The organism is Paenibacillus caseinilyticus, assembly GCF_027533645.1.
GTDB lineage: Bacteria > Bacillota > Bacilli > Paenibacillales > NBRC-103111 > Paenibacillus_G > Paenibacillus_G caseinilyticus.
This window is the reverse complement of record NZ_JAQAGY010000033.1, coordinates 1-57,671: the sequence shown is the minus strand read 5'-3', so window position 1 is coordinate 57,671 and position 57,671 is coordinate 1. Positions and strand designations below refer to the sequence as shown.

56 protein-coding genes, 1 tRNA gene, 1 rRNA gene, 1 pseudogene and 1 riboswitch (1 of these 60 running past the window's edge) are annotated in these 57,671 nt (G+C 55.6%); of the genes and pseudogenes, 58 read left to right on the top strand and 1 reads right to left on the bottom strand.

Features of this window, described 5'->3' with window-relative positions:
• The 5 genes from holB to rsmI form a co-directional block, all read left to right on the top strand.
• Window positions 1-834 carry the 3' portion of a DNA polymerase III subunit delta' gene (gene holB / locus O9H32_RS30345; RefSeq protein ID WP_269869847.1) on the top strand. Its footprint begins 144 nt before the window's first position, so 834 of the gene's 978 nt are visible here — the last part of the coding sequence; its start codon lies beyond the left edge, outside the window; it ends in the stop codon at window positions 832-834.
• A 2-nt stretch (window positions 835-836) separates the two neighbouring features.
• Window positions 837-1,640 (top strand): PSP1 domain-containing protein, encoded by an 804-nt coding sequence (locus O9H32_RS30340; RefSeq protein ID WP_269869835.1) that lies wholly within the window; start codon window positions 837-839, stop codon window positions 1,638-1,640.
• 43 nt (window positions 1,641-1,683) lie between these two features.
• Complete coding sequence (gene yabA / locus O9H32_RS30335; protein WP_269869846.1) at window positions 1,684-2,046, top strand: DNA replication initiation control protein YabA; 363 nt, start codon at window positions 1,684-1,686, stop codon at window positions 2,044-2,046.
• A 111-nt stretch (window positions 2,047-2,157) separates the two neighbouring features.
• Window positions 2,158-2,925 (top strand): tRNA1(Val) (adenine(37)-N6)-methyltransferase, encoded by a 768-nt coding sequence (locus tag O9H32_RS30330; protein WP_269869845.1) that lies wholly within the window; start codon window positions 2,158-2,160, stop codon window positions 2,923-2,925.
• A gap of 42 nt (window positions 2,926-2,967) precedes the next feature.
• Window positions 2,968-3,849 (top strand): 16S rRNA (cytidine(1402)-2'-O)-methyltransferase, encoded by an 882-nt coding sequence (gene rsmI, locus O9H32_RS30325; protein WP_269869834.1) that lies wholly within the window; start codon window positions 2,968-2,970, stop codon window positions 3,847-3,849.
• Between the two features lie 515 nt (window positions 3,850-4,364).
• Here the strand turns inward: rsmI and O9H32_RS30320 are convergent.
• Window positions 4,365-4,619, bottom strand: coding sequence for an AbrB/MazE/SpoVT family DNA-binding domain-containing protein (locus O9H32_RS30320; RefSeq protein ID WP_010501678.1), 255 nt, complete (start codon window positions 4,617-4,619; stop codon window positions 4,365-4,367).
• 397 nt (window positions 4,620-5,016) lie between these two features.
• On the opposite strand from O9H32_RS30320, the gene O9H32_RS30315 reads away from it, so the two are divergent.
• The 53 genes and pseudogenes from O9H32_RS30315 to O9H32_RS30055 form a co-directional block, all read left to right on the top strand.
• Window positions 5,017-6,300: an HD domain-containing protein gene (locus tag O9H32_RS30315; protein WP_269869833.1), complete on the top strand. Its 1,284-nt coding sequence runs from the start codon at window positions 5,017-5,019 to the stop codon at window positions 6,298-6,300.
• Window positions 6,301-6,366: 66 nt separating this feature from the next.
• Complete coding sequence (locus O9H32_RS30310; protein WP_269869832.1) at window positions 6,367-7,134, top strand: TatD family hydrolase; 768 nt, start codon at window positions 6,367-6,369, stop codon at window positions 7,132-7,134.
• A gap of 224 nt (window positions 7,135-7,358) precedes the next feature.
• A riboswitch (cyclic di-AMP (ydaO/yuaA leader) is annotated at window positions 7,359-7,579 on the top strand.
• Window positions 7,580-7,944: 365 nt separating this feature from the next.
• Window positions 7,945-9,084 (top strand): 3D domain-containing protein, encoded by a 1,140-nt coding sequence (locus tag O9H32_RS30305; RefSeq protein ID WP_269869831.1) that lies wholly within the window; start codon window positions 7,945-7,947, stop codon window positions 9,082-9,084.
• Window positions 9,085-9,184: 100 nt separating this feature from the next.
• Window positions 9,185-9,742, top strand: coding sequence for a ribonuclease M5 (gene rnmV, locus O9H32_RS30300; protein ID WP_269869830.1), 558 nt, complete (start codon window positions 9,185-9,187; stop codon window positions 9,740-9,742).
• Entirely contained in the window at window positions 9,735-10,652 is a 918-nt protein-coding gene (gene rsmA, locus O9H32_RS30295) for a 16S rRNA (adenine(1518)-N(6)/adenine(1519)-N(6))-dimethyltransferase RsmA (protein ID WP_269869829.1), read from the top strand. Before rnmV ends, rsmA begins: the two co-directional genes overlap by 8 nt.
• 110 nt (window positions 10,653-10,762) lie before the next feature.
• Window positions 10,763-11,641, top strand: coding sequence for a sporulation peptidase YabG (gene yabG, locus O9H32_RS30290; RefSeq protein ID WP_269869828.1), 879 nt, complete (start codon window positions 10,763-10,765; stop codon window positions 11,639-11,641).
• Between the two features lie 195 nt (window positions 11,642-11,836).
• Window positions 11,837-12,109: a biofilm formation stimulator Veg gene (gene veg / locus O9H32_RS30285; RefSeq protein ID WP_013921246.1), complete on the top strand. Its 273-nt coding sequence runs from the start codon at window positions 11,837-11,839 to the stop codon at window positions 12,107-12,109.
• A gap of 258 nt (window positions 12,110-12,367) precedes the next feature.
• Window positions 12,368-12,544 (top strand): annotated as a pseudogene (locus O9H32_RS30280) (small, acid-soluble spore protein, alpha/beta type); the annotation flags it as partial.
• A 340-nt stretch (window positions 12,545-12,884) separates the two neighbouring features.
• Window positions 12,885-13,739 (top strand): 4-(cytidine 5'-diphospho)-2-C-methyl-D-erythritol kinase, encoded by an 855-nt coding sequence (ispE, locus tag O9H32_RS30275; RefSeq protein ID WP_269869844.1) that lies wholly within the window; start codon window positions 12,885-12,887, stop codon window positions 13,737-13,739.
• A 142-nt stretch (window positions 13,740-13,881) separates the two neighbouring features.
• Window positions 13,882-14,721 (top strand): pur operon repressor, encoded by an 840-nt coding sequence (gene purR / locus O9H32_RS30270; RefSeq protein ID WP_269869827.1) that lies wholly within the window; start codon window positions 13,882-13,884, stop codon window positions 14,719-14,721.
• Window position 14,722: 1 nt separating this feature from the next.
• Window positions 14,723-15,112, top strand: a complete 390-nt coding sequence (locus O9H32_RS30265) for a RidA family protein (RefSeq protein WP_269869826.1) — start codon at window positions 14,723-14,725, stop codon at window positions 15,110-15,112.
• A 125-nt stretch (window positions 15,113-15,237) separates the two neighbouring features.
• A complete protein-coding gene (gene spoVG / locus O9H32_RS30260) occupies window positions 15,238-15,525 on the top strand; it encodes a septation regulator SpoVG (protein ID WP_014653027.1) in 288 nt (95 codons plus the stop codon).
• Between the two features lie 205 nt (window positions 15,526-15,730).
• On the top strand, window positions 15,731-17,134 hold the full coding sequence (gene glmU / locus O9H32_RS30255; RefSeq protein WP_269869825.1) for a bifunctional UDP-N-acetylglucosamine diphosphorylase/glucosamine-1-phosphate N-acetyltransferase GlmU: 1,404 nt from the start codon (window positions 15,731-15,733) through the stop codon (window positions 17,132-17,134).
• 113 nt (window positions 17,135-17,247) lie between these two features.
• Window positions 17,248-17,898, top strand: a complete 651-nt coding sequence (locus tag O9H32_RS30250) for a 50S ribosomal protein L25 (RefSeq protein WP_269869824.1) — start codon at window positions 17,248-17,250, stop codon at window positions 17,896-17,898.
• Between the two features lie 250 nt (window positions 17,899-18,148).
• Window positions 18,149-18,709, top strand: a complete 561-nt coding sequence (pth, locus tag O9H32_RS30245; RefSeq protein WP_269869823.1) for an aminoacyl-tRNA hydrolase — start codon at window positions 18,149-18,151, stop codon at window positions 18,707-18,709.
• A gap of 104 nt (window positions 18,710-18,813) precedes the next feature.
• Complete coding sequence (locus tag O9H32_RS30240) at window positions 18,814-19,044, top strand: anti-sigma-F factor Fin family protein (protein ID WP_269869822.1); 231 nt, start codon at window positions 18,814-18,816, stop codon at window positions 19,042-19,044.
• A 163-nt stretch (window positions 19,045-19,207) separates the two neighbouring features.
• Window positions 19,208-22,732, top strand: a complete 3,525-nt coding sequence (mfd, locus tag O9H32_RS30235; protein WP_269869821.1) for a transcription-repair coupling factor — start codon at window positions 19,208-19,210, stop codon at window positions 22,730-22,732.
• Entirely contained in the window at window positions 22,719-23,870 is a 1,152-nt protein-coding gene (locus O9H32_RS30230) for a peptidylprolyl isomerase (RefSeq protein WP_269869820.1), read from the top strand. Before mfd ends, O9H32_RS30230 begins: the two co-directional genes overlap by 14 nt.
• A 252-nt stretch (window positions 23,871-24,122) precedes the next feature.
• A complete protein-coding gene (gene spoVT / locus O9H32_RS30225) occupies window positions 24,123-24,665 on the top strand; it encodes a stage V sporulation protein T (RefSeq protein ID WP_269869819.1) in 543 nt (180 codons plus the stop codon).
• 184 nt (window positions 24,666-24,849) lie between these two features.
• Window positions 24,850-26,589: a putative polysaccharide biosynthesis protein gene (locus O9H32_RS30220; protein WP_269869818.1), complete on the top strand. Its 1,740-nt coding sequence runs from the start codon at window positions 24,850-24,852 to the stop codon at window positions 26,587-26,589.
• A 100-nt stretch (window positions 26,590-26,689) separates the two neighbouring features.
• Window positions 26,690-28,210 (top strand): bifunctional methyltransferase/pyrophosphohydrolase YabN, encoded by a 1,521-nt coding sequence (locus O9H32_RS30215; protein WP_269869817.1) that lies wholly within the window; start codon window positions 26,690-26,692, stop codon window positions 28,208-28,210.
• Window positions 28,211-28,277: 67 nt separating this feature from the next.
• Window positions 28,278-28,550, top strand: coding sequence for an HU family DNA-binding protein (locus O9H32_RS30210; protein WP_269869816.1), 273 nt, complete (start codon window positions 28,278-28,280; stop codon window positions 28,548-28,550).
• 2 nt (window positions 28,551-28,552) lie between these two features.
• Window positions 28,553-28,831 carry an RNA-binding S4 domain-containing protein gene (locus O9H32_RS30205; RefSeq protein WP_269869815.1) on the top strand — a complete coding sequence of 93 codons (279 nt, stop codon included), beginning with the start codon at window positions 28,553-28,555 and terminating at the stop codon, window positions 28,829-28,831.
• 469 nt (window positions 28,832-29,300) lie between these two features.
• Window positions 29,301-29,585 (top strand): sporulation protein YabP, encoded by a 285-nt coding sequence (yabP, locus tag O9H32_RS30200; RefSeq protein WP_269869814.1) that lies wholly within the window; start codon window positions 29,301-29,303, stop codon window positions 29,583-29,585.
• Complete coding sequence (gene yabQ, locus O9H32_RS30195) at window positions 29,582-30,163, top strand: spore cortex biosynthesis protein YabQ (protein WP_269869813.1); 582 nt, start codon at window positions 29,582-29,584, stop codon at window positions 30,161-30,163. Before yabP ends, yabQ begins: the two co-directional genes overlap by 4 nt.
• Before the next feature lie 122 nt (window positions 30,164-30,285).
• Window positions 30,286-30,522 (top strand): FtsB family cell division protein, encoded by a 237-nt coding sequence (locus tag O9H32_RS30190; protein ID WP_269869812.1) that lies wholly within the window; start codon window positions 30,286-30,288, stop codon window positions 30,520-30,522.
• A 114-nt stretch (window positions 30,523-30,636) separates the two neighbouring features.
• A complete protein-coding gene (locus tag O9H32_RS30185; protein WP_269869811.1) occupies window positions 30,637-31,149 on the top strand; it encodes a S1 domain-containing RNA-binding protein in 513 nt (170 codons plus the stop codon).
• A 120-nt stretch (window positions 31,150-31,269) separates the two neighbouring features.
• Window positions 31,270-31,343 (top strand) — tRNA-Met (locus O9H32_RS30180).
• A 405-nt stretch (window positions 31,344-31,748) separates the two neighbouring features.
• Window positions 31,749-34,244 carry a stage II sporulation protein E gene (gene spoIIE, locus O9H32_RS30175; protein ID WP_269869810.1) on the top strand — a complete coding sequence of 832 codons (2,496 nt, stop codon included), beginning with the start codon at window positions 31,749-31,751 and terminating at the stop codon, window positions 34,242-34,244.
• Window positions 34,245-34,273: 29 nt separating this feature from the next.
• Entirely contained in the window at window positions 34,274-35,023 is a 750-nt protein-coding gene (locus O9H32_RS30170) for a hypothetical protein (RefSeq protein ID WP_269869809.1), read from the top strand.
• A 304-nt stretch (window positions 35,024-35,327) separates the two neighbouring features.
• On the top strand, window positions 35,328-36,110 hold the full coding sequence (locus tag O9H32_RS30165; protein ID WP_269869808.1) for a vWA domain-containing protein: 783 nt from the start codon (window positions 35,328-35,330) through the stop codon (window positions 36,108-36,110).
• Window positions 36,100-37,005, top strand: coding sequence for a protein kinase domain-containing protein (locus O9H32_RS30160; RefSeq protein WP_269869843.1), 906 nt, complete (start codon window positions 36,100-36,102; stop codon window positions 37,003-37,005). The genes O9H32_RS30165 and O9H32_RS30160 overlap by 11 nt, the downstream gene beginning before the upstream one ends.
• 60 nt (window positions 37,006-37,065) lie before the next feature.
• Entirely contained in the window at window positions 37,066-38,496 is a 1,431-nt protein-coding gene (gene tilS / locus O9H32_RS30155; RefSeq protein ID WP_269869807.1) for a tRNA lysidine(34) synthetase TilS, read from the top strand.
• 15 nt (window positions 38,497-38,511) lie between these two features.
• Window positions 38,512-39,051 carry a hypoxanthine phosphoribosyltransferase gene (hpt, locus tag O9H32_RS30150; protein WP_269869806.1) on the top strand — a complete coding sequence of 180 codons (540 nt, stop codon included), beginning with the start codon at window positions 38,512-38,514 and terminating at the stop codon, window positions 39,049-39,051.
• Window positions 39,052-39,128: 77 nt separating this feature from the next.
• The gene (gene ftsH, locus O9H32_RS30145; protein WP_269869805.1) at window positions 39,129-41,090 is read left to right on the top strand and encodes an ATP-dependent zinc metalloprotease FtsH; all 1,962 of its coding nucleotides are present in this window, start codon (window positions 39,129-39,131) and stop codon (window positions 41,088-41,090) included.
• Between the two features lie 360 nt (window positions 41,091-41,450).
• Window positions 41,451-42,389: a quinolinate synthase NadA gene (gene nadA / locus O9H32_RS30140; protein WP_269869804.1), complete on the top strand. Its 939-nt coding sequence runs from the start codon at window positions 41,451-41,453 to the stop codon at window positions 42,387-42,389.
• A gap of 68 nt (window positions 42,390-42,457) precedes the next feature.
• A complete protein-coding gene (nadB, locus tag O9H32_RS30135; protein ID WP_269869803.1) occupies window positions 42,458-44,071 on the top strand; it encodes an L-aspartate oxidase in 1,614 nt (537 codons plus the stop codon).
• The gene (gene nadC / locus O9H32_RS30130; RefSeq protein WP_269869802.1) at window positions 44,064-44,933 is read left to right on the top strand and encodes a carboxylating nicotinate-nucleotide diphosphorylase; all 870 of its coding nucleotides are present in this window, start codon (window positions 44,064-44,066) and stop codon (window positions 44,931-44,933) included. Before nadB ends, nadC begins: the two co-directional genes overlap by 8 nt.
• A complete protein-coding gene (locus O9H32_RS30125) occupies window positions 44,930-45,697 on the top strand; it encodes a type III pantothenate kinase (RefSeq protein ID WP_269869801.1) in 768 nt (255 codons plus the stop codon). Before nadC ends, O9H32_RS30125 begins: the two co-directional genes overlap by 4 nt.
• Window positions 45,698-45,734: 37 nt before the next feature.
• Complete coding sequence (gene hslO / locus O9H32_RS30120; RefSeq protein ID WP_269869800.1) at window positions 45,735-46,607, top strand: Hsp33 family molecular chaperone HslO; 873 nt, start codon at window positions 45,735-45,737, stop codon at window positions 46,605-46,607.
• Between the two features lie 112 nt (window positions 46,608-46,719).
• Window positions 46,720-47,631 carry a peptidyl-prolyl cis-trans isomerase gene (locus O9H32_RS30115; RefSeq protein ID WP_269869799.1) on the top strand — a complete coding sequence of 304 codons (912 nt, stop codon included), beginning with the start codon at window positions 46,720-46,722 and terminating at the stop codon, window positions 47,629-47,631.
• Window positions 47,632-47,755: 124 nt separating this feature from the next.
• Window positions 47,756-48,697 (top strand): cysteine synthase A, encoded by a 942-nt coding sequence (gene cysK, locus O9H32_RS30110; protein ID WP_269869798.1) that lies wholly within the window; start codon window positions 47,756-47,758, stop codon window positions 48,695-48,697.
• Between the two features lie 138 nt (window positions 48,698-48,835).
• Window positions 48,836-50,395 carry an anthranilate synthase component I family protein gene (locus O9H32_RS30105; protein ID WP_269869842.1) on the top strand — a complete coding sequence of 520 codons (1,560 nt, stop codon included), beginning with the start codon at window positions 48,836-48,838 and terminating at the stop codon, window positions 50,393-50,395.
• Between the two features lie 3 nt (window positions 50,396-50,398).
• Window positions 50,399-50,980, top strand: coding sequence for an aminodeoxychorismate/anthranilate synthase component II (pabA, locus tag O9H32_RS30100; RefSeq protein WP_269869797.1), 582 nt, complete (start codon window positions 50,399-50,401; stop codon window positions 50,978-50,980).
• Window positions 50,977-51,870 carry an aminotransferase class IV gene (locus O9H32_RS30095; protein WP_269869796.1) on the top strand — a complete coding sequence of 298 codons (894 nt, stop codon included), beginning with the start codon at window positions 50,977-50,979 and terminating at the stop codon, window positions 51,868-51,870. The genes pabA and O9H32_RS30095 overlap by 4 nt, the downstream gene beginning before the upstream one ends.
• 14 nt (window positions 51,871-51,884) lie before the next feature.
• Window positions 51,885-52,745, top strand: a complete 861-nt coding sequence (gene folP, locus O9H32_RS30090) for a dihydropteroate synthase (protein WP_406627420.1) — start codon at window positions 51,885-51,887, stop codon at window positions 52,743-52,745.
• A 38-nt stretch (window positions 52,746-52,783) separates the two neighbouring features.
• The gene (folB, locus tag O9H32_RS30085) at window positions 52,784-53,146 is read left to right on the top strand and encodes a dihydroneopterin aldolase (RefSeq protein WP_269869795.1); all 363 of its coding nucleotides are present in this window, start codon (window positions 52,784-52,786) and stop codon (window positions 53,144-53,146) included.
• Complete coding sequence (gene folK / locus O9H32_RS30080) at window positions 53,147-53,680, top strand: 2-amino-4-hydroxy-6-hydroxymethyldihydropteridine diphosphokinase (protein ID WP_269869794.1); 534 nt, start codon at window positions 53,147-53,149, stop codon at window positions 53,678-53,680.
• A complete protein-coding gene (locus tag O9H32_RS30075; RefSeq protein ID WP_269869793.1) occupies window positions 53,662-53,892 on the top strand; it encodes a helix-turn-helix domain-containing protein in 231 nt (76 codons plus the stop codon). Before folK ends, O9H32_RS30075 begins: the two co-directional genes overlap by 19 nt.
• 37 nt (window positions 53,893-53,929) lie before the next feature.
• Window positions 53,930-54,922 (top strand): tRNA dihydrouridine synthase DusB, encoded by a 993-nt coding sequence (gene dusB, locus O9H32_RS30070; protein ID WP_269869792.1) that lies wholly within the window; start codon window positions 53,930-53,932, stop codon window positions 54,920-54,922.
• A 199-nt stretch (window positions 54,923-55,121) separates the two neighbouring features.
• Window positions 55,122-55,598, top strand: coding sequence for a transcription elongation factor GreA (gene greA, locus O9H32_RS30065; RefSeq protein WP_269869791.1), 477 nt, complete (start codon window positions 55,122-55,124; stop codon window positions 55,596-55,598).
• A 78-nt stretch (window positions 55,599-55,676) separates the two neighbouring features.
• A complete protein-coding gene (gene lysS, locus O9H32_RS30060) occupies window positions 55,677-57,173 on the top strand; it encodes a lysine--tRNA ligase (protein WP_269869790.1) in 1,497 nt (498 codons plus the stop codon).
• 377 nt (window positions 57,174-57,550) lie between these two features.
• A 16S ribosomal RNA gene (locus O9H32_RS30055) occupies window positions 57,551-57,671 on the top strand; the annotation flags it as partial.

Below are 57,671 nucleotides of genomic sequence, written 5' to 3'. Positions count from 1 at the left end.
GCCATCTACTGCAAGGTGCTGCCGGATGATGCCTGCGGCGAATGCCTGGACTGCCGCAAGGTGGAGCACGGCAATCATCCGGACCTGCACTGGATCATTCCGGAGGGAAGCTCGATCAAGATTGAGCAAATCCGGGATCTTCAGAAGCAGTTCGCCTACAGGGCATCGGCTTCCGGCCCCAAGATGTATGTGCTGGAGCAAGCGGATAAAATGACGGTCCAGGCGTCCAATTCGCTGCTCAAGTTCCTGGAGGAGCCAACGTCTCACGTCGTAGCTGTGCTAATCACGGATAACGGACAAGCACTGCTTCCCACCATACGTTCCCGGTCGCAGTGGATTTCGTTTCTTCCCGCGGGAAGAAGAGATATGAAACAAAAGCTGCTGGGTGAAGGCCATTCACCGCTGCTCGTCCAAATTGCGGTTCATATGGCTGCAGGAGCCGAGGCGGCGGGAGCACTCATTCAAACAAATGGGTTTGCAGAACTACGAAACCTAGTGTTACAATTAGCTAGAGAAAGCTTGACCCGCCTGCCCTCTGCTTTATTAACGGCTCAGCAGAAGCTGGCGAAGGGCGAGTTTTCCGAACAGCTTCCGCAGTTTATGGACATGCTCATCCTCTGGCTGAAAGACATGGTACAGCTGAGTCTCGGCAGCAGGGATGATATCATATACACGGATGGAATGGATTGGATGTCGCAGCAGGCGCTGTCGTATCCGATAGACCATTGGATCGCTTGTCTTGAACACGCGATAGAGACGCAAAAGCGTCTGCGGTTTCATGCCAATCCCCAGCTAGCGCTTGAAAATACTTTACTGCGTCTCAAGGGGGTGTAGGTTTGTTTTCTGTAGTGGGTGTTCGCTTTAAGAAAGCGGGCAAAATATATTACTTCGATCCGAGCGAACTTCCGGTCGAGCAGGATAGCGCCGTCATAGTGGAAACCGCCCGGGGGGTCGAATACGGCAAGGTCGTAATCGGACGGCGGACGGTAGGAGAATCTGATGTGGTGCTGCCGCTCAAGAAAGTGATTCGGGTAGCCGATCAGCAGGATGCGCAGCTAGTAGAGGATAACAAGCAGGCGGCCAAGAATGCGTTTGCGATCTGTCAGGATAAGATAAAGGATCATCAGCTTCGGATGAAGCTCGTTGACGTTGAGTATACATTTGACCGCAACAAAATCATTTTTTACTTTACGGCGGAAGGCCGTGTGGATTTTCGGGAGCTCGTGAAAGATCTGGCGAGCATCTTCCGGACCCGAATTGAACTTCGTCAGATCGGCGTTCGGGACGAGGCCAAGATGCTGGGAGGAATCGGACCTTGCGGCAGGATTCTATGCTGCTCCTCTTTTCTTGGGGACTTCGAGCCGGTATCGATCAAGATGGCGAAGGACCAGAATTTGTCGCTGAATCCAACCAAGATCTCCGGGCTGTGCGGCCGGTTGATGTGCTGTTTGAAATATGAGCATGATAATTATGAAAGTGCGAAGGACGATCTGCCGCGTGTCGGCAGTGAAGTAGTGACTTCGTTCGGTAACGGGCGCCTGGTCTCCCTCAACGTGTCGGAGCGCATGGCTAAAGTACAGGTGTTCGATTTGAAAAAGGTCATGGATCTTCCTTTGGATGATGTGGTGGAGCAGCATTGAAGATCAAGGCTTGATGCTTCTGCGGCTTGAGGTGATGGAAAGCGTGGATAAACGAGATATCTTTGTTCAGATCGATCAGATGGAAGAACAGATGGGAACGCTCTATGTGGAGCTGGGTCAGATCAAACAGCAGATGATTGAGCTGATTGAAGAGAATAAACGGCTTAGCATCGAAAACGGACAGTTGCGAAAATTGCTCAAGAAAGACGCAGAGCCGCTGCACCCCATTTTGCAGCCTGCCGGCGCCGGAACGGGCATAACGGTTCCCGGCAAAGAGCCGACAGGGGAAGGCTATGACAACCTGGCACGCATTTATCATGAAGGCTTTCATATCTGCAACGTATATTACGGACATCTCCGCATGGAAGGCGACTGCCTGTTCTGCATGTCATTCTTGAATAAATAACGAAAGGCCGTAGAGAGGGAAACTTCTCTACGGTTTTTTTGAAATCGGTCATTCATCGAAATGGATAGGAAAGAGGTCAGACTTTTGAACGAAGCTTCGAACGGGGTTATCATGAATGGCGTATCTCTCTATGAGCGGGAGAGGATAGACGACCTGCTGACACACGACCTGCGGATCATACAAAGCGATGAGGTGTTCAGTTTCTCGCTGGATGCCGTCCTGCTGGCACGCTTCTGCTCGGTACCCGTGCGTGGGAAAGTAGCGGACTTATGCTCCGGCAACGGGGTGATTCCCCTGCTGCTGACGACGCGGACCCAAGCTCACATTACGGGAATAGAGATTCAGGAAAGGCTGGCCGGCATGGCCCGTCGTAACGTCCTGCTCAATGGACTGGGCGACCGGATTACGATGCTGCAGGGAGATCTCAGGGAATCGAGAGAAGAACTGACGGGAGGACAGTTTGATCTCGTGACGGTGAACCCGCCCTATCTTCCGGTTCCGAACGGGGAACAGAACATCAATGAGCATGTGGCAGCCGCAAGACACGAGGTGCTTTGTACGCTGGAGGATGTAATCCGGACCGGGGCCCGGCTGCTGCGGAGCGGAGGCAAGTTCAGCATGGTGCACCGGCCGAGCCGGCTGGTTGACATTTGCACGCTGATGCGGCAGTATCGGATAGAGCCCAAGCGCATCCGTTTCGTTCATCCCCGAGCCGAGGCCGAGGCCAATATCGTGCTGATCGAAGGAATGCGGGACGGCAAACCGGAAGTACGGATGCTCCCTCCGCTGATTGTATATAAGGAAGGCACTACGTATACCGAAGAATTGATGGAAGTGTATTACGGCAGGCGGAGTACGCTAAAGGATGGACCAAGATAGCGTGCAAGCTGCCTATATTATAATAGAAGGAACCGGTGAGCCATGAACATTCAAAAGAGCTACGGAGAGCCGGGCAGCGGAAAAGGAAAGCTGTACTTGGTCGGGACGCCGATCGGCAACCTGGAGGATATGACCTACCGGGCGGTGCGGATTCTCGGGGAAGTGCAGTGGATCGCTGCGGAGGATACGCGTCAGACGCGCAAGCTTCTGACCCACTTCGAGATCAATACGAGGCTCGTGTCTTATCACGAGCACAACAAGCAGGCCAGCGGACCGGAGTTGGTCCGCTTGATAGCAGGTGGTGACTCGATCGCGCTGGTCAGCGACGCGGGGCTGCCGGCGATCTGCGATCCGGGAGCGGATCTGGTCCGGCTCGCCATTGAAGCGGGAATCGACGTAGTTCCGATACCAGGTGCCAACGCGGCACTGTCCGCTCTGATCATGTCGGGCCTGCCGACGGAGCGATTCTTGTTCGCAGGCTTCCTGCCGCGCGACCGCAAGCCGCTCGAACGGGAGCTTGAGTCGTTGAAGGGTGACCCCTCCACGTTCATTTGCTATGAGTCCCCGCACCGCGTAGCCAAAACCTTAAGGGCGATGGCCGATGTGCTTGGCGAGGAGCGGGAGGTGGCCCTTGTACGTGAGCTGACGAAGCGCTATGAGGAAGCGGTTCGCGGTACCCTGCGCGAATGCTTGGCCCATCTTGAGGAGCATCCACCGCAGGGCGAGTATGTGCTGATCTTACGCGGTGCCTCGGCCGCCGAGACCGCTGCCCTGGAGTCAGCCTGGTGGTCAGAGCTCTCGCCTGCGGACCACGTCACACGGTATGAGTCCGAAGGACTCGACCACAAAGAAGCTTTGCGGCGTGCCGCTCAAGACCGAGGGGTTCCGAAGAGGGAGCTGTACAATCTGCTCCATCAAGAGTAAGCCTTAAAGAAGGCCGTTCTTCAGAGAGAACATCGGGAAAGATGTTGTTCTGTATATGAAACGACCGCCGGGCGTTACACCTGTAGACGTCAGGGGTAATAGGTAAAGGTAAATGGAGTCAAGAGTCAAGGTTCACTAGGGGGGCTTCAAGATAGACCTAGGCTTGGTCCAAGAAACACGGACAGATTAGATACATACGGAACCGGCTAAGATAAGGGAGGGTACAAGTATAAGACCATAACGAACAAATGTTCTCTTATCGGGCTTTTGGCGGGAGTTGGATGGCGAGTAAGCGGAGCAGGGGTGGGCGGTAAGACTTACATGGTGATTCCATCTCCGTTCGAAAGGTGCAGCACTGTGCTGCCTGCGTCTAGGTAAGGACCATTGACTGCAGCCTGCTCCCGAAAGGACAAAAAAAGTTCCCCGACTCCAAAGAATCGGGGAATAGAGGAGATATAAAAAAGGTTAGAATTACCAAATGGAAGTAGTGCTGATTTCATTATAACCTATTTTATTTATTTTGTCACAGGTATTGGCATTTCGGACAAACATTCGTGACAAACAATTTTCCCTTTAAAATAAGATACATTTTCAGCGTTGCCGCAGAAGATACATGCAGGCTCGTATTTTTTGAGCATGATCCGCTCGCCATCCACGTAAATCTCCAAAGCGTCTTTTTCGCCGATGCCCAGAGTTCTACGGAGTTCGATAGGAATAACCACGCGACCCAATTCATCAACTTTTCTCACGATACCTGTGGATTTCATCATATAAAAAGCCCCTCTCAAGAAGTATAAAAAGTATGGATCAGCGGGAAGAAAATTAATCGCCATGTTTCGACATAATCTTTATTCTTATGATACCAACCATTCCCAAAATAGTCAACTAGAAAATGCAAGAATATCTTGTTATATTCTGGTAGAATCGTTCGCGATATGTTGGGTTAATAGGAAAAATATTGCTTTAAAATCATGGTTTTCTCCTCCTAATCCTTACAAAAGACAAGGGGGCGAATTGATTTTTCACCAGTAAAGAGACCTGTAAGAAGACGTTAAAGAGAGAAGATAAGGCAGTTACGACACTGTTCGACAATATTGTGATCGTTTCGGTGGGTGGCTGTCGAAATGATTAGAGAATTTTTATACCGCACCCTGTAGGAGGAAGTATATGGCCGCTCCATTGCAAGAAGAGAAGGTTTTTAAGGACCCCGTCCACAAATACATTTATGTGCAGGACCAAACGATCTGGGATCTCATCAATACCCGTGAATTTCAAAGACTGAGGCGTGTCCGGCAGCTCGGTACCTGCTTTCTCACCTTCCATGGGGCGGAGCACAGCAGGTTCTCCCACTCGCTTGGCGTGTATGAAGTTACCCGGAAGATCATCTCGCAGTTTGAACGGAATCAATATGAGGATTGGCCCCGTCATGAGCGGCTTCTCTGCCTTTGTGCCGCGCTGCTCCATGATGTAGGTCACGGGCCCTTCTCCCATTCGATAGAAAAAACATTCGGTACCCATCATGAGGCGTGGTCTTGCCGGATTGTTCTCGGAGATACGGAAGTCAACCGGGTCTTAAGAGAGGTAGGCCCCGATTTCCCCCAAAAAGTCGCCGATGTCATCGCGAAAACTTATGACCGTGAAATTGTCGTCAGCCTCGTGTCCTCCCAGTTGGATGCGGACCGTATGGACTATCTCCTGCGTGATGCCTATTTCACCGGAGTGAACTACGGCACCTTCGATCTGGAACGCATTCTGCGTGTCATGCGACCTTACCAAGGGCACATTGTCGTGAAGGAAAGCGGGATGCATGCCGTGGAAGATTATTTGATGTCCCGGTACCAGATGTACTGGCAGGTGTACTTTCATCCGGTCACGCGAAGCGCCGAAATCGTACTGAGCAAGATCTTCCAGAGGGCCAAACAGCTCTATGAAGACAAATACCGGTTCCGCTTTCTGCTGCCCCCGCTGCTCGGGCTCTTCGAACAGAAGCTGACGGTACAGGAATACCATTTGCTCGATGAAGCCTTCATGCAGACCGTGCTCATGCAGTGGACCTATGAGGAGGATGCGGTCCTCGCCGATCTTTGCTCCCGGTTCCTGGAGCGGCGGCTGTTCAAATATGTCACATTGGAGCGGATTGACGCCGAACTGCTCGACAAACTGCGCAGCGAGATGCGGCGCTTCGGGATTGAACCGTCCTATTATATAGAAATCGATTTTCCTTCGGATCTCTCGTATGATATATACCGTCCCGGTGACGGGGACGAGAAGCTGCCGATTCTGCTGCTGGGCCCGAAGGAAACGCTGACGGAAATCTCGCGCAAGTCGGAGATCGTCCGCTCGATCAGCGGGATACACATGGGAAAATACCATCTGTATTACCCGGCCGAATTTGCCTTGAACCATGGAGCGGAATTGGATGGAGACCTGCGGCACTTACTGCAGTTATAACACATATCCGGGTCGCCAACTGGCCGCAAACCGGAACTATACTTAAATAGAAGAAGGAGAATCGATGTGCTGATAGATACACATGCCCATTTGAACGCGGAGGCGTTCGATGAAGATCGACAGGAAGTGATCGAGCGAGCGAGAGCGAGCGGAATTCGTCGAATCATCAATGTCGGATTCAACCGGGAGACCATCCCGAGCTCCATTGCACTGGCGGAACAGTATGATTGGATTTATTCTACGGTCGGCTGGCACCCGGTGGATGCCAAGGACATGACACCTGAAGATCTGGAGTGGATCGAGTCGCTCTGCGTTCATCCCAAGGTGGTGGCCATCGGGGAGATCGGCCTCGACTATCATTGGGACACCTCCCCTAAGGATGTCCAGGACCGGGTGTTCCGGGAACAGATCCGGCTGGCACGCAATGTCCGCCTGCCGGTCGTCATCCACAACCGCGACGCGCATCACGATGTGATCCAGACGCTGCGGGAGGAGAAGGCCTCCGAGGTCGGCGGGGTCATGCACTGCTTCTCGGGCAGCTGGGAGACGGCCAAGATGTGCCTAGATATGAATTTCTATATTTCCTTCGGCGGGCCGGTGACCTTCAAGAATGCCAGGCAGCCCAAAGAGGTGCTGGAGAAGGTTCCGCTGGACCGGCTCTTGATCGAAACGGACGCGCCTTATTTGGCACCTCACCCATACCGTGGGAAGCGAAACGAGTCTTCTTATGTTCGCCTTGTAGCCGAAACCGCAGCCGAGATCAAGGGGCTCACACTGGAAGAATTGGCGGAGGTTACGAGCAGGAATGCATCCGCACTTTTCGGTTTGAAGTAGGTTTTTAGCCCGCTTCGGACAGCCTATTTTTATTCACAAACGAGATAATCGAAGAAATAATGGTGTAATGATACGTCCGAAGGAGAGAAATAGGGTTTTGGATCGGAGATTGAATCAAAAAAGTTAAAATCGGCTCCAAATCGTCCTTTTTTTCAAAGTTTGGCTACTTTACAACTTCCTGCTTCCCGTCGTAAACTCAATATTAACTTCATACGATTACCAAATTTCCAACATCGCTGAGTTTCCGAAAGGGAAACGGGGGAACCGCATCGCGGCCGTCAGGCAGTAAGGTCTGGCGCCGGGGTGTTTTTATGGGGTGAATCCTTGGCCGCAATGCTACACATAGGCGCATAAATTACGCGCGCTGCTACATTGCGTCTCAGGTAGGGCTGCTCTCAAGTCCGAATCCGTCAGCTAACCTCGTAAGCGTCATGAGAGAGGTAACACATTGTCGTGAGCTATCATTTTCATTTTATTCCAAAATGAAAAAGTCACGGGAAGGTTCCTCTTCTCCGCTGACTTTTTTTGTGCGGTCAAAAAGGGATACGCCGTGAGCGGCTCCCGCCAACGCCAAAAAAGCAGAACGGTCTTCGTCCGATGGACGCCAAAGATTCGGGGTTCCCCTGTCAGAAGACTAGGATTCGTAGCCAAATCAAAACCTTGAAGGAGGTGGGCTGCCGCAGGCAAGTCCGGTTCTGATGGCTGAAACAGCAAACGTTGGTAATTGGGTTTAACAATTTTACCATAGTCGCGTCAGATGGAAATCATGCATAACACTCGGGTGGCGAGGCTTTAAGGAGGACCGAACAAGTGGGCGTTGTGAATCACGAACAAACCCATGTAAGACGATCATCCAGCATGTCCTTCGCATTGCGATGGAAGCATGAAAACTTGCGTATGATATCGATCATTGCCCTCATTTCATTCGCTATGACTTTCATGTTCTTATTGATGTTGTACGGTACGGCGACCAAACGCGTATCGCTTGTTGTAGACGGCGTGGAACAGACGTTCCAGACCCGGCAGGGCGTCCTACAGCGCATACTGGATGAGCAAGGCATCGCTGTCGGCGAATATGACCGAATGTCGCATTCGCTCGGAGCAAAGGTAAAGTCCGGAGATCGGATTACGATTGAGAAGGCGAAACCGGTGCAGGTAACAGCAGACGGAGAGACATCAACCGTTTATACCACAGGGAAAACGGTGAAGGGCGCACTGGCGGATCTACATATGGAGCTGGGCGAACTAGACAAGGTAACTCCCGCGCTGGATGCGGAGATCACAGACAGTACGGGGATCCAAGTGGTCCGCGTGAAGAAAGAAGTCGAAGAAGTCAAAGAACCGATCGCATATGAGACCGTGAAACAGAACGAACCGCAGCTGCTCAAAGGTAAGGAACAAGTGGTGCAAGAGGGGCAGGAAGGGATCCTGCTGAAGAAGAAAGAGAAAGTATTCGAGGACGGCAAGCTCATATCCGAGCAGGTCGTAGATCAACAGGTGCAGACACAAAGTGTACAAAAGATCGTTGCCGTAGGGACGAAGAATCCGGTTGTGGTGTTGTCTTCGACATCCCCCAATATGGATGAAGTCACCATGAGCGGTGTAACATTCGGATATAAGCAGGTTCTTAACAATGTCAAAATGACCGCTTATACGGCTGGCGTTGCGTCTACGGGAAAGAGCAGCAGTCATCCGGCATACGGTCTGACATCTTCGGGTACGAGAGTAACGGAAGGTCGCACCATTGCAGTGGATCCCAAAGTCATTCCTATAGGCTGGTGGGTATATATCGAGGGGCTCGGTTTCCGGCGGGCGGAAGACACCGGCGGCGCGGTGAAGGGCAACCACATCGACGTTTATTTCGAGAGCAGAGATTATGCAATCCGCTTCGGTTCCAAACGCGGTTACACGGTATACGTCATCGGTCCGAAAAAGCCAACGGCCGATTAAGGGCATGCAATGTGGGTAGACTCATTATATAGAACGGAAAAAGAAGAGGCATATTCCTCTTCTTTTTCTCTTTTCTGGCGAAAGAAGGACCGGATGGGTTATGATTAAAGAAATTATTGTAGTCGAAGGCAAAGACGACACCGTAGCGATCAAGCGGGCGGTGGAGGCGGAGACGATCGAGACCGGTGGCTCCGCCATCAATAAGGACACGATCCGGCGCATTCGTCTGGCGCAGGAGCGCCGGGGCGTGATCGTGTTCACGGATCCAGATCATGCAGGCGAGCGGATCCGCAAGATCATTACCCGGGAAGTGCCGGGCTGCAAGCATGCGTTCCTGACGCAGGAAGCGGCAACGAGCCGGGGGGATATCGGCGTGGAGAACGCATCGCCTGAAGCGATCCGGCAGGCGCTGGCATCGGTGCGGACCGACGGGGGGGCGTCGGCATCCGAGGTGACGATGGACGACCTTATGCAGGCCGGTCTCATCGTGCACCCGCAGGCGGCGGCACGCCGTCTCGCGATGGGCAACCGTCTCGGTATCGGCTATTGCAACGGCAAGCAGTTCTATAACCGCTGCCGAATGTTCCATATATCCCGGGAAGAATTCGAAGAAGCCCGGCGCGAGCTGGAGGAACTGGAGGGACAAGCTCATGAATGATCCACAGGTAACGTTGCCCGCAGGGGCTGAAGATATCGCTTCGCCGAAGCGGACCAACGATCTGCTCAAACGGCACGGACTCAAGCTCAAGAAAAGCCTGGGCCAAAACTTTCTCATCGATACCAATGTACTGAACAAGATTGTAAGCGCCGCGGAGCTCGATCCGTCGAAAGGTGCGCTGGAGATCGGCCCCGGCATCGGTGCGCTGACCCAGCAGCTCGCCAAGGCGGCGGGCCGGGTCGTCGCGGTGGAGATTGACCAGCGCCTGCTGCCGCTGCTCAAGGAGACGCTGGAGCCGTACCCTCACGCCACGGTCATTCACGGGGACGTGCTGGGCGTCTCCCTCGCCGACTTGTTCCGGGAGCACTTCACGGGTTGTGCCGGCGTCAGCGTGGTGGCGAATCTGCCTTATTACGTGACGACACCGATCATTATGAAGCTGCTCGAGGAGAAGCTGCCCCTGGAGAATATCGTCGTCATGATCCAGAAGGAAGTGGCGGAGCGGATGTCGGCGAAGCCGGGAGGCAAAGAATACGGCTCACTGAGTATTGCCGTACAGTACTACTGCGAGCCGGAGGTCGTCGCCATCGTTCCGCATACTGTATTCATTCCGCAGCCGAATGTCGATTCGGCGGTCATCAAGCTCAAGATTCGCCAGCAGCCGGCAGTAGAAGTGGAAGATGAGGCGTTCTTCTTCGATGTGGTCCAATCCAGCTTCGTGCAGCGCCGCAAAACGATCTACAACAACCTGGGGGCTAAGTATTTCTCGAAGGAAACGAAGAGCGAGCTCGAGCCGCTGCTGCGGGAGGCGGGGATCGAGCCTTCCCGACGCGGAGAGACGTTATCCATGCAGGAATACGCAGAGCTGTCCAAACGTCTGAAGGCTTATCTGAAGACGGCGAAAGAATAGATCGACGGACGGCTTCGGATTCCGTTAGCCGCCTCAGACCCCGAAGAACCTTGCTCACCTGCACCAAATGCCCATCGCCGCCATAGGATAGACGAGGAGGCGATGCAGCCATGAGACAAGGAGACCTGGTCACCCGCAGATCGTACGGCGGGGACATTGTGTTCAAAATTCAAGAGATCAGGCAGCAGTTAGCCGTATTGCGCGGAGTGGAGATGCGGCTGCTTGCCGATGCTCCACTGCCGGATCTGGATGCGGCGCCGCAGCTCGACCCTTACCAATATACGATCACCCAGCCACCCAAGTGGATGGAAGCCATGAGACGGCCCCAAGCGAGTCAGATGGCTGCCGCTGCGGGGACACCGTGGAGCGCCCAATCCCCAGCCGCAGCGCAGGCGGCTAAGACTGCTTATTTTGAGCTGCCCGGAAAAGTACTGCATCTCGACGGGGACCCGAACTATCTCCGCAAATGCATGGCGCTGTACGGCGAGCTCCGCGTGCCGGCGGAAGGCTACTATGTGGCCGAGGCCAACATGGCGGACGCCCTGTACCGCCTGCTCCCCCAGGTGCATCCCGACATCGTGGTCGTGACCGGACATGACGGGATCCTGAAGCAACGGACGCCCGGAGATATCTCGCAGCTCAGTTCGTATAAGAATTCGCATAACTTCGTAAATGCTGTACGGGTGGCGCGGCAGTACGAGAAAAACCGCGATGCCCTGACGATTATTGCCGGTGCCTGCCAATCTCACTTCGAAGCGCTGCTGCAGGCGGGAGCCAACTTTGCCTCCTCGCCCGGCCGCGTGCTCATTCATGCGCTGGACCCGCTCTGTATCGCCGCCAAGGTGGCCTACACGCCGATCCGGGAGACCGTGAATATTGTCGACGTGATCGCATTGACCCACAGCGGGCTGGAAGGCCTCGGGGGCATCGAATCCCGGGGGAATTACCGCCGGGGCGTCCCGCGCATGCCTTATATCACTTCCCACTAAGCGCCGAAAGGTGCTTTTTTTCTTTGTTTGAATCTTTTGGGCGTAAAAAAGTAGGGAAAAAGCCTTGGAATATGGGCTTTTCAGGGAAAATAACCGTTGACAATCGTTTTGGCTGGCTGATATAATATTCGCCTTAAATTGACATACTACTACAGTTGCGTTATAATCGATCAAGGAAAGAGGTGGTAGTGGTCAATGGCTAAAAATTCGCTGTTGGATATCAAACGCAGTTTGGAACCTCACGTCGGACAAAAGATTATGTTAAGAGCGAATGGCGGTCGCCGTAAAACAATCGAACGATCCGGTGTCTTGGAGGAAACCTACCCTTCCGTGTTTATTGTAAAGCTGGATCAAGAGCAGAACGCGTTCAAGCGGGTCTCCTACAGCTATGCGGACATATTGACGGAATCCGTTGAAGTGACGGTACATAGCGACGACGGTGAAGTGCGAATTACGATCGAACAGTAACAATTACATACGCGGCTGTCCGTGCTGAAGCGGGCGGCCGTTTTTATATTGGATAACCCCCAGAACATGGAATTGTATATCGAATGGACTATTGGATGCTGCTATAGGGAAACAAGCTTGGTTGCAGTAAAGAGGCCTTCAAAATATTGGACGATATAAGGTTGTCAAAGGTTGCAAGAATGGGCGCATGATCCCTGGGGCGCGGGTGCATACTATCCACTACTACACTACTACCGTACACCAAGAGGAGGCAGCGAGATGGGGCGCAGAAACCGCAGAGGCGTAATGTCCGAAGAGTTCAAATACGAGCTGGCCAAAGATCTGGGATTCTATGAGACCGTAGAGCGGGAAGGCTGGGGAGGGATCCGTGCCAAGGATGCCGGCAACATGGTGAAGCGGTCGATCCAGATCGCCGAGCAGGTTCTTGCGAAACAGTACGCCCAGCAGCAGGGAATTCAGAACGGTCCGGGACGGGGCCAGGCCTATCGTGCCGAGGTGCCTGTACCGAGAGCCATGATGCCGCAGGGGCAAGGGTATGTCCAGCAGCCGCAAGCGGGGAGCTTCGTTCCGCCGCCTTACATGATCTCACAGCAGCAGCCGGGTCAGCCCGGGGCGTACACGTATTATCAAGGACAATGAGGGCCCGGGGAGGCTGAAGCTGCAGGCAGGCGGCTTCGGCTTTTTTTTGTCGGGTTTTTGGTATAGTATTAGTAGGAATGGCTGAAGAGCCGACAATTCGGATGTAGACAGGGATAAAGAAGGTGCCCCCATGACGATGAAAGTATTCGAGAAAGCCCCGGCAAAGATCAATTTGTCACTGGATGTGTTATATAAAAGGGATGACGGCTACCATGAAGTAGAGATGGTCATGACCATGGTCGATCTGGCGGACCGCATCGAGATGCAGGAGCTGCCGCGGGATACGATTATCATCTCTTCACAGGCCGGATATATTCCGCTGGATGAGAAGAACCTCGCCTTCCAGGCGGCCCGTCTGATCAAGGACCGCTATGATGTAAGGCAGGGAGTCTATATCCATCTCGACAAGAAGATTCCCGTAGCCGCCGGCCTGGCGGGAGGAAGCAGCGATGCGGCAGCCACGCTCCGAGGACTAAACCGGCTGTGGAAGCTGGGTATAGCGCCGCAGGAGCTGCAGCGGCTCGGAGCCGAGCTGGGCTCGGACGTGCCCTTCTGCGTAACCGGGGGGACAGCTGTAGCCCGGGGACGGGGAGAGAAGCTCGAGCATATCGAGGCGCCGCCCCAGTGCTGGGTCGTGCTGGCCAAGCCGCCGATCAATGTGTCGACATCTGAGATCTATGGCAAGCTCAATGCTTCCAAGATCCGCAGCCATCCGTCGACGGCATCCGTACTTGACGCCATCCGAACGAAGCGGTTCGATGCGCTGTGCGGCAGTCTCGGCAATGTGCTCGAAGAAGTGACCCTGGATCTGTATCCCGAGGTGCGGCAGCTCAAGGAAGTGATGATACGCCTTGGTGCCGATGGGGTGCTCATGTCAGGCAGCGGGCCGACGGTATTTGGTCTCGTATCCAAAGAGTCCAAGGTGGCCAGGATTTACAACGGGCTGCGGGGCTTCTGCAAGGATGTGTATGCGGTTCGCCTGCTGACGTAAAAGGTCCATGGTTATGTGAGATCGATGTCATGAAAATTTTCATGAACTTACTTGAACAAATACGTATAAAAATGTTATATTTTCATTATATTATTCGGATTTTTCAAAAGATGAGGATCCGTCGTGTAGAGGGGGTGCGCCGATGAAAAAGTTGAAACGTAGCGCAAGATTGGTGGAGATGACCCAATACTTGCTGATTCGCCCCCATACCCTGATTCCTTTGACCACCTTTGCCGACCGGTATAACTCGGCCAAATCGTCCATTAGCGAAGACTTGGCGATCATCAAAGAAGTGTTTGAAGAAGAGGGCCTTGGGGATTTGCAGACCCTCGCTGGCGCAGCGGGCGGAGTAAAGTTCATACCCCGGGTGTCAAAATCGCACTCGCTGCAATTTATCAGCGGGATCTGCCGGCAGCTTGAGCAGCCGGAGCGGATTTTGCCCGGAGGTTATTTATACATGTCAGACATTATGGGCCAGCCCATGATTCTGAACGAAGTCGGCAAGATGTTCGCTTCCGTCTTTGCAGGCAAGGACATCGACGTGGTAATGACGGTCGAAACCAAAGGGATTCCGCTCGCTTATGCGACGGCGACCTACTTGAACCTTCCAGTCGTTATCGTACGCCGAGACAACAAGGTGACAGAGGGCTCTGCCGTAAGCATCAACTATGTATCGGGATCCAATAAACGGATCCAGACGATGTCTCTATCGCGCCGGGCGTTGAAGGAAGAGTCGAATGTGCTTATCATCGACGACTTCATGCGTGTGGGCGGTACGATCCACGGCATGATGGATCTGCTGCAGGAGTTCAAGGCAACTGTAAAAGGCGTAGGTGTCTTCGTCGAATCGGGCGAAGTGGAAGAGCATCTCGTGGAAGATTACATATCGCTGGCCAAGCTGTCCGCCGTGGACCCCAAAACCCGTGCGATCACAGCCGAACCGGGGAATTATTTCTATGACAGTGATTCGGAGGAGGAGTAAGATGACGAAGCTTCAGACGATTGCAACGGAAGGGGCGCCTGCCGCCATCGGGCCGTATTCGCAAGCCGTGCGCTTGGGCAGCCTGCTGTTCACATCGGGCCAGATCCCGCTGGGATTGGACGGTCAAGTGGTGGAAGGCGGCGTAGAGGAGCAAACCCATCAGGTGTTCCGCAATCTGCAGGCCGTCCTGGAGGCAGCAGGCACGGATTTTTCGCAGGTGGTGAAGGCAACCGTTTTCATCAAGGACATGAATCAGTTCGCTGCGATCAACGCCATCTATGCTTCTTACTTCGGTGACCATAAACCAGCCCGTTCGACGGTTGAAGTAGCCCGTTTGCCGAAGGATGTTTTTGTCGAAATCGAGCTTATCGCGGCGTTACATGTCGAATGACGGCGAAAACCTTAAATAAATATTAAATACCGGAAAAATTTCAAAAGATAAGAAGGAATTTGACCTAAAATGTGGAATTTATAGCCTAAGTCCCCAAGATGATGGAAAAAGGTGGTGAACTAGAGATGCAAATTACTGACGTCAGACTTCGTCGGGTAAACTCCGAGGGCAGAATGAAAGCCATTGCTTCCATTACCATCGATAACGAATTTGTAGTCCATGACATTCGTGTGATTGACGGTAACAACGGCATGTTTGTGGCAATGCCTAGCAAGCGTACGCCGGACGGCGAATTCAGAGATATCGCTCATCCGATTTCCTCTTCTACTCGCGAGAAGATCCAAGCAGCGGTATTAGCGGAGTATGAACGTGCCGCTACGGAAGAAGAAGTAATCGTAGAAGAAGGTGCCTAATTTCGGATACCGGAGAGAGCCAATCGGCTCTCTTTTCTTTTACAGGGAAGTAAGCTATATTGAAGTTATGAGGGTCCTGCGGGTCCAGCCGTTTGCTGCCGCAGGACTTATTTGATTTGGCGTAAAAGGGCCGGGAAAGCTGCAATGCTCTGGTACGCATCACTTAAGGGAAACGATAATAGGGGAGTAAGGGGTTGGACGAGAGTTGAACATCATGGGTATCGTGCTCGCGGCAGGGCAGGGAAAACGGATGAAATCGAAGCTGTATAAGGTGCTCCATCCCGTATGCGGCAAACCGATGGTCGGACACGTCGTATCGGTGCTGGAGAAACTGGATACCCGCCGTACAGTCGTTATTGTGGGCCACGGCGCGGAAGCGGTGAAGGGCTACCTCGGGGACCGTGCGGAGTATGCGCTGCAGGCGCAGCAGCTCGGGACGGGGCACGCCGTGCTGCAGGCGCGGGACCTGCTCGGGGCGGAAGAAGGCACGACGGTCGTCATCTGCGGTGACACGCCGCTGATCTCCGAAGAGACGCTGCAGAGCATGATCCGGCTGCACGGGGAGAAGGGGGCGGCCGCTACGATCTTAACGGCCGTCGTCGATGAGCCTAAGGGCTACGGGCGCATTCTGCGCGACGAACGAGGCCTAGTCTCCGGCATCGTCGAAGAGAAGGACTGCAGCGAAGCGCAGCGTCTCGTGCAGGAAGTGAACACGGGTACGTACTGCTTCGACAACCGCAAGCTGTTCGAAGCGCTGTCCGCCGTGAAGAACGAGAACGTCCAGGGCGAATACTACTTGACGGACGTCATCGGTATTCTGGCGGGAGCGGGCGAGATCGTGGAAGGCTATGCGATGAAGGACGCGGTGGAATCCATCGGCGTCAATGACCGGCTGGCTCTCTCAGTCGCCGAAACGGCGATGCGCGAGCGAATCAACCGGGCGCATATGCTGAACGGCGTAACCTTCATCGATGCGTCCAGCACGTATATCGAAGCCGACGTCACGATCGGGGCAGATACGGTCATTCTGCCGGGCACGGTCATCCGCGGCCGCACGACGATCGGGGAAGACTGTATCCTCGGGCCGCAGGCCGACATCCAGGACAGCACGATTGCCGGCGGCGTGGAGATCAAGCATTCCGTGCTGCTGGAAGCGGTAGTCGGTGCCGGCACGACAATCGGACCGTTCGCGTATCTGCGTCCAGGCGCGGAGCTTGGCGAGAATGTGAAGATCGGCGACTTCGTCGAGATCAAGAACGCGAAGCTGGCTAACGATGTGAAGGTGTCCCACCTGAGCTACATCGGTGACGCGGTGATCGGACGTAACGTGAACTTCGGCTGCGGTGCCATTACGGTCAACTACGACGGCTTCAACAAGCAGCTGACCGAAGTGGAGGAAGATGCGTTCGTCGGCAGCAACGTCAACCTGATCGCACCGGTGAAGATCGGCAAAGGCGCCTATGTGGTGGCGGGCTCGACGATCACGACGAACGTCGAAGCAGGCGACCTGGCGATTGCCCGGGAGCGGCAGGTCAATAAGCCGGGGTATGCCGATAAGCTGCGCGCGCGGTTCGCGGCGAAGAAGGCGCAGTCGAAAAAAACGGAGTAGCGCATTCCCTCCACCCGGCAGACAGCACCCTTTTGGCCGGGCGATGATTTGAACCTCCTTCATATGGGTAAAATAGAGGAAGCTTGTTTTACCCAAATGAAGGAGGTTTTTCTATGCCAACAACGTTGAAAGCGGAAGCTCGCACGATCAGCACCAAGGGGGAGCGCAACCAACTGCGTGCGCAGGGGAAGGTTCCCGGTGTCGTATACGGAAAAAAGGTGACCCAGACCTCCATTGCCATTGACCAAAAAGAGCTGATTGCCCTGCTCAAAACCAATCCGCATGCCATCATCGACATGGAGCTGCCCCAGTTCGGCAAACAGCCGGTCATGATTAACGAAATTCAGCGCGACCAACTGAGCCGTAAGGTGCTGCATGTTGATTTTCATCAAATCAATATGGATGAGCCGGTCACTACGACGGTACGCATCGAGTTTACCGGGGAGCCCCAAGGTGTCAGCGAAGGCGGCATCCTGCAGATTCAGCGCCATGAGATTGAGATCCGCTGCCTGCCGCGTGATATTCCGGCCAGCCTCGAGATCGATATCAGCGCGCTGAACGTCGGCGAGAACAAAGTCGTCTCCGAGCTTCAGCTGCCGGAAGGCATCGAACTGAAGACCGACGAGAACGATGTGATCGCAACGATCCTCACGCCGCAGAAGGAAGCGGAAGAAACGGTGGAAGCCGAGGAAGCCGTGGCCGAAGCGTCACAGGAGCAGCCTGCTGCAGAGGCGGAGGAAGAGAAGGCGGAACAGAACGCTTAAGAGGCGGGTTTCGTGGAATAGAGGGCGTACCGGTCTTGAGCCGGTGCGCTTTTTGCTTCATGGCCGTGTAAGAGGCAGGCTAGGGACGCGGGCGGCAACCCTTCGAAAAAGATCGGTTTATGGGGAAAGAGCGGAAGAGCTAAGTCTTTAGGCGGGAATTTCTTCGGCTCTGTTGGCGCTGGACGTTTTTTGGAGTATGATAAATCCAGTGGAAAAAGGCACCATGAGCAGGTGAAGGGAGAAGTTGGCGTTGAAGTGGTTTGTAGGCCTCGGTAATCCGGGGCGGCAGTATGAAACGACCCGTCATAATATCGGGTTCATGGCGCTTGACCGGTTCGCGGACAAGCACGGCATCCAGATCTCGCAGAACAAATGCAAAGGGCTGCTCGGAGAAGGGCATGTGGCGGGGCAGAAGGTGTATCTGCTTAAGCCGCAGACGTTCATGAACCTGTCCGGGGAGTCCATGCGGGCGTTCATGGATTTCTATAAAGCGCCTCTGGAGGATCTTGTGGTGGTCTATGATGACATGGATACACCCTTCGGTTCGATCCGGCTCCGCTACCAAGGCAGCCCCGGCGGGCATAACGGGATCAAATCGACGATCCAGCATCTCGGAACCCAGTCCTTCCAGCGGATCCGCATGGGCGTCTCCAGGCCGCTGCCGGGGCGCAATATCGCAGACTATGTGCTGAGCCCCTTCGGAAAGGAAGAAGTACCGGATCTTCCGGCTGTGCTGGACCGTACCGCCGAGGCGATGGAGCATATGCTGCAGCATCCGTTCGAGAAGACGATGGCGATCTTCAACGCATAGGTGTTTTCCTGCTAGGACCGGTATCCGGCATGAATTCCTCCCAAGCTGGCCATACTATGGAAAAGTGCGCTCCGGTCTGCCGGAGTACGGAGGAGGAACAATCCATGGCCGTAAAGTATACCTGCCGTCACTGCCAGACACTGATCGGAGAGATTGAACAAGGGGGCGTGAGCGAATACCAGCTCGGCTTCCATTTCTTGACCCCCGAAGAGCGGAGAGATATAATATCGTATAACCCGAATGGGGATGTTTCCGTCAAGGTAGTATGCGATTACTGCAAGGAAGCGCTGGAAGCCAACCCGGAGCTGTCGCTCATAGCGAATCCTCTGCAATAAGAGGTTGTTACCGGCTATCCGGCTTTACGGTAGAAGGACCGGCCTAAAGCGTTATACGCTTAGGCCTTTTTAGTGATTGGGGAATCGGCGCGCTGCCCGGAGGTACTGCGGGGAGCAGCGACCGGATGAACCTTTTGGATGTGGTTGAGAGGGGTGTCCTGTTTTGCAGGCTTTGATTCAGGCTTTCTCCGAGGATAACGACTTTAAGAGCGTCATATCCGGTATTCGATCGGGGATGAAAGAGCAGTTAATCGCCGGCTTGACCGGCTCATCGCGTCAGGTGATGCTGGCTTCGCTTTTTGAGGAGCTGCAGCAGCCTTTATTTGTCGTGACGCATAATATGTTTGCCGCACAAAAGATGTTCGAGGACCTGGCGGAGCTGCTGCCGCCGGAGAAGGTGATGCTGTTCCCGGCCCAGGAGCTGCTGGCCGCCGAGGCCGCGATTGCAAGCCCTGAGATGCTTGCCCAGCGGATCGATGCGCTGTCGAGGCTGGCAGCCGGGTTCCGGGGGCTGGTCGTCGTTCCCTACGCGGGGATGCGCCGGCTGCTGCCGGACCACGCATCGATCGCCTCCGCCCAGCTGACGGTGAGCGTCGGCGAAACGGTCGAGCTGGATGCGCTGGTGCTGCGGCTGGTGGAACTCGGCTACGAGCGGGTAGAGCGTGTAGAGCGCAAAGGCGAGCTGAGTGTGCGCGGAGGGATTCTCGACTTGTTCCCGCTGACATCGCCGCATCCGTACCGTATCGAACTCTTCGACGTAGATGTGGACTCGATCCGTTCGTTCGATGTAAGCGACCAGCGGTCGATCGATAAGGTTCAATCCTTGGCGATTCCGCCGTGCCGTGAAATCATTGTGGACCGAAAACGGTTACAAAGCGCCGCCCAGCACGTTCACGAACTGCTGCAGGAGCAGATCGATAAGATGAGCGACCGGTCGGCCAAAGATAAGCTGCTCGAGGGCATCGGGCATGAGATCGAGCTGCTGCGCGAAGGGCATGCGTTCCAGGCCATGTTCAAGTACGTGTCGATCTTGTTCCCCGGACGGCAGACGCTCCTGGATTATATGCCGGAGGATACGATCCTGATCGTGGACGAACCGGCCCGTCTCCTCGAGACGGCGAAGCAGCTGGAGAAAGACGAGGCCGAGTGGATGACGAATTCGCTGCAGGACGGCAAGAGCCTGCCGGCGCTCGTTCTCTCGAAGCCTTACGAAACGCTGCTGCACAAAAGGCCTTATCCTACGGTATATATGTCCCTGTTCCTGCGGCAAGTGCCGCAGACGGCGCCGCAGAACATCGTGACTTTCATGTCCCGCGTCATGCAGAGCTTCCACGGTCAGATGAATCTGCTCAAGAGCGAGATGGAGCGGTGGAAAAAGGCGAATGCGAATGTCATCATGCTGGCCAGCGGCGACGAGCGGGTAGAGCGGATGAAACGGGTGCTGGCCGACTACGATATCGAAGCTCCGCAGATTGTAAGCGGTACGCTGCAGACGGGCTTCGAGCTGCCGGGGATTCATCTGGTGGTCATCACCGAAGGCGAGATGTTCACGCAGAAGCAGCGCAAAGCGCGCAAGGTAGACAAGAAGATTGAGAATGCCGAGCGGATCAAGAACTACCAGGAACTGAAGGTGGGCGACTATGTCGTTCACGTCAACCACGGGATCGGGAAGTTCGTCGGCATCGGCACGCTTGAAGTAGGCGGCATTCATAAAGATTATCTGCACATTATGTACGCTGGCGGTGACAAGCTGTCGGTGCCGATCGATCAGATTGATCAGGTTCAAAAGTATGTCGGCGCAGAAGAAGGCAAGGAACCCAAAGTCTATAAGCTTGGCGGTACCGATTGGAACCGCGTCAAGAGCAAAGCGCGGGCCTCCGTGCAGGATATCGCGGACGACCTCATTAAGCTCTATGCGGAGCGGCAGGCTACGGTCGGCTATGCCTTCAACAACGACAGCAATTACCAGCAGGAATTCGAGGGCATGTTCCCTTACGAGGAGACCACGGACCAGCTCCGCGCAATCGAGGAGATCAAGACGGACATGGAGAAGCCGCGTCCGATGGACCGTCTGCTCTGCGGCGACGTAGGCTACGGCAAGACGGAAGTGGCGATCCGTGCCGCCTTCAAAGCTGCCATAGACGGGAAGCAAGTGGCTGTGCTCGTGCCGACGACGATCCTGGCGCAGCAGCACTACGAGACATTCCGCGAGCGCTTCTCGGGGTATCCGTTCAATATCCAGGTGCTGAGCCGCTTCCGTTCCAAGAAGGAGCAGACGGATACAATGAAGGGCGTCAAGGCTGGTACGGTCGACGTTGTGATCGGTACCCACCGCCTGCTCTCGAAGGATGTGCAGTTTAAAGATCTCGGTCTGCTCATCGTCGATGAGGAACAGCGTTTTGGGGTATCCCATAAGGAGAAGCTGAAGCGCCTCAAGACGAATGTCGACGTCCTGACGCTAACGGCGACGCCGATCCCGAGAACGCTGCACATGTCGATGCTCGGCGTGCGTGATCTCTCGGTCATCGAGACGCCGCCGGAGAACCGCTTCCCTGTGCAGACGTACGTCGTCGAATACAGCACGAATCTGGTGCGCGAAGCCATCGAGCGGGAACTCGCCCGCGAGGGACAGGTATACTACTTGTACAACCGGGTGCAGGGCATTACCCAGATGGCCGAGCAGATCTCAGCGCTGGTGCCGGAAGCCCGGGTCACAGTGGCCCACGGACAGATGTCCGAACAGGAGCTGGAGAAGACGATTCTCGACTTCCTCGACGGGGAGTTCGATGTCCTGGTATCGACGAGCATTATCGAGACTGGGGTGGATATTCCGAACGTCAACACACTGGTGGTCCACGATGCCGACAAGATGGGGCTCTCCCAGCTGTATCAGCTGCGGGGAAGGGTGGGGCGTTCCAACCGGATCGCGTACGCCTACTTCACGTATCAGCGGGATAAGGTGCTGACGGAAGTCGCCGAGAAACGCCTGCAGGCGATCAAAGAGTTTACAGAACTTGGATCAGGGTTTAAAATTGCCATGAGAGACTTGTCCATCCGCGGGGCCGGCAATCTGCTCGGGGCCGAGCAGAGCGGTTTCATTGCGTCCGTCGGATTCGACTTGTACTCGCAAATGCTGGGCGAAGAAATCAGCAAGCGCAAGAAGGAGATGGGCGGCGAGGCGGTGCCGGAGGCGAAGGCATGGTCGACGCAGCTCGATATCCAGCTCGATGCTTACATCCCCGGCGATTACATCTACGACAGTGTACAGAAGATCGAGATCTACAAGAAGGTGGCGGCAGTCCAGTCGCTGGAGGAAGCGGCGGAACTGCACGATGAGCTCGTCGACCGGTTCGGCGACCTGCCGGAAGCGGTGCACAATCTGCTGCTCGCGGCCCGGCTGAAGGTATATGGGGCACAGTATGCAATCGAGACCATTTCGCAAAAGGGGCTGGATTACGAGCTGAAGATCCATCCCGAACAGAACGCCAATCTCGACGGGCAGAAGCTGTTCGCCTTGTCGGGCGAGTTCGAGAACCGGGTGAAGCTGATCGGCGGACCGCAAATCGTCATTGAACTGAAGGGCAAAGGTTTAACGCCGGAACAATCCATCGAAACCCTCGAGAAGTTCCTGGTACAGTACAAGCGCGCGCTCAAATCGAAGGGAGAACTGCAAGATGTGGCAAAATAAGAAAAAGCCTCTGCGTCAAGGAATGGTGGCTCTGATGGCTCTGGTGCTGGTAGCCGGGTTATCTGTGGGCTGTGGCAAGAAGAAAGACGAAGAGGCGGCACCGGCGCCAGCCCCTGCAGGAACCGAAACGCCCGCAGCTTCGACCGGGAATCCTTCGGATGTCCTTGTGACATATAAGGACGGCGGGAAGGTCACACGGGAAGAGTTCGACAAATTCATCGGCATCAATATGTTCTTCAACAAGCAGTACGAGCAGTTCAAAGCCGATCCCGCTTTCCAGCAGGACATGATGAAGCAGCTCGTCACCTTCAAAATTCTGTCCTCCCGTGCCGATGAGAAGGCGAAGACGGACGCGGCGGCGCAGACGAAAACGCAGATGGAACAGATCAAGGCGTTCCTCGGCGCACAAGAAGGCGGCCTCGAACAGCAGCTGAAGACAGCCAATGTGACCGAAAAAGAGCTTGAAGACTTTGTAAGCCGCAGCATCACGGCTATCGTGTCCGAAGAGAATAAGGTGTCCGAAGCGGACCTGAAGACCGCTTATGACACTAGTCTCCAAACCGATGCGGCTGCCTATACGACCGCTACGGTCAGCCACATCCTGGTCGGGCTGAAGGATACGGCTACACAGAAAGACCGCACGAAGGAAGATGCTTTGAAGCGTGCCCAGGAAGTGAAAGGCAAGCTGGATGCCGGCGGGGATTTTGCAGCGCTGGCTAAGGAATACTCCGATGACCCGGGTTCTAAGGAACAGGGAGGCAAGTACGAGAATGCTTCCGTGTCCCAGTGGGTGCCCGAGTTCAAGAAGGCCGCTGTAGAACTGCCGATCGGCAAGATCAGCGATCCTGTAGAGACGGAATACGGTTACCACGTCATGAAAGTGGACTCCCGTGCTTCGAAGACCTTCGATGAAGTGAAACCGCAGCTGAAATCCTCCGCGGCGGAAGCGAAAGTCTACGAATTCGTGGAGAAAGAACTGCCTACGCTCATCGAGACGAATACGCTGCCGAAACCGGAAGAAAAGCCGGCGACGCCAGCGCCTGCAACGGAAGCACCAAAGACCGATGCCCCTGCAGCAGATGCGCCGAAGACGGATGCACCTGCGGCGGACGCGCCGAAAACCGAAGGCACAAAGTAACAATTACCAGGGTCCCCTTCAAGGGGGTCCTGTTTTGTTTTCTTATTTTTGGACATAATGTAAACAGCGGCTTTCCAGGGTACATAGCGTGTCTGGCGGCCCGGGGCCTCCAGCAGCAGCAGATGCATAAGCCTCTGGGAATCGAAGAATACTATGGTTAGTCTAGTCGAGTTCCCTCCATGAGCATACAGGCCTAAAAGGGTAATCCAGTTCCTATCCCATTCTTCAAGGAAAGCGAGGCATCTAGAACCTATGAAAGCAACTGGAATTGTTCGTCGCATCGACGATCTTGGCAGGGTCGTAATCCCCAAGGAGATTCGCCGTACCCTCCGGATCCGCGAGGGGGACCCGCTTGAAATTTTCGTGGACCGCGATGGAGAGGTTATTCTGAAGAAATACTCCCCTATCGGTGAACTTGGCGATTTCGCCAAGGAATATGCCGAATCGCTTTATGAAAGCACGAACCATATTACGATGATCTCCGACCGGGATAACGTGATCGCCGTGGCCGGCGGTTCCAAGAAGGACTATTTGGAGAAAAGCGTGGGGCCTCTGATCGAGCAGTGTATGGAGAACCGGAAGTCCACGATGGAAAGCAATCAGGGCACTTATGAAATGCTGAAGGATATAAGCGAAGCTTACAGTTCTTATGTCATCGCACCGATCGTCGCCGGCGGCGACCCGATCGGTTCCGTCATCCTCATCAACAAGGATGAGAGCGTCAAAATGGGTCAGATGGAACTCAAGATGGCCGAGACGGCTGCCGGCTTCCTGGCCAAGCAAATGGAGCAGTAGTTTTGAATCATCGAATCATAGGACGAGCACGGCTTCCTGATGATCCCCTTGCAGCCGTAAGGGACATCGGGAAGTTTTTTTGCGTGGCTCCGGGCGGGGCGGGCTTTGGCATGGGGCACCAAATAAGGTATAATGAGGCCGAAGCTCGGGTGGGACGCAAGAAGTAAAGGGGAACGTGTGAGGAATGAACGGAGGCAAGGAGCCTTTACTGCCGGTAGACGTGGAGGCGGATTCATCCGCAGACCCGGCCCTATTGCCGGACTCCGCCGGATTCCCGGCTGAGGGCAGGGGAGCCCTCAAGGTTCGGACAGGGCTTCTGCAGGGCGCTGCACTGCTCGGCATCGCTGCGGTCGTCTCCAAGCTGATCGGCACGTTGCAGAAGATTCCGCTGCAGAATCTGGCTGGTGACGCGGTATTCGGCATTTATAATGCAGTCTATCCTTTGTATACCTTGATTTTATTTTTGGCGACGGCGGGGTTTCCCCTTGTGGTCTCCAAGTTTGTCTCGGAGCATGCGGCCCTGAGGCAGGAGGAGGAAGCGCTTCGGGTGCTCCGGGTGGCTGCCTGCGTGCTGACAGGCACCGGCGTACTGTGCTTCGCCCTCTTGTATGGAGGAGCAGAAACCATTGGGGGCTGGATGGGGCTAGGAAAGACAGCACCGGCGATCCGCAGCGTGTCGTTCGCTCTGCTGATCGTCCCAGTGCTCTCCGTCCTGCGGGGATACTTCCAAGGGTATGGCGATATGGCACCGACCGCCTTGTCCCAGGTAGGCGAACAGCTCATAAGGGTGATGACCATGTTCGGGCTGCTCCTAATGTTCTTGAGCATGGACTCCCTTCCTGAGACGATTGCGGCCGGAGCTACGTTCGGATCGGTGGCCGGGGCGGCGGCCGGCTTGGTTCTGATGCTCTTCTACTGGCGGAGCCGCCGCCCGGGCCGGAAGGTCGCTCGAACAGGAACGATCCGGCCTGGGGGATGGAAGGCTGACTTGGCGCTGGCCCGCCGGATTGCGGGCTACGCGATTCCCCTCTGTCTCGGTGCAGTCGCCCTGCCGGTGCTGACATTGGTCGATTCGTTCACGGTTCCGCGCCTGCTGCGCGAGGCCGGTTACGATGAGACTGGGGCGCTCTACCAGTTCGGACTGTATAATCACGGGCAGCCACTCGTGCAGCTGGTGGCGATGATCGCCTCCTCCATGAGCGCGGCTTTGGTTCCCGCCATAGCGGCGGCGAAACGGGACGGAGACTCTCTGCTGCTGCGGCAGCGTGCGGGCACGGCGCTGCGGCTGGCCTGGATGATCGGGCTTCCGGCTGCTGCGGGGCTTGCGCTCTTGGCAGGGCCGATGAATCTCATGTTCTACAAGAGCACGGAGGGCACCCCGGCCATGGCCATTCTTTCGCTGACCGCGCTGCTCTCGGTGCTGAACATCGCCGGCAGCAGCGTACTGCAGGGCCTCGGCGCCGTCCGCGCGCCGGCGATCTACCTGCTGCTCGCCGCCGGCGTCAAGGCCGCAGCCAACGCGCTGCTCGTGCCGCGCCTCGGCATCGACGGCGCCGCCTGGGCGGCCGTGGCCGCCCACGCGCTGGCCGGCGGCCTCGCGCTTGCGCACGCGCTGCGCGCCGCCGGCGTCCCGGCTGCGGGCGGCCGCGGCGCCATGAAAGCGGTGCTGGCCACCGCCTTCATGGCTTCCGGCCTGCTGGCCGTGACGCACGGCTCGGCGCCGCTGCTCGCGCAGCCGGCCGTGGCGGCCGCCCCCCGGGTCGCCGCCACAGCCGTCGCGCTCGGCGGCGTCGCCTTGGGCGCGATCGCGTATGCGCTCGCCGTGCTGCGCCTCGGCGCGGTGACCGCCGCCGAGCTGGAGGCGGCGCCCTCGCTGGTGCAAAGGCCGCTGCGGCTCCTGCGCCGGCTGCGGCTTCTGCGCTAGCACGCCGCGGGTGGGACTGCACGCACAAGTGCACTTGATATCGAATGTAAGGGCAGGCACTCCCTGCTCATCCATTATCTTTGAAGGAGGCGCTGCTGACATGTCCATGGCCCCGCAAGCGCAGCTCACGGTCGTCGGCCTCGGTACCGGCGACGAGAATCAATTGACCCTCGGCGTATGGCGTAAGCTCGAGGCGGCCAGCGGCCGCGGCGACGCCATCTATCTACGCACCAAAGAGCACCCGATGGTGTCTATGCTCGACCATCATGGCATCCGGTACGAGACGTTCGACCGGGTGTACGAAGAGCACCAGGCGTTCGAAGGCGTCTACGAACAGATTGCAACCGACCTGATCGCCCGGGCACTATCCGCAAGCGGCGAAGTGCTGTATGCAGTGTCCGGCCATCCGATGGTCGCCGAGAAGACGGTCCAGCTGCTCCGGGAGCGCTGTACGGCCGAAGGCGTCATGCTGGGCCTGATGGGCGGCGAGAGCTTTCTCGACCAAGCATTCCTGCGTCTCGGCTTCGACCCGATCGAAGGCTTCCAGCTGCTCGACGCCACCTCGCTGCGCGGCAATGCTTTGAACCCTCAGCTCCACACGCTGATCGGACAAGTCTATGACGAGTTCACCGCTTCGGACGTGAAGCTGACGCTGATGGAACTATACCCCGACGATTACCCGGTAACGGTCGGTCATTCGCTCGGGGTGGCCGGTGAAGAGCGGGTCTACGAAGTGCCGCTGTATGAGCTCGACCGGGTAGAAGGCTACGGCAACCTGTCGCTCGTCTGGGTGCCTCGTACCGACCGGGAGGACGTCCGCAGCAAGACCTTTGCCCGCCTTCATGAGATTGTGGAGATTCTGCGCAGTCCCGAGGGCTGTCCGTGGGACCGCGAGCAGACGCACAAGTCCATCCGCAAAAACTTGATTGAAGAAGCCTACGAAGTCATTGAGACGATCGACGAAGACGACCCGGAGCATATGTGCGAAGAACTCGGCGATCTGCTGCTGCAGATCATGCTGCACGCCCAGATGGAAGCCGAAGAGGGCACCTTCACCGTGTTTGACGTCATCCGGGAGCTGAACGAGAAGCTGGTCCGCCGCCATCCGCATGTCTTCGGAACCGTTGGGGCGGAGGATGCCGAAGAGGCGCTGACGAACTGGGAAGCGGTCAAGGCGGAGGAGAAGCGCAGCAAGGGGATCGATCCGGACGCCCAGCCGCTGCTTGCCGGCGTTCCCCGGGACCTGCCGGGTCTTATGAAGGCATACAAGCTGCAGAAAAAGGCGGCCGAAGTCGGGTTTGACTGGAAAACCCTGGAGGAAGTGCTGCCTGTTGTGGAGTCCGAGCTGGACGAAGTGAAGGAAGCGATCGGGCATTTCGGCCACGCGGAACAGAAAGAAGAACTCGGCGATCTGTTATTTGCCGTCGTGAACCTGGCCCGCTTCCTCAAGGTGGAACCGGAGGAAGCCATAGCGGCCGCCAACCGCAAATTTTTTGAGCGATTTGGATATATTGAGTCCCAGCTGCGTTTAAAGGGCGTTTCCTTTGACCAAACTGATTTGCAAGAGATGGAAAACCTGTGGCAGGAAGCAAAAAAAGTTCTGAAAAAACAAGGCCTATAGCAGGATTTTCCTGATAAACAAAGAATACTTTAGCTTAGCTTCACTTTTATGAGGAGGAAATTTACCAATGAACAAAACAGACTTGATCAATAACATCTCAGAGAAAAGCGGCCTGACCAAAAAGGACGTGGAATCCGTACTGAACAGCTTCCTTGGTGAAATCTCTGAAGCTTTGTCCCGCGACGACAAAGTGCAGTTAATCGGCTTTGGCACATTCGAAACCCGCACGCGTTCCGGCCGCACGGGCCGCAACCCGCAAACGGGCGAAGAAATTTCGATTCCGGAATCCAAAGTTCCTGCTTTCAAAGCGGGCAACAAGCTTAAAGAAGCGGTGAAATAATTATGCGCCTCGACAAGTTCCTAAAGCTCTCCCGTCTTATCAAGCGGCGTACAGTTGCCAAAGACGTGTCCGAGCAGGGACGGGTATGGGTGAACGGCCGGGAGGCCAAACCGAGCTCAACGGTCAAGGTGGGGGACGAGCTGAAGATCCAGTTCGGCCAGAAGCTGGTGACCGTGCGTGTGGAGCTGCTGAGCGAATCGACCCGCAAGGAAGATGCCGCGAAGATGTACACGCTGCTTGGCGAAGAACCGATTAAGCGGGAGTCGGACAGCATTCTATAACCGATTCCTCCATAAGAAGAAGCAGGGAGACTACTCTCCTGCTTCTTTTTGTTTTATCTCCCGCTTATCGTCTGCTCCTTCTCCTGCCCGGCTTGCCGGGCCGCTCTGGCTTCTCTAGCCGCCCTTGCCCTTGGACCTGCCCTTATGCTTGCCTATGCCCTTGTTCTTGTCCCTGCTCTTGCCTTGTCCCTCCTTCGGAGTCCGGGGAGTTCTAAACCCCGGACGACCCCCATACTTTAGAGTAAACAAGCTTGGTATGGTTTGGCCTTTTTCCAGCCCTCCGCAGCGGAGGGTGATCCAGTGACCGCAGAGTTTACGCGCCGCCTTTGAAACCGGGTTGCCCCCATCCTATCTAAAATCGAAGGAACCCGGTTTCAACAGCGGCCGGAGGTGACTGGATCATCCCGCAGCTCACCGTTGTCTGGAAAAGCGCCAATCCATCCAAGCGCCAAGGAGGAGGAGTCGGCCCATGGTCGAACAGCCGGGGAAAGTGAAGCGCCAGGAGATCCGGATGCTGAACCGCAAGCTGCTGGAGGTGTCCGGCGTATTGAACGTCGAGAGCTTCGACAGTGAAGAGTTTCTGCTGGAGACCGAGTGCGGTTACCTGATGATCAAGGGGCAGAACCTGCATATCAAGAACTTGAGCCTCGAGCAAGGGTTGGTCGCAATTGAAGGGTACGTCAATGAGCTGGCCTATGTGGATACAAACTCCCAAGGGAAATCCAAGGGATTTCTGGGTAAGCTGTTCAAGTGACGCTGAGCGTACAGTTTTTGACGATGGGCATGATGTATGCAGGGGGTCTTGCGCTTGGGGGAATATATGACCTCTACCGGGTGCTTTCGGGCCAGCTGAAGGTGCCCCCGTGGCTGCGGGCGGGACTCGATCTCCTCTACTGGTTCATCGGGACGCTTGTCGTGTTTGCTCTCTTATATAAGAGCAACTGGGGAGAAGTGAGGCCCTTTATTTTTATGGGGCTCGCGATCGGTATCCTTTTTTATTTTCTTGTGTTTAGCTCAGCGGTGATCCGGGTAATCGTATTTACAATCCGTGCTGTCGTCACGGCGGCACGCATCGGCAGGAGGATGATCGAACTCTTTGTGATCAGACCCGCTATCGGGCTGTATAGGCTGGTGCTGATCTTTTTGGGATTTTTGCTGGCTACCGCTATATTCATCTACAGAATTGTGTTACAATTGCTCTATCCTGTATGGAAATTGCTGTTATGGCTCTTTCGGCCCCTCGGCAGGTGGATGCGTTTGCATCTTACCGTTCCTTCCGGGATCAAGAATACCGGTCAAAAGCTGGCGGCCCTGTTCCGAAGGCTGTTTTGATCGTACGTGGGAGGATTTTAACGTACATGCAGGCAGACGCTCTACAAGCAAAGGACACGCAGCCGCAGAACAAAGGCACATTTCGTCGGCGCCGACTGGTCATGCTGATGCTGGCTTGCTTTATGAGTTGGGCCGGTGTCACGCTGTGGAATCAGATCGGTAAAATCAGCGAACGCAAAGATAAAGTCGCAGCCTTGGAGCAAAAGAAAGCCGAGGCGGAACAGATCAGCCAAGAGACACAGCGCGAGCTCGCCAGGTTGAACGACCCCGAGTACGTATCGCAGAAGATCCGTAAAGACTTGCACTACATCAAGAAGGGGGAGAGATTGTTCTTCACCCCCGTCGCGCCTAAGCAGTAACTGGGCCGGGTGAAGGCGAATCCTTCGGTTGACCGTATGTTCGCCGTACGTTATAATCGGCATAGTTTCGTTGATTCGCTTTTTTAACTATTTAAGGGAGGATCAGTTTACTTTATGGCAATTGAAGTGGGCAGCAAGCTGCAAGGAAAAGTGACAGGCATTACTCACTTTGGGGCATTCGTTGAGCTACCCGAGGGAGGCACCGGCCTTGTACACATCTCGGAGATTGCGGACAACTACGTCAAGGACGTCAACGATCATCTGAAGCTAAGCGATATCGTCACCGTGAAAGTGATTAATGTCGACAAAGACGGCAAAATCGGACTGTCCATCAAGCAAGCGGTGGACCGGCCTGTAGATGCTGCTCCTCCAACAAGGCCCGCTCGTTTCGATAGACCTCCTGGTGGTGGCGGCGGCGACCGCGGCGGTTTTGGTGGTCGTGGCGGTGGTGGCGGCGGCTTCGGCGGCCGTGGAGATCGCGGAGGCCGTGGTGGCAAACCGCCCGCTGGCAAGCCAACCTTTGAAGATAAAATGGCGCGTTTCCTGAAAGACAGCGAAGACCGGATCTCTTCCCTCAAGAAGAACACCGAGGGCAAGCGTGGCGGCCGCGGCGCGCGTCGTGACTAATAAATAAACGAAAACCGCAGGGCTGTCGGCCTTGCGGTTTTTTGCTGCCTGAAGGGAGGAGGGGGCGGATTTTCACCGCTTGACAAGCCCTTGGCAATAGGATATACTCATGCTTGTTGTGGCGGCGTAGCTCAGCTGGCTAGAGCGTACGGTTCATACCCGTAAGGTCGGGGGTTCGATCCCCTCTGCCGCTATTATAAGAACGAACGATGGAAATCCGGATCTCGAGACCTCGAGACCCGGATTTTTTTATTTTCGTGAAGGAATGGCTTCCATGAGAAAGCGGCTGTCTGTCAAAACCATCCACGAAGCACTTCTTTTGTCGGAATGCTTCGGCGGCGGCGGGGGAATCGACAGGTTGTTACGCAATCCCACCCTGGGTTTCGGGGAACAAGGGACGAACGAGATGTGACGAGGGAAATAGCGCATTATATTGTTAGCGCTTACATAATAGGCCGCAAATCAATCTTCCTTGATTCGCGGGCCTCTTCTTTTTGTCGCAAAAAACTTTTGTACGCCTCCTTCATTATGACAAACTTTCCTCTTGCCGGGTTATATACTGGGCTCATAACAAAGCATATGGGTGGTGTTCAGATATTATGCATAAACGGCAAATGTTCAGCGGTTTGACTTCCGTAGGGTCCGGATGGACTCATCGGGTAAAGCAGGGGGCTATAGGCGCCGTAGCCCAGAACCGTCTCGTACAATCGCTTGTGGCGAAGCGCTGGTCCATCCTCCTTCTGATGATGGCCTTCCTGCTCGGCAGGGCCATGATTCTAGACCAGCTGGCTCCGTTTGCCGTCGCTTACTTCGCCGTCATGTATTTTTTGCGAAGGGAGCTGCTGTTCTGGTCCGGGGTATTCGTAGCCGCCGGGAGCCTATTCTCCATCAATCCGATGCATACCGGGTATATCGTCGCGGAGATGATCGTCTTCGTTCTCATCCAGAAAGGCGTGGAGCGCTTCGAACGTTCGGATATCTCCTATGCCCCGCTAATTGTATTCGCTTCCACTTTTTTCGTCCAACTGTTCTCGCACCTCGCGGCCACGGAGCTCAGTTGGTACACGCTGACGATGAGCGGGGTCGGGGCGCTGCTCAGCCTGATCTTGACGCATATCTTTCTGCAGGCGATACCGGTGTTCACCTTATCACGCAAAAACTACAATCTCAAACACGAGGAAGTCATATGTCTCATTATCTTATTAGCTTCGGTGATGACGGGTACGGTGGGCTGGCTGGTGGGCCCCGTTACGCTCGAGCATGTGCTCTCCCGTTACTTGATCCTGCTCTTTGCGCTTGTCGGGGGAGCCCCCTTGGGCGCATCGGTAGGGGTGATCTCCGGCCTGATCCTCAGCCTGGCGAATTCCAGCGCGATCTACCAGATGAGTCTGCTTGCTTTTGCCGGCATGCTCGCAGGACTGCTGCGTGAAGGCAGCCGGATGGCCGTAGCGCTCGGGATGCTGCTCGGCTCATCGATCCTCTCCGTCTATCTCGGCAATCAGGCCGAGGTGCTCAATTCCACTTGGGAATCCGTGGCTGCCGTGGCTTTGTTCCTGCTTACGCCGAGGAGCGTTACGCAGATGCTGGCCAAGTATGTGCCGGGAACCCAAGAGAACCTGAAATCACAGCAGGATTATGCCCGCCGGGTGCGGGATGTGACGGCCAGCCGGGTCGAGCAGTTCTCCGAGGTGTTCAAGCAGCTGTCGCGGAGTTTCAAGCAGATTACCGCCGACGCCCAGCCGCTGCGCAGGGAAGAAGAAGTCAGCCACTTCATGAATTCCGTGGCGGCCAAGTCCTGCGCCTCCTGCTGGAAGCAGAAGCAGTGCTGGGACGATAAGTTTTATCAGACCTACAAATATATGACCGACATGATGACGGAGGTGGAGCTGCGTGAAGACATGAGCCGCAAAGACATCCAGGCGGATTGGAAGAAGCAGTGCGTGAAGCCGGATCAGGTGCTCGAGGTGATGAAGCAGCAGTACGCCTTGTACAAGCATGACCAGCATTGGAAGAAGCAGATTCTGGACTCCCGGCAGCTTGTGGCGGAACAGCTTTCGGGTGTATCGCAGGTCATGGAGGATCTGGCGAAGGAGATCAAGCGCGAAGGACAGGAGCTCTTCATGCAGGAGGAGCAGATCCGCAGCGCCTTGGAGGAGCTGGGTCTCTCGATCCACAGTATCGATGTCATCTCCCTGGACGAAGGCAACGTGGAGATCGAGATCGTTCATCAATATACAAGAGGCTTTGACGAGTGCCGCAAAATCATTGCGCCGCTTCTCTCCGAAATTGTCGGCGAGCACATTGCCGTGAAGTCCGAAGAATCGCTCGAACGCAAGGAAGGGTACAGCACGGTAGTATTCGCCTCTGCCAAGGAGTACGAGGTGGAAACGGGAATTGCTGGCGCGGCCAAGGGGGGCGACCTGCTGTCGGGAGACAGCTTCAGTACCATTGAACTTGGCAACGGCAAGTTTGCCGTGGCGCTCAGCGACGGCATGGGCAACGGCGAACGGGCCCGCGCGGAGAGCAGTACGGCGTTGTCCATTCTGCAGCAGCTGCTGCAGTCGGGGATGGACGAGAAGCTGGCGATCAAATCGGTCAACTCCGTGCTCATGCTCCGTTCGTCCGATGAAGTCTATGCCACAGTGGATGTAGCGTTGATCGACCAGTACACTGCGCAGACGACATTCCTGAAGATAGGGTCGACGCCAAGCTTCATTAAAAGAGGCAGCGAAGTGTTCCCGGTCACCGCGAACAATTTGCCGGTCGGCATTCTCCACGAGATCGATGTGGATCTGGTCAGCGTACAGCTGGAGCACGGGGATACGCTCATCATGATGACCGACGGCATTTATGATGCGCCGGGGCATGCGGTGAACAAAGAAATGTGGATGAAACGGATGATTACGGAGATTGAAGCGGAGACGCCCCAGGATTTTGCGGATATTCTGCTGGAGCGGGTGGTCCGGTACCATCACGGGGAAATTTATGACGATATGACGGTTGTCGTGGCGCGGGTAGATAAATTTCAGCCGGAATGGGCTACCTTCTCGTGGCCGGGAATGGAGCGCATTGAGCGGCCGAGGACGGTGAGCTGATGATGACAATGGTGAAGGAGATGGGGACCATGGTAGTCGCAAAAGCCATGAAAGTCGTGCTGGACGTAAAGGTGATGGAGGATCTCGGCGTAGCGGAAATGATGAAGATCGTCAAGGCTTTGGAAGCTCTCGATATCGTAAAAGTGGTGGATGCCGTTGAAGTGGAGGAAATGATCGTACCGATCCAGAGAGAAGGGGCGGTGCCGTCTGCCATGGCTGCAATGGCAGCAGCTGAACGGCCGCAAACCGATGAATCGGTTCAACCTGCTTCACCTCAAGGTACGAAGGCCACGAAACGAAGGAAGCTCGTGCCTAAGATGGGGGAAGGGAGAACGGCTGGACTTCCGCCGAAGCGGCAGGCTGCACCGAGCATTCTGAGCATCAAGATCATTCAAGACCTGCAGAGCTTCAAAGACCGGATGTGGGAGGAACTCCAGCGCATGCCGCAGTGGAGCCCAGGCGGGAATACGGAGATAAGAGCGGATCAAGAGAATGTCATGATTTTAACACCTCCTGCGCGGGAGGAATCCAGCGGGAAGCTGCAAGGCATCCTGTCAGGGCAGGGGACGCTGCAGCAGGGTAACGTACGGGAGGACAAGAAGCAGCTGCTATCGCAGGCCGGACGAAGCAGGCCGGATACCCGTGGCGGGCAGACCCGGCATGGAGGATCTCAGGTAGAGGATCTGCGGGGGGCAAGCAAGAGAAGCCGGGCGCTCCTGACGGCCGCTCAGAGCCTCGATGCGTTGAGGGCACCGCCGCTCGCTGCAGCACCAACGTAAGGGGGTGAGCAGCCCTTCTTGCAGCCTGCACGGCTTAACTGCATCGGTACCCGATATAGAGATGGTGAGGGGTAAGGGGCCGGGCAGCGGAAGAGTGCCGTGCTTCACAACTTCATATCAATGGAATCATCCGCCGCCTGATTGGCACAGGCGGCCCAGATCCCCTTCTCCTCCTAAGGAGAAGGAAATACCGTCCCGCAGCCAGCGGGGCGGTATTTTGCATGCCACACCCTGCCGCTCCCTCGTTTAGAATCTTTCCAACTGGCAAAGCTGGAAGTAGAGAGATTACAAGGGGGTAGACATCATGAAACAAATCATCTTGATTACCGACGGGTGTTCGAATGTGGGCGTGTCACCGGTGGTGGCCGCTGCGAGGGCCAAAGCGGAGGGGATCATCGTCAATGTGGTAGGCGTCGTGGATTCAGGGGAAATCGGAATGCTGGGTTCAGAGGAAATCCGGGAGACGGCGGAAGCGGGCGGAGGCATGAGCCGGATTGTGCAGTCCGCCCAGCTTGCGCAGACCGTGCAGATGATGACGCGCAGATCGGTTGTATCGACGATCCAGCAGGTGGTGGGACAGGAGCTCCGCGGCATCCTCGGACATTCGCAGCTGGATAGGCTTCCCCCGCAGCAGCGTTCCGAGGTGGTGCGGGTGATCGATGATCTCACGGAGACGGCGAGGCTGCAGATCGCGCTGCTCATTGATGCGAGTTCCTCGATGAAGCCCAAACTGCAGGCGGTGAAGGATGCGATACAGGATTTGCAGCTCAGCTTGCAATCCCGGCAGGGCACCAGTCTGCTGTCCGTGTTTCACTTTCCCTGCGGCCTTGCGGCGGAGGAGCAGGCGGCCCATTGCGATATCGAGTGGACGACCGACCTTGCAAATTTGAGGGGGTTGTTCTATAAATTAACTATGAGGGGAACGACGCCTACCGGGCCGGCCCTTCTGCAGGTTATCGAGCATATGATCGAATCGGGGGGAGAGGCTTCGGCTGCTCCAGGCTCCCGGATCACGGAAGGCACACGGTTGCCTGACAGGTTAGGGGCCGCCCGCAAGGAAGGGATCTGGAGTGATTATGTCGTCTGAATTGTCCCTGCCGGCCGGTTTTGAGATACAAGGAAAATGGAATCGAAGGGAATACCGGATCGAACGGCTTCTCGGAGCGGGAAGCAACGGCAAGGTATATCTTGTCCGCGAAGGACGCAAGCGCTATGCGCTGAAGCTGGGATATGACACGCTGGATCATCAATCCGAAGTGAATGCGTTGAAGGCGCTGTCTAGCTCTTCCGCCGCCTTCGGATCGCTGCTTCACGACGTTGATGACTTTACGCGGGGCGATAGCTCCTATCCGTTCGCCGTGCTGCGTTACATTGAAGGAAAGCCGCTGGCCGAGTTTATAACGGAGAGCGGAACGGATTGGCTCTACGTTACGGGGCTGGGCCTGCTGCGCAAATTGACGGAGCTGCATGCATGCGGCTTCGTTTTCGGCGATCTTAAGGCGGAGAACATCATCGTATCTCCCCATGGGGAAGTCGGACTGATCGATTACGGCGGTGTGACGGCGGTCGGCAGATCCGTCAAGCAGTTCACGGAGCAGTATGACCGCGGCTATTGGGGCGGAGGTTCGCGGACCGCGGACGAAGCGTATGATCTGTTCTCCTTCGCGGTGCTGATGATCGGCACCGCCCTCCCCGAAGCGAGGTTCCGCACATTGGCGGGGGCTCTCCCGCAGAACCGCAGCGTAGACGATCTCGTGTCCGCAATGCAGGGCAGCAGCATCCTGGCACCCGTGGCCGGCGTGCTCCGCAATGCCCTGAGGGGCACTTATGCGTCGTCGAAGCAGATGCTGGCGGACTGGCGTGCCCGGAGCCTTACCCCGGCCCGGCGTACCGTCGTGAGAGCGGGACAGGGCTGGATCCCCTGGACGTTCGCCGTATCCCTGATTTTGTTCGCTGCCACCGTTTACTTGGTCTTCCAATAGTGTAATATACAGTAACGCCGGCAGGGCTCAGGCGCCTGAGATGGAGAGGAAGCTGAAGGCATGAGTACAGGGGCAGGTTGGCCCGCCCGGGTTGAGAAGTGGATTAAGAAGGAAGCGCTGCTTGCACCGGGGGACGGCGTAGTCGTGGCGGTATCGGGCGGACCCGATTCCGTCGGGCTGCTCCATCTCCTTTTTGGGTTGTCCGCACGCTACGAATGGAGGCTGGTCATTGCTCATGTGAACCACGGATTCCGGGAGAAGGAGTCCGCTGAAGAAGCGGCGCTTGTCGCCCGGCATGCGGATCGTCTGGGGCTTCCGCTGCATACGATCCGCCTCGAGATGCCGCAGGTTCTGGCATCCACGGGCGAGAACGCACAAGCCGCGGCCAGGGCAAGACGCTATGCGTTTTTGGTCGATGTAGCCAAGCAGACCGGCTCGAGACGCATCGCTACTGCCCATCATGCCGACGATCAGGCGGAGACGGTGCTGATGAGAATTCTGCGCGGAACGGGACTGGCGGGACTCGCGGGCATTCCGCTGCGAAGACCGCTGGCGGAAGATTTGGAACTGGTCCGGCCTCTTCTGCGTATATACAAATCAGAGATCGAAGCGTACTGCGATGACCTCCGGCTGGAATACTGCAGCGACAGCAGCAACCTGCAGCCCAAGTACGCCCGCAACCGGGTGAGGCTCGAGGTGCTTCCCTTCCTGAGGAAGTACAATGACCGGCTGCCGGAGGCACTGGGCCGTATGGCCGAGACGGCCGCCGCGGAAGACGGCTATCTGGAGGAGCAAACCAGGCTCCTATATGCTGCCCATGTCGGCCGTGAGGACGGGGCTTACGTCTGGTCTGCCCGCTGGTTTGCCGGGGTACACATTGCTTTACAAAGGCGCCTCATTAAACTAATATTAAGTTATCTTGCCCGGGATCCGAATTCCATGGATTTCCTTCACATCGAAAGTGTTCGCCTGGCCGTATTGTCCCATGAGCCTGTGAACTTCCGCCGGGAGGTCGTACAGGACATTATGCTGGCCAAGGAATACGATCGAATCGCGGTACATACTATGGTGGTACCCCCTTCTGCCTATACCCATGAGCTAAAGGGGGACCTGCAGTCCTTCACGGTTCCCGAGACTGGGACCCGGATCGAGCTGCAGCGGCTCGAAGTCTTGGACACGCAAGATTCCGAGCCGGAGCCGTATACAGCCATTTTCGACGAGGAAGCACTCTTCCTTCCATTAATAGTACGCAGCCGCCTACCGGGCGACCGGATGCAGCCGCTTGGACTAAACGGAACGAAAAAGGTAAAAGATATGTTCATCGACGCGAAGGTGCCGCCTTCCTTACGGGAGAGAATTCCGTTGATCGCGGATGCAAGAGGAAACATCATCTGGGTTCCGGGAGTCAGGACGTCGGTCATCGGCGCTGTCACCGGGAATACCCGAAGCCGGCTTCGCATGCGGCTGGTAATGCCAAATCAACCCAACTAAGTAGGAGGATCTCTCTTGCAAAACGACGTATTAGAAGTGCTTTACTCCGAGCAGCAGATTCAGGACAAGGTGAAGGAGATGGGCGAGCTTATCACCCGCGATTTTGAAGGCAAAAACCCGCTCGTCATTTGTGTCCTGAAAGGCGCATTCATCTTTATGGGGGATCTGGTGAAGCGGATCAATCTCCCGCTCGAGACCGATTTTATGGCTGTCTCCTCGTATGGGACCTCCACCAAATCGTCCGGGGTCGTCAAGATCATCAAGGATCTGGATATTTCCGTAGAGGGGCGCCATGTGCTTATCGTCGAAGATATCATTGACAGCGGCCTGACGCTGAGCTACCTGATCGACGTATTGGAGCGCCGCAATGCGCTGTCCACCACGATTGCCGCATTGTTTGACAAGCCTGCCGGACGCAAGGTTGATCTCGACGCGGATTACAAAGGCTTTGTGATTCCCGACGCCTTCGTTGTAGGCTATGGACTCGACTACGGCGAGAAGTACCGGAACCTGCCTTACGTCGGCATTTTGAAGCCCGAAGTGTACTCCCACTAGCGCGTTCTTGGACATTTGAGAACCCGAGACATGCTGTGGTACAATATACAAAGCCGTTTGTTGAGAGGAGGTAGGGGATGAATCGCATCATTCGCAATACTGGTTTTTATCTGCTTATTTTCTTGGTCACCGTCGGAATCGTACACTTCATCAGCACACAGAACGAACAGAAAGACACCATCAGCTACGGTAAGCTCCGACAGGCCTTAATTGAAAAGAACGTAGACCAGATTATCGTGAAGTATGACGCTCAAACGTATTTGGTTCGGGGGAAATATAAGACTCCACCTTCTGCGGACAAGTTGAATTTTGAGTCGCGGGCGCCGTATGAAGAAGAAATATTCCGTTTGATCGAGAACAGCGAGATCAACCCGGAGAACGTTTACATCGAGAAAATGGAAGGGGACAATGTTTGGATCAGTTTCCTTACCTCCATTATCCCGTTCGTTATCATCTTCATCCTTTTCTTCTTCCTGTTGAATCAGGCTCAAGGTGGCGGCGGCAAGGTGATGAACTTTGGCAAGAGCCGCGCCCGTCTGTATAACGAAGAGAAGAAACGGGTTACCTTCGAGGACGTTGCAGGGGCCGATGAAGAGAAGCAGGAGCTCGTCGAGGTTGTCGAATTCCTGAAGGACCCCCGCAAATTCGCGGCGGTTGGCGCCCGGATCCCCAAAGGCGTACTGCTTAACGGTCCTCCAGGAACAGGGAAGACGCTTCTGGCCAGAGCCGTGGCAGGCGAAGCAGGCGTGCCGTTCTTCTCTATCAGCGGTTCGGACTTCGTGGAGATGTTCGTCGGTGTAGGTGCCTCGCGTGTTCGTGATTTGTTTGAGAACGCGAAGAAGAATGCCCCTTGTATTATATTTATAGATGAGATCGATGCGGTTGGACGTCAGCGCGGCGCCGGTCTCGGCGGCGGGCATGACGAGCGCGAACAGACGCTCAACCAATTGCTCGTCGAGATGGATGGTTTCGGTGCGAACGAGGGGATTATCATCGTCGCCGCGACGAACCGTCCGGATATCTTGGACCCTGCGCTTCTTCGTCCGGGACGATTCGACCGTCAGATTACGGTGGACCGTCCGGATGTGAAAGGACGCGAAGCGGTACTGAAGGTCCATGCGCGCAACAAGCCGCTGAACAAAGACGTGAAGCTCGACCAATTGTCGCGGTACACCACCGGTTTCACGGGTGCGGATCTGGAGAACCTGCTTAACGAAGCAGCGCTCATTGCCGCCCGCCGCAACCGGAAGGATATCTCGATGGCCGAGATCGATGAAGCGTTCGACCGGGTGATCGTGGGAACGCAGAAGAAATCCCGCGTCATCTCCGAGCGGGAGAAGCGGATGGTCGCTTTCCACGAAGCGGGCCATACGATCGTCGGTATTCACGTAGAGAATGCCGAGATGGTGCATAAGGTGACGATCATTCCTCGCGGCCGTGCCGGCGGATATGTCATGATGCTTCCGAAGGAAGGCGAGGACCGGATGATGCAGACGAAGTCGGAGCTGCTCGACAAGGTAACCGGCCTTCTGGCCGGACGCGTCTCCGAGGAACTGTTCATCGGCGAGATCGGCACCGGGGCGTACAGCGACTTCCAGCGGGCTACAGGCATTATCCGCCGGATGATTACCGAATTCGGTATGAGCGATAAGCTGGGTCCGATGCAGTTCGGAACGACACAGGGACAGGTATTCCTTGGACGGGACATCGGGCATGAGCAGAACTACAGTGATGCCATTGCTTACGAGATCGACCAAGAGATGCAGTCTATGATCCGTGCCTGCTACGACCGGGCCAAAGAGATTCTCTCGAAATACAGCGACCAGGTCCGTCTGATTGCCGAAACGCTGATCGATAAGGAAACCTTGGAAAAGGAACAAATCAAGGAACTGATCGATACGGGCAAGCTGGGCCCTGTAGCCGGCGAGCCGGGCGTGAAGGTCGAGGATCTGAAGGTGAACATCCAAGGTCAAACGGAAGAGTCCGGCAAGTCCGAGCTCGACCAACTGTATGACAAGGATGAGAAGAAAGAAGAATAGAACGACGATGGACACAGACCGGAGGGCGATGAGCCTCCGGTCTTTTTCGATAGATACAAACGTACATCGTCCGTAAAGGACGGCGCAGCCATTTATCTTCCATCTACAGCCTCCTTCTGCGGAAGTTATTGTCCGGGATGCGGCCCTCCGGATGGGGAAACCTACTCCAAGAGAGTCAGCGAACAAGAAACATTACTTACGAATGGGCATAAGGGATAGGATGCCGCTTCCGAGGCAGGGAATGTACGGTTTTAGTGGGTTTTTGAGCATTGACAGCCGGGGGCGGGTTGTGTAAATTAGGTGTAAATCTTTATATACCTTGTGAATCATTTCACGCGCTGAAGAAAAGGAAGGTGCGTCATGGAAGCATTAGCATTGGAGCGTAAAGCAGAACAACAGCGGGAGCTTAAGAAGCGGATAGCTCAGTTGAAGAAGGAACGCAACGCCATTATTCTCGCTCACTATTATCAGCGGGACGAAATTCAGGAAGTTGCCGATTTTCGCGGGGATTCGTTCCTGCTGGCGCAGAAGGCCGCTACTACCGATGCTGAGGTTATTGTTTTTTGCGGGGTTCATTTTATGGGGGAAAGCGCAAAGATTCTTGCGCCGAACAAGACGGTTCTCATTCCGGATGAAAGAGCCGGCTGTCCTATGGCCGACATGGTCAATGTGGACGGTCTACGTGCCTTAAAGAGAGAACATCCGAATGCTAAAGTCGTCGCTTACATCAACACGTCTGCGGAAGTAAAGTCCGAGACGGATATTTGCTGTACGTCCGCGAATGCCATCAAGGTCATTAATTCGGTGGATTCCGATGAAATCATCTGGGTGCCGGATAAAAACCTTGGTGATTATGTCTCCAAGTTTACGGACAAGAAGATGATCATCTGGGAGGGCTACTGCAACACGCATGACATGCTGACAGTCAAAGACGTGGAAGAGATGAAGAGGCTTCATCCGAATGCCCAGTTCGTCGTACATCCGGAATGCCGTCCCGAAGTGGTGAAGCTCGGTGATTTTGTAGGAAGCACAACGGCCATTATCAAATACTGCAAAGAGTCGGATTGCCAGGAATTCATTGTCGGCACGGAAGACGGAACAGGGTATCAGCTGCGGCTGGACAGCCCCCAGAAGACGTTCCACTTCGCCACGAAGTACTTGGTTTGTCCGAACATGAAGGTGAACAATCTCAAAAAGGTAGTAAAATGCTTGGAGACGAATCAACCGCAGATTTACGTGCCGCCGCACGTGGCTGAACAAGCCAAGGCATCCTTGGAGCGCATGCTGCAGGTAAAGTAGCATGCGCTGCTTTTCTTACGTAAGAAGCCGCTGGACAGTACTCGAATAGACAGGTGGGAGCCAGGCTCATGATACCTCGTTATTTGGTGAATTTCGATGTGCGGGATCTGCCGCATGTACATACAGATGTCATTGTGATCGGCGCAGGCATCGCCGGTCTTTTTACCGCGCTGAAGGCTGCAGAGACCCGGCGGGTCCTCATGGTCACGAAGAAGTCGCTGACCGAGAGCAATACACGCTATGCCCAAGGAGGCATTGCGGCGGTCATCTCCGACGAGGATTCGCCCGCCTATCACCGACAGGATACGCTGATCGCCGGTGCCGGTCTGTGCTCCTCGGCAGCAGTGGATATACTGGTCCATGAGGGGCCCGGCGGTGTCAATGACCTGATCCGCATGGGCACCGAGTTCGACATGGAGGATGGGCGTTATGCGCTTACGCAGGAAGGGGCTCACAGTCAGCGCCGGATCCTGCACGCTCAGGGCGATGCTACGGGAGCCGAGATCGTACGGGCGTTGTCCGAGAAGACGCTCCAGGATCCCAACATTGAAGTATGGGACGACCACTTTGTGATCGATCTAGTGACCGATGGCAATGAATGCTTCGGAGCGCTTGTGCAGAAGCCGGACGGACAGCGGGTCATGGTACGCGCGCAGTCTACCGTGCTGTGCACGGGTGGCGCGGGACAGCTCTACCGTTATACGACGAATCCGGATATTGCTACAGGCGACGGAATTGCGATCGCCTACCGGGCCGGGGCGAATATCCGTGATGTGGAGTTCGTTCAATTTCACCCCACGGCATTATGTTATCCGGGCGCACCCCGGTTCCTCATTTCGGAAGCTGTCCGGGGCGAGGGCGCGGTGCTCCGCAATATTAACGGGGAGCGGTTCATGGAACGGTACCACCCCCAGTTGGAACTGGCGCCGCGGGATATCGTCGCCCGGGCGATTGTCAGCGAGATGGAGGCGACCAAGTCGACCTTCGTGTATATCGACTTTACGCATGAGTCGGAAGAGACGGTGAAGAACCGTTTTCCTACGATCTACGAGGTATGCTTGGGCCACGGACTCGACTTGTCGTCCGATTGGATTCCGGTCGCTCCCGCCGCCCATTATATGATGGGCGGCGTAGAGACGGATCTTCACGGAGAAACTAGCGTTAAGCGGCTGTTCGCCTGCGGAGAGGTTTCTTCGACCGGTGTGCACGGCGCGAACCGGCTGGCGAGCAATTCGCTGTCCGAAGCGATCGTCTTCGGCCGCCGGATCGTAGAGCGCATCTTAGAACTGCCTCACAGCGAGGAGCGGCCGCAGACGAGAGAGACGGAGCGCGCGACCGGAACTCCGACACAGCCGATTGTCGAGAAGAAGCTGAAGCTGCAGAAGCTCATGCTCCGCTACGCGGGGCTAAAGCGCAATGCCAAAGGGCTGCAGAAGGGATACGATGAGCTGAAGCGGCACATAACGGTCTTCGACAGCTGTCTATCGAAGCGCCAGGAATTTGAATTTGCAAACCTGCTCATCTGCTCACTGCTGACGACACAGGCGGCATTGATCCGCGAGGAGAGCCGAGGGGGGCATTTCCGGGAGGATTTCCCGGAGCGCGATGATCTCGTCTGGCGCAAACATACCGTATTCAACCGGTTGAACGGGGTAACGGAAGGACGGAATGACGATGTATGAGTTGACGGGTTCCGAACTGCAGGCGAGCCTGAAGCTCTGGCTGCAGGAAGATATCGGGATGGGGGACGTGACCACCATGACCACCATTGCCGAGCAATCGGTATCGAAAGGCATCATTCATGTGAAGGATACCGGCATCGTGGCGGGACTTCCCGTGGCACAGGCGGTGTTTGCTATGGTCGATCCTTCCCTGCGATTCGAAGTCAAGGCTGTAGAAGGCCAGCAGGCAGTCTACGGGACTGTACTTGCCGAGGTAACGGGAAGCACGCGCAGCATTCTGCTTGGCGAGCGTCTCGCGCTGAATCTGCTGCAGCGGATGTCTGGGATCGCGACGCGGACTCGCGAGTTCGTCAGCCGCCTGGAAGGCTTGCCTGTACGGCTTGTGGATACCCGTAAGACGACGCCGGGCCACCGGATGCTGGAGAAGTATGCCGTGCGGGTCGGCGGCGGCCACAACCACCGTTTTGGGCTCTACGATGCCGTCATGATTAAAGATAATCATATTAAGGGAGCCGGCGGGATCACCAAGGCCATCCATGCCGCACGTGCGCAGATTCCCCATACGATGAAGATCGAAGTGGAAGTCGAGAACTTCGAGCAGCTCGAGGAGGCGCTGTCCGCCGGCCCTGATATTGTGATGCTGGATAATATGAATACCGAGCAGATGAAGCAGGCTGTCCTGCGAATGAAACAAGAGGCACCGCATATCTTGGTAGAAGCCTCCGGCAGCGTAACGCTGGATACGGTACGGGGCATTGCCGAGACCGGGGTCGACGTCATTTCCGTAGGACGGCTCACTTATTCCGTACAGGCGCTGGACATCTCTCTGGATCTCAACGAACAGAAGGAGGCGCGCCCATGATACTTGTTGTCGATGTAGGGAATACGAATATTGTACTGGGCATGTACGAAGGCAGGCAGCTGCGCCATGACTGGCGCATTTCCACGAACCGGTCGGCCACGGCCGACGAATACGGCATCATTTTGTACAATCTGTTTCAGCATGCGGGGCTTTCCCTGCAGCAGATCGAAGGCGTCATCATCTCCTCGGTCGTGCCTCCGCTCATGTTTGTACTGGAGCAATTATGTTTAAAATACGTTAAGAAAACCCCTCTGATCGTAGGGCCTGGGATCAAGACCGGTCTCAACATCCGCTACGAGAACCCGAGGGAAGTCGGAGCGGACCGGATCGTTAATGCCGTGGCAGCCATCGAATTGTACGGTGCGCCTTGTATTGTGGTGGACTTCGGCACGGCAACAACCTTCGATTATATCGATGAGCAGGGGCAGTACGTGGGCGGTGCAGTGGCGCCGGGCATCGGGATCTCGACGGAAGCGCTCTACCAGCGTGCGGCCAAACTGCCGCGCATTGAACTCGTGAAACCGAAGAGCGTGGTGGGCCGCAATACCATCGCTTCCATGCAGGCGGGCATTATTTTCGGTTTCGCAGGCCAGGTGGACGGGATCGTAGAGCGGATCAAGCAGGAGTTCAGCGTCGAACCGAGCGTCATCGCTACGGGGGGACTCGCTGAGCTGATCTCCGGCGAATCGCGCTCCATCCAGACGGTGAATCCGCTTTTGACGCTGCAAGGACTGCAGATCATTTACGAACGCAACAATAACTAAACCCGGTATACGGGATGAACCCAAAGGAGTCCTCCTTATGCAGGATTATTTGATAAGAGCGACGGCGTATGACGGCAAGGTAAGGGCATTCGCGGTGTATACGCGCGGGATCGTAGAAGAGCTGCGGAGCCGCCACGGCTTGACTCCGACAGCGACGGCCGCACTGGGACGGACCGTTTCGGCCTCCTTGATGATGGGCGCCATGCTGAAGGGCGAAGAAAAGTTGACGATTCAGGTTAAGGGCGGCGGACCAATCGGCCAGATCGTAGTGGACGCCAATGCGCATGGTGAGGTGCGCGGCTACGTCGATAACCCGGAAGTAGATCTGCCCCTCAATGAGATCGGCAAGCTGGATGTGGGCGGAGCCGTCGGGACGGATGGATTTCTCTATGTCATCAAGGATCTGGGCCTCAAAGAACCTTATCGCGGCAGCGTGCCTCTCGTCTCCGGCGAGCTGGGCGACGATTTCACCTATTATTTCGCCAAATCCGAGCAGACGAATTCGGCCGTAGCGCTTGGCGTGCTGATCGATGTGGATTACAGCGTGAGAACATCCGGCGGCTTCATTATCCAGCTCCTTCCGGGCTTATCGGATGAGGAGATTACGCAGATCGAGAAGGAACTGCAGTCCCTGCCTCCGATTACGAGCATTCTCGACCGGGGTGATAGCCTGGAGCAGATTTTGACTACGCTTCTTCCGGGCGCATCGGTCTTGGAGCGCAGAGACGACATCCGCTTCCAGTGCAAGTGCTCCCGGGAGCGGGTCGAGCAGACTTTGATTTCCCTTGGACGCAGCGAGCTGCAGGCCATACTCGATGAAGACGGGCAGGCGGAAGTCTCGTGTCATTTCTGCAATGAGAAGTATGCTTTCAGCGGGGAAGATCTGAAAGCTTTGATCTCGGCGTTGTAAGTTCCGGCAGAGGCGGTTCCACAAGCAGGACGGCGGAAACGGGCCGTCCGAACATAGATGCGTGATCATACGGGGAGAAAAGGACATGCGAAACAGGAAAGTGTTAATGGGTATGATCGCTGTGTTGCTGATCGCCGTTGTCATCCTTTCCTCTGTATTGACGGCCCATTATGTAGGCTTACTCCATTCCAATCCGAATCCGGAACAACCGAAGCAGGCCGATCCGACGCGAACCGTTGCCACCATCGGGGAACATATCATCACACGGCAGGACCTGGAAGATCAGCTTCTCCAAAAGCATGGCCGGGAGCTGCTGGACCATATGATTGACCAGTACGTCATTCGCATGGAGGCGGAGACGCAGGGGGTTCAAGTAAGCGATAGCGAAGTGCAGCAGGAAATTTTGCGGATGCAGCAGGGATACGATAGCGAGAATGCGTTTTGGGAGTCGATGAAAGAGCAGCTCGGGCTGACGCGCGAAGAGCTGATAACGGATATCAAGAACAGGCTGCTCGCCGAGAAAATGACGATCCGAGGCATTCAGGTCAGCGATGCCGAAGTGGATGCTTATATGCAGGCGCACGCAGAAGAGTTTCGGCCGCGGAGCATGCTGAGGCTGCAGCAGATCGTTTCGGCGAGCAAAGATCAGGCGCAAAAAGCGGCGGCGGAACTGGCTAAGGGAACGGACTTCGCCCAAGTTGCGAAGGAACGTTCGCTCGACGATGCCACCCGCAGCAGCGGCGGGGATCTCGGATGGGTCGAGGAAGAGGACCCATTCCTGCCTCCGGCAGTCATGAAGGCGGCGAAGACGCTGAAGAAGGGCGAGATCTCCAAACCGGTACAGGTGGATGGGAGTTATGTGCTTGTGAAAGTACAGGACCGCAAAGAGATCTCCAAAGGGCTTCCGCAAGAGGTCCGCGAGCAGGTGCGCAAGGACATCGCTTTGAGCCAGGCGCCTCCCATGAAGCAGACGGTGGAAAAGCTGAGGGAAAAATGGAAAGTCCAGGTGCAGGGCGGGTTTTAGAGGGAACGGCAGGGTATTGCATATTGACAACCTTCTTTGCCGTTTGATAAGATGGCATTATTATACCTAGCAAAATACTCGGATATTTTAGAGGTTTTTTTGTTATCTTGAGGAGGAGAACCGAATGGCCAGACTAGTTCAAAACATCACGCAACTGATTGGGGATACGCCGCTCGTGAAGCTCAACCGCGTCGTACCGGAAGGCAGCGCGGAAGTATACGTGAAGCTCGAGTTCCAGAACCCGGGTGCGAGCGTGAAGGATCGCATTGCGATCTCCATGGTCAATGTCGCGGAGCAAGAGGGCATCATCAAACCGGGCGATACGCTCGTTGAACCAACCAGCGGCAATACGGGTATCGGTCTGGCCATGGTGGCTGCTGCCAAAGGTTACAAAGCGATCCTCGTAATGCCGGAGACGATGTCCATGGAACGCCGCAACCTGCTGCGTGCCTATGGGGCTCAACTCGTGCTGACGCCGGGAGCTGAGGGCATGAAAGGCGCGATCAAACGCGCTGAAGAAATCGTAGCTGAGAATCCAGGCTACTTCATGCCGCAGCAGTTCAAGAACCAGGCTAACGTAAAAGTCCATCTGGAAACGACAGGACCGGAGATTGTGGAAGCGATCAAAGAGCATGACGGCAAGCTCGACGCTTTTATCGCCGGGATTGGTACAGGCGGCACAATTACTGGTGCTGGTACCGTGCTCAAGGAGAATTTCCCTGGCATTAAGGTGTATGCGGTGGAACCTTCCGCTTCGCCTGTTCTCGCCGGCGGCAAGCCGGGTCCGCACAAGATCCAAGGCATCGGTGCCGGTTTTGTTCCGGATATTCTCGATACGAAGATCTATGACGGAATCATTGCAGTAGATAACGAAGATGCCTTCGAAACCTCCCGCCGCGTGGCGAAGGAAGAGGGCATCCTGGGCGGTATCTCCTCCGGTGCGGCGATTTTTGCAGCACTGAAAGTAGCTAAGGAGCTGGGCGAAGGCAAGCGGGTCATTGCGGTTGTACCGAGCAATGGCGAGCGTTACCTCTCCACCCCGCTCTACCAGTTCGAAGATCAATAAGCCTTTATTCTTATTCTGACTGTCCGATGAACAGGGCCTGCTCGACTCCGGTTGAGCAGGCCCCCTTTTTTTCGGGAGCATTATCAAGTATACTAATCCCAACATCTTGGAATCGTGGAAACGGAGGCGCAGCGGAAGATGATTCTGACAACCTTGGAGCAGTGGCAGCAGTGGGCTGGTGCCTATACCGTACTTCCTTACATCCGCAAGTATCCGCTTGAAGAGACTCGCCCTGCGTCGTGGCTTGGGGCATGGGAACAGGCGGCACCGGGTTCCTTCGTGCTGGAGAGCGGCAAGGGAGGCCGGTACACTTTCCTGGGCCTCGAGCCGCGGTCGGAGATCCGGGGGACGGGGCTTGACTGGGTTATTACAGGGCCGGCAGGCGTCCAAGAGCGGGGGAGTCTTCCGCCTCTCCAAGCGGTCAAACAATGGATGGCTCCCTATACGGCACCCTACGTCGCGGGAGCACCCAAGTGGGCAGGCGGCTGTATAGGCTACTGGGGCTATGACGTCATCCGTACCATTGAGCGCCTGCCGGTGCAGGCTGCCGCTGATTTGCCGCTGCCGGACTATGCCTTCGTGCGGATGGACGAGCTGTGGGTCATCGATCATGACCAGAAGGAGCTGTACTGCTCGGTGTCGGTACATTGTCCGCAGGGCAGCTGCTCAGGTGAGAAGCAGGAGCTTCAAGAACGGTACGAGGAGGCGGCTCTCGCTGCAGAGCGGATGTACCGTCTGTGGGAGGAACTGATGGCCTCCAATGTAGATGAAACCCTTACGGGGGAGATTCAGGCCCGGCGGGAGCGGATGGCCGGCGATCTTCTTCAGATCGACGTCGATGCGATTCCCGGACTTCAGGCCGACTTTCCTAGAGAGGCCTATGTCGATGCCGTGAATCGGATACGGGATTATATCGGGGCAGGCGATGTGTTCCAGGTCAATCTATCGGTGCGCCAGCATAAGAAGCTCGAGGCATCGCCCGAAGAGATCTACGAGTGGCTTCGGCTTGTGAATCCGTCACCTTATATGGGCTTGCTTCGCTTCTCGGATTTTCAGCTCGTATCCGGCTCTCCGGAGCTTCTGGTTCAGCTCGAACGGGGAACGGTACGTACGCGTCCTATCGCAGGCACACGGCCGAGGGGCGGGAGCCCGGAGGAAGACAGGCGCCTCGCGGACGAGCTCATCCACCACGAGAAGGAACGGGCGGAGCACATCATGCTGGTGGATCTCGAACGTAACGATCTCGGCCGGATCTCGAAGTATGGAACGGTCCGCGTTTCGGATTTTATGGTGATCGAGTATTACTCGCATGTGATGCATATTGTCTCCGAGGTCGAGGGCCAGCTGGCGGAAGGCAGGGACGCCTTCGATGTGATCGCGGCGACGTTCCCCGGGGGGACGATCACAGGGGCGCCCAAAATCCGTACGATGCAGATTATTGAAGAGCTGGAGCCTGTGCGCCGTGGTCCCTATACCGGGTCCATCGGCTGGATTGACTATAACGGAGATATGGAATTTAATATTATTATCCGTACGTTGGTAGCCGCGGAAGGTACCGGCTATGTGCAAGCGGGGGCCGGGATCGTCATTGATTCCGTACCGGACAAAGAGTATGTCGAATCCATCAATAAAGCCAAAGCGATGTGGAAAGCGATCCAATACAGTGAAGCGGTGGCGATTGGCCGCGGGAGGGGTTAAACGATGATTCTGGTTATCGACAATTACGATTCGTTTACGTACAACCTGGTGCAGTACTTGGGAGAGCTCGGGGAACAGGTGGAAGTACGGCGCAATGATGAGATTGACCTGGCCGGCATCGAGGCGCTGCGTCCGGATCATCTGCTGATTTCCCCGGGGCCGTGCACGCCCAACGAGGCCGGTATCTCGCTCAGCTTGATCGAGCACTTCAAGGGCCGGATTCCGATACTCGGCGTATGTCTCGGCCACCAGTCCATCGGACAAGTGTTCGGGGGAGAGGTCATTCGTGCAGAGAAGCTGATGCATGGCAAGACGTCGGAGATCTTCCATGACGGCCGTTCGGTGTTCGAAGGCCTTCCGTCTCCCTTCATCGCCACCCGTTATCATTCCCTGATTGTCAAACGCGAGACCCTTCCGGATTGCCTCGAGATTAGCGCCGAGACAGCGGAAGGTGAAATCATGGGGTTGCGTCATAAGCAATATCCGATCGAAGGCGTCCAGTTCCATCCGGAGTCGATCATTACCGATCACGGTCATCAGATGCTTCGCAGTTTCTTGAAGATTCCCGCGGGAGGGCGCGTGTGAAGATCGACCTGAACGGACAGCTCATAGAAGAAGAACAGGCCGTGGTCTCCGTATACGACCACGGTTTTCTTTACGGCATGGGCCTGTTCGAGACATTCCGCACCTACGGCGGGAGGCCCTTCTTGCTGGAGTGGCATATGGAACGGCTTGCTGCGGGCTGCGCGGACCTTGATATGGCTTTTGTCCCCTCTCTTGCCGGGCTGCGGCAGAGAATAGGCCGGGTGCTGGAGGCCAATGGGCTCGATGATGCCTATTTCCGTTACACAGTCACGGCCGGGAGCGGAGCGCTTGGGCTGCCTGCAGAGACATACGTGCAGCCGGCAGAAGTCTTGTATGCGAAGCTGCTTCCTCCTGCCGATCCCGAACTATACCGCCGCGGTAGAGGGCTGCAGCTTCTCGCTCTGCCACGGAATACACCCGAAGGACGGGTCCGGCTGAAGTCACTGCATTATATGAACAATATCCTGGCCAAGCAGGAGATGAAGCAGTATCCATGGGCGCGGGGAGCGGAAGGACTGTTCCTTGACGGCCGGGGCCGATTGTGCGAAGGCATTGTCAGCAATGTCTTTTTTGTACGTCTTGGTGTGCTGCATACGCCGTCTGTCGATACCGGCCTGCTGCCTGGGATCACGCGCCGGTTCGTGCTTTTCTTGGCCGACAAGTTGGGAATACCAGTAGTCGAAGGCCTTTATGGCTGGGAAGAGCTGCTGGAGGCCGATGAGGTATTCCTTACGAATTCGATTCAAGAGATCGTGCCGGTTACTGTGCTGTGGGATGAGCAGGGCCGGGCAGTCACGGTAGGAGGCGGCCGGATCGGTCCGATGACGTTACAATTGCTTGAAGCTTACCGTCAGGCGTCAGCTCAAACGGAAGATGAGAGCGGGGAATGAAGGGAGATGGGACGATGACTACGATATCCGGCCAACCGGGGAGCCGTACGGGAGAGTTTCGTGGGCGTGATGTCTTCACGGGCCCAGCGGGTCGGACGCTGATTATGGGGATTCTGAACGTAACACCGGATTCCTTCTCTGACGGCGGGCGGTACATAGAACCGGAAGCCGCTGTGGAGAGGGCGAGGCAGATGATTGCGGAGGGTGCCGATGTTCTCGATATCGGAGGGGAATCGACCCGTCCCGGATTTGACCCGGTTCCTCTCGAGGAAGAACTTCGCCGGGTACTGCCTGCGATTCGAGCGATTCGGGAGGCGGGAATCACGGTTCCCATTTCGATCGACACGTATAAAGCAGAGACAGCACGGCAGGCGCTGGAGGCCGGCGCGACGTGGCTTAACGATGTCTGGGGCTTGCAGCGTGATGAAGCCATGGCTGAGGTGGCTGCAGCGTACGGCAGTCCTATAGTTCTGATGCATAATCGGAAGGAGCCGGTGTATGCTAACTTCATCCAAGAGGTGGTGGATGATCTGCACCGGACGGTCGAAGGGGCGCAAAGGGCTGGGATTGCGGAGAAGCAGATCATTCTCGATCCGGGAATCGGATTCGCCAAGTCCCATGAGCAGAATCTGCAGCTGATGAATCATTTGGATCGCATAGTGGAGCTCGGATTCCCGGTGCTACTGGGGACCTCGCGCAAGCGAATGATCCACCAAACCTTGAAACTGCCGGTGGATGACGTGGTGGAAGGGACTGCAGCGACGGTGGCGCTCGGGATCGCTCAAGGCTGCCGGATCATGCGCGTGCATGACGTGCGTGCCATGCGGCGTGTCGCCGACATGACAGATGCGATCCTAATACAGAGAGAGACCTAGCGTTTTGCAGGCTTGACCCATACCAAGGAGGAAGAGACATGGACCGGATTGTGATGAAGGGGATGGCTTTCTACGGCAGGCACGGGGTTTATCCCGAAGAGAACAGGCTGGGTCAGCGATATTTTGTCGATACGGAGCTGTATCTGCCGCTGGACCGGCCGGGACGCTCGGATGCTTTGGAGGATACCGTGAATTATGCGGCCGTTCACGATACGATCAAGAGCATCGTGGAGGGCGAGACCTTCAAATTAATCGAGGTGCTTGCGGAGCGTATTGCATCCGAGGTGCTTCGAACTTATACTAGTATAAATGAAATTACCGTGCGCGTGCTGAAACCGCACCCGCCGGCACCGATCCATTTTGATGGCGTTACCGTGGAGATTCATAGAAAGCGGGCATAGATGATGAACGAAGAGAAGGCGGATATACATCCGCGGGAAGATCAGGCGGTGGCTTATATCGGCCTCGGCTCCAACCTGGGCGACCGGGAGCAGTATTTGAGGGAAGCGCTCCGCATGCTCGAAGGGCACCCGGAGATCCGGATCCTCGGATGGTCTTCCTTTTACGAAACGGAACCTGTCGGGTATGTGGATCAGAGCCCATTTTTGAACATGGTGGCAGCCCTTGGAACGACACTGTCGCCTGACGATTTGTTCGCGCAGATGCTCGGTGCGGAGCAGCACCTGGGGCGTAAGCGGGAAGTGCGATGGGGTCCGCGCACCATCGATCTCGATTTGTTGTTGTACGGAAGCCGCATCCAAGAGGATCCCCGCCTGATTCTGCCGCATCCCCGCATGCTGGAACGGGCATTCGTGCTCGTACCGCTCATTGAAGTGATGCAGCTTCAGGATCCGCAGCAGGCCGGGCAGCTCGAAGATCAGCTTCAGCGGCTTTCAGGAAAGGAAGGCGTTACGTTATGGAAAAAAATGCAGTAGCCCAGCGCATCCGCGCTTTTCGCAAGTTGAAAGGTTTTACTCAGAACGAGCTGGCAGACCGCTTGGACGTATCGATTGCGATCCTCGGCTCTATCGAACGCGGCACCCGTAAACCCGACCCCAAGATTATTCGCAAAATATCCGACGCGCTCGGCATTGAACCGGAAGAACTGATGGCCGTATCCGGAAGTTCGAATCGGCACAGTTCGTAAGAAGCGCCCTTCGGAAAACGAGAGAGTGTGAACGCATATGCTTACTATAGGAGGGGTTACGGCCCCCAACAAAGTTGTTCTGGCACCGATGGCCGGTGTTTGTAATCCGGCTTTTCGATTGATCGCCAAAGAATTCGGCTGCGGTCTGGTCTGTGCCGAGATGGTCAGTGACAAAGCCATTCTTCACGGCAACCATCGTACGATGGAGATGCTGTACGTGGATGATCGGGAGAAACCGCTATCCCTTCAGATTTTTGGCGGCGATACGCAAACGCTGGTCGAAGCGGCTAAGTATGTCGACGAACATACGAATGCGGATATCATTGATATCAACATGGGCTGCCCTGTCCCCAAGATTACCAAATGCGACGCCGGCGCCCGCTGGCTTCTCGATCCGGGCAAGATTGAACAGATGGTCTCCACGGTATCCAAAGCCGTATCGAAGCCGCTGACCGTTAAGATGCGGATCGGCTGGGATGACGATCATGTCTATGCTGTACAGAACGCCAAGGCGGTGGAGAACGGCGGCGGCGCAGCGGTAGCAGTCCATGGCCGCACCCGTGTGCAGATGTATACCGGCCAGGCGAACTGGGACATCATTAAGGAAGTCAAGGAATCGGTTTCCATCCCGGTTATCGGCAATGGGGATGTCTTCACGCCCGAAGACGCCAAGCGGATGCTGGACCATACTGGCGTGGATGGCGTAATGATTGGACGGGCGGCACTGGGCAATCCATGGATGCTGTACCGTACCATCCAGTATTTGACCAACGGGGAGCTTCCGCCCGAGCCCAGCCCGCAGGAGAAGATCGAGATCGCGATTCTTCACCTCGACCGGTTGACGGCCCTTAAGGGGGAGCACGTGGCGGTGAAGGAGATGCGCAAGCATTTGGCCTGGTACCTCAAGGGCCTCCGCGGCGGTGCCCGCATTAAAGACGCCATCATGGAACAGACCAAGCGCGAAGCCATGATTCAGCTGCTGAACGATTACATCGCGAACCTTGACGAGCCTGAGATTGCAGCTCAATGAACCGTTTCTGGAAGCGAAATGGCTTACATTGACATTTGATGGGGCTTGAAATATAATCAGTCAATAGTCGCTGAGGAACCAGGTTTTGCCGCTGTTTCATGCATGGAATGGCGGTCCGTTCATATACCTTATTAACAGTGAATTCATAACGGATGAGCTCGAATATGAAAATCTTTCACATGACGGGAGATATGTAGCAATGAGCGAAAAACAAGTCATTCTCACGCAGGAAGGTTTGAAAAAGCTCGAAGAAGAGCTGGAACATCTCAAATCGGTCAAACGCCGTGAGGTTGCGGAGCGGATTAAGGTCGCCATCGGCTACGGGGATATCAGCGAGAACTCCGAGTACGAAGATGCCAAGAACGAACAGGCCTTCGTAGAAGGACGGATCATCACACTCGAGAAGATGCTGCGTAACGCGCGCATTATCAACAGTGATGAAGTGGATACCGATACCGTCGGTGTGGGATCGATCGTCATTCTTAAGGATCTGGAGTTCGGCGATATTGTGGAATACTCTATTGTGGGAACGGCAGAGTCCGATCCGTTTCATAACAAGATATCGAATGAAAGTCCTGTAGGCAAAGCCATTCTCGGCAAACGCAAAGGCTCTGTAGTGGATGTCAATGTTCCCGCCGGTGCGATTCAATACGAAATTCTCGAAATCAAGAAGTAAACATTTGGAACAAAAAGCTTCCTAAGGAGGCTTTTTTGTACTATCCGTATAGCAGATTTGAATCAAGGAGCTGGAATCATGAGTGTTGAGTTGGAATTAAATGAATTGCTTCAAATCCGCAGGGGGAAACTGGACGAGCTTAGAGCGCTGGGGATCGACCCGTTCGGTCAAAAGTACGAGAGAACCCATCATGCCGCGGAGATAACCAAGGCCTACGAAGAGAAGTCCAAGGAGGAATTGGACGAGCTTCGTGCAGAAGTCAGTATTGCGGGACGCATCATGCAGAAGCGTGAGATGGGGAAAGCCGGATTTGCCCATCTGCAGGATATTACGGGGAAGATCCAAATTTATGTCCGCGCGGACGCCGTTGGCGAAACGTCCTACAAAGCCTATGATCTGCTCGATATCGGAGATATCATCGGGATTCAAGGGATCGTATTCAAGACGAAGACCGGGGAACTGTCCGTAAAAGCCACTTCGGTAGTTGTACTGTCCAAATCGCTGCTTCCGCTTCCCGAGAAGTATCATGGCTTGAAAGATGTTGAACTCCGTTATCGCCAGCGTTATGTGGACTTGATTATGAATCAGGATGTTCAACAGACGTTTATTACACGTTCCAAAATCATTCAATCTATGCGCCGTTACCTGGATTCCCACGGATATCTTGAGGTGGAAACGCCAACGCTGCATGCCATTGCCGGCGGCGCGGCGGCCCGTCCATTCATTACCCATCACAATGCGCTCGATATGCAGCTTTACATGCGAATCGCCATTGAACTTCACTTGAAGCGTCTGATAGTCGGCGGCATGGAGAAAGTATATGAGATCGGAAGAGTATACCGTAATGAAGGGATCTCGACGCGGCATAATCCGGAGTTCACTATGATCGAGCTGTATGAGGCTTATGCCGATTACAAGGATATCATGAAGCTGACCGAGGAAATGATTGCTCATATCGCGCAGGAGGTACTCGGGACCACCAAGATTACATACGGAGACTATGAAGTGGACTTGACTCCTCAGTGGCGTCGTGTCACCATGGTCGATGCGATCAAAGAAGTGGTCGGCGTTGATTTCAATGTACAGATGAGCGATGAAGAAGCGCATCGCCTGGCCAAAGAGCATAAGGTTCCTGTAGAACCTACCATGACGTTCGGCCACATCGTAAATCAATTCTTCGAAGCCTTCGTAGAAGAAAAGCTGATTCAGCCTACCTTCATTACAGGGCATCCAGTAGAGATCTCCCCGTTGGCAAAGAAGAGCGAGACGGATCCGCGGTTCACGGACCGGTTTGAGCTCTTTATGGTAGCACGCGAGCATGCCAATGCATTCACAGAGCTTAATGATCCGATTGACCAGCGCGAACGTTTTGCCGCACAATTGGTAGAGCGTGAGCAGGGCAACGACGAAGCCCACGAGATGGACGAGGACTTTGTCCGCGCACTTGAATACGGCATGCCGCCGACAGGCGGTCTCGGGATCGGTATCGACCGCCTCGTCATGCTGTTGACCAATGCACCGTCGATCCGCGATGTGCTCTTGTTCCCGCTGATGCGTGAGCGTCAAGGCGAATAAGAAGATGATAAGGCGTCCCTTAGGGACGCCTTTTTTTGTAGGTGACTGTTAAAAATGGGGCTTGCATTACGCGACGGGCTTGTGCTATATTACTCCTTGTCGCTTCTGAGCTTCAACAAAAGAAGACAAGCACGATGCGGGTTCAACCGGTGACCGGTGAATCGGCTCGCGAAAGTAAAGAATTAAATGCTTGACTTTGAAAGTGTTGCTGTGATAGGATGTGAAAGTTGCTTCCGAGAGACAATGTCGATCGGAACACTGAGAAATGAAATCGAAATCGAATTGCCCTTTGAAAACTGAACATCGAGTGAGTGTTAAATATAGAAGCTCAGCAATGAGTTTCTGCCAAGCTTCAAAATGAGCAAGTCAGCTTTTCTTTATTGGAGAGTTTGATCCTGGCTCAGGACGAACGCTGGCGGCGTGCCTAATACATGCAAGTCGAGCGGATCATTTCCTTCGGGGAATGGTTAGCGGCGGACGGGTGAGTAACACGTAGGC

Bases quoted from the DNA above. Each gene is read 5' to 3' on its own strand.
- O9H32_RS30330 (WP_269869845.1), top strand. From the start codon at position 2,158: ATGAATGGCGTATCTCTCTATGAGCGGGAGAGGATAGACGACCTGCTG.
- rsmI (WP_269869834.1), top strand. From the start codon at position 2,968: ATGAACATTCAAAAGAGCTACGGAGAGCCGGGCAGCGGAAAAGGAAAG.
- O9H32_RS30320 (WP_010501678.1), bottom strand. From the start codon at position 4,619: ATGATGAAATCCACAGGTATCGTGAGAAAAGTTGATGAATTGGGTCGC.
- O9H32_RS30315 (WP_269869833.1), top strand. From the start codon at position 5,017: ATGGCCGCTCCATTGCAAGAAGAGAAGGTTTTTAAGGACCCCGTCCAC.
- rnmV (WP_269869830.1), top strand. From the start codon at position 9,185: ATGATTAAAGAAATTATTGTAGTCGAAGGCAAAGACGACACCGTAGCG.
- rsmA (WP_269869829.1), top strand. From the start codon at position 9,735: ATGAATGATCCACAGGTAACGTTGCCCGCAGGGGCTGAAGATATCGCT.
- yabG (WP_269869828.1), top strand. From the start codon at position 10,763: ATGAGACAAGGAGACCTGGTCACCCGCAGATCGTACGGCGGGGACATT.
- veg (WP_013921246.1), top strand. From the start codon at position 11,837: ATGGCTAAAAATTCGCTGTTGGATATCAAACGCAGTTTGGAACCTCAC.
- ispE (WP_269869844.1), top strand. From the start codon at position 12,885: ATGAAAGTATTCGAGAAAGCCCCGGCAAAGATCAATTTGTCACTGGAT.
- purR (WP_269869827.1), top strand. From the start codon at position 13,882: ATGAAAAAGTTGAAACGTAGCGCAAGATTGGTGGAGATGACCCAATAC.
- O9H32_RS30265 (WP_269869826.1), top strand. From the start codon at position 14,723: ATGACGAAGCTTCAGACGATTGCAACGGAAGGGGCGCCTGCCGCCATC.
- spoVG (WP_014653027.1), top strand. From the start codon at position 15,238: ATGCAAATTACTGACGTCAGACTTCGTCGGGTAAACTCCGAGGGCAGA.
- O9H32_RS30250 (WP_269869824.1), top strand. From the start codon at position 17,248: ATGCCAACAACGTTGAAAGCGGAAGCTCGCACGATCAGCACCAAGGGG.
- O9H32_RS30240 (WP_269869822.1), top strand. From the start codon at position 18,814: ATGGCCGTAAAGTATACCTGCCGTCACTGCCAGACACTGATCGGAGAG.
- O9H32_RS30230 (WP_269869820.1), top strand. From the start codon at position 22,719: ATGTGGCAAAATAAGAAAAAGCCTCTGCGTCAAGGAATGGTGGCTCTG.
- spoVT (WP_269869819.1), top strand. From the start codon at position 24,123: ATGAAAGCAACTGGAATTGTTCGTCGCATCGACGATCTTGGCAGGGTC.
- O9H32_RS30220 (WP_269869818.1), top strand. From the start codon at position 24,850: ATGAACGGAGGCAAGGAGCCTTTACTGCCGGTAGACGTGGAGGCGGAT.
- O9H32_RS30215 (WP_269869817.1), top strand. From the start codon at position 26,690: ATGTCCATGGCCCCGCAAGCGCAGCTCACGGTCGTCGGCCTCGGTACC.
- O9H32_RS30210 (WP_269869816.1), top strand. From the start codon at position 28,278: ATGAACAAAACAGACTTGATCAATAACATCTCAGAGAAAAGCGGCCTG.
- O9H32_RS30205 (WP_269869815.1), top strand. From the start codon at position 28,553: ATGCGCCTCGACAAGTTCCTAAAGCTCTCCCGTCTTATCAAGCGGCGT.
- yabP (WP_269869814.1), top strand. From the start codon at position 29,301: ATGGTCGAACAGCCGGGGAAAGTGAAGCGCCAGGAGATCCGGATGCTG.
- O9H32_RS30190 (WP_269869812.1), top strand. From the start codon at position 30,286: ATGAGTTGGGCCGGTGTCACGCTGTGGAATCAGATCGGTAAAATCAGC.
- O9H32_RS30185 (WP_269869811.1), top strand. From the start codon at position 30,637: ATGGCAATTGAAGTGGGCAGCAAGCTGCAAGGAAAAGTGACAGGCATT.
- spoIIE (WP_269869810.1), top strand. From the start codon at position 31,749: ATGCATAAACGGCAAATGTTCAGCGGTTTGACTTCCGTAGGGTCCGGA.
- O9H32_RS30170 (WP_269869809.1), top strand. From the start codon at position 34,274: ATGGTAGTCGCAAAAGCCATGAAAGTCGTGCTGGACGTAAAGGTGATG.
- O9H32_RS30165 (WP_269869808.1), top strand. From the start codon at position 35,328: ATGAAACAAATCATCTTGATTACCGACGGGTGTTCGAATGTGGGCGTG.
- O9H32_RS30160 (WP_269869843.1), top strand. From the start codon at position 36,100: ATGTCGTCTGAATTGTCCCTGCCGGCCGGTTTTGAGATACAAGGAAAA.
- tilS (WP_269869807.1), top strand. From the start codon at position 37,066: ATGAGTACAGGGGCAGGTTGGCCCGCCCGGGTTGAGAAGTGGATTAAG.
- ftsH (WP_269869805.1), top strand. From the start codon at position 39,129: ATGAATCGCATCATTCGCAATACTGGTTTTTATCTGCTTATTTTCTTG.
- nadA (WP_269869804.1), top strand. From the start codon at position 41,451: ATGGAAGCATTAGCATTGGAGCGTAAAGCAGAACAACAGCGGGAGCTT.
- nadB (WP_269869803.1), top strand. From the start codon at position 42,458: ATGATACCTCGTTATTTGGTGAATTTCGATGTGCGGGATCTGCCGCAT.
- nadC (WP_269869802.1), top strand. From the start codon at position 44,064: ATGTATGAGTTGACGGGTTCCGAACTGCAGGCGAGCCTGAAGCTCTGG.
- O9H32_RS30125 (WP_269869801.1), top strand. From the start codon at position 44,930: ATGATACTTGTTGTCGATGTAGGGAATACGAATATTGTACTGGGCATG.
- hslO (WP_269869800.1), top strand. From the start codon at position 45,735: ATGCAGGATTATTTGATAAGAGCGACGGCGTATGACGGCAAGGTAAGG.
- O9H32_RS30115 (WP_269869799.1), top strand. From the start codon at position 46,720: ATGATCGCTGTGTTGCTGATCGCCGTTGTCATCCTTTCCTCTGTATTG.
- cysK (WP_269869798.1), top strand. From the start codon at position 47,756: ATGGCCAGACTAGTTCAAAACATCACGCAACTGATTGGGGATACGCCG.
- O9H32_RS30105 (WP_269869842.1), top strand. From the start codon at position 48,836: ATGATTCTGACAACCTTGGAGCAGTGGCAGCAGTGGGCTGGTGCCTAT.
- pabA (WP_269869797.1), top strand. From the start codon at position 50,399: ATGATTCTGGTTATCGACAATTACGATTCGTTTACGTACAACCTGGTG.
- folP (WP_406627420.1), top strand. From the start codon at position 51,885: ATGACTACGATATCCGGCCAACCGGGGAGCCGTACGGGAGAGTTTCGT.
- folB (WP_269869795.1), top strand. From the start codon at position 52,784: ATGGACCGGATTGTGATGAAGGGGATGGCTTTCTACGGCAGGCACGGG.
- folK (WP_269869794.1), top strand. From the start codon at position 53,147: ATGATGAACGAAGAGAAGGCGGATATACATCCGCGGGAAGATCAGGCG.
- O9H32_RS30075 (WP_269869793.1), top strand. From the start codon at position 53,662: ATGGAAAAAAATGCAGTAGCCCAGCGCATCCGCGCTTTTCGCAAGTTG.
- dusB (WP_269869792.1), top strand. From the start codon at position 53,930: ATGCTTACTATAGGAGGGGTTACGGCCCCCAACAAAGTTGTTCTGGCA.
- greA (WP_269869791.1), top strand. From the start codon at position 55,122: ATGAGCGAAAAACAAGTCATTCTCACGCAGGAAGGTTTGAAAAAGCTC.
- lysS (WP_269869790.1), top strand. From the start codon at position 55,677: ATGAGTGTTGAGTTGGAATTAAATGAATTGCTTCAAATCCGCAGGGGG.